The sequence below is a fragment of the Flavobacterium sp. BFFFF1 genome, assembly GCF_002256285.1.
In the GTDB taxonomy this organism is placed as follows: domain Bacteria; phylum Bacteroidota; class Bacteroidia; order Flavobacteriales; family Flavobacteriaceae; genus Flavobacterium.
In genome coordinates this window covers 1-57,671 of the sequence record NZ_NKJE01000017.1, presented here as the reverse complement: position 1 = coordinate 57,671, position 57,671 = coordinate 1, and the positions used below count along the sequence as shown (strand labels likewise).

Sequence of the window (57,671 nt, the reverse complement as noted above, 5' to 3'; positions counted from 1 at the left end):
TTTCACGGACCTAAGGGAATTGGATTTGCGTATATCAGAAAAGGACTTGCGGTAAATCCACTTTTTTATGGTGGAGAGCAGGAGAAAGGGCTGCGGCCGGGAACTGAAGCAGTGCATAATATTGCGGGAATGGCAAAAGCACTGGAACTTTCTTACCAACTGATGGATGCTGAAAGAAACCACATTACTTCAGTTAAGGAATATACCACTCAAAGACTTTATGCCCATTTTCCTGATGTAAAGGTGAATGGTGTGGATAGCCTGTATAATATATTGAACATACTGCTGCCATTTTCTCCTGAAAAAACATCCATGATCTTATTCAATCTTGATATGAAAGGCATTGCAGTCTCGCGTGGCAGCGCATGCCAATCGGGGAGCACGAAGCCGTCGCATGTTTTGGCCGAAATGCTTTCAGAAGAGGAACTTCAAAAGCCAAGTTTGAGAATTTCGTTCAGCCATTATAACACCCATGCCGAAATTGACGAATTTGTCAATGCGTTGCTGATGATTTAGACTTGATAGTGGGTAAGGAAACTCTTTGGAAGCGTTTTTACTATTTGACCAATACGACATAACCCCAGGGTTCGATCGTAAAGACGTCGTCTCCTTTAAGTACGACTGTCTTTTTTGAAAACAAGTCGGTGTAGCTTCCTTTCTGGTATTTTGAATTCAGTTTGACGGTTACGGGCTTGTCGCTGTAATTTACCACAGGAATCACCTGATTATTTCCTTTCGATCTTGAAAATGAGATCACTTGTTCCGGCTTGTCATTGAAGATCCGGATCATTTCGCCTCCGTAACTTCCATTCCAAAGCGCCTCGTTGGTATGTTTTAGTTCGAATAGTGTTTTATAAATATTGTAAAACGGATGGTCTTTCCATTGTATCAGGTCTTTATCGAAAAATTTCAGCGAGTGGTCTAATCCGGCTTCCTGGCCGCCGTAGACAAGCGGCATCCCGTTTACTACGGTGCACAAAACCATTGATGCCTGCAACCCACCTCCAAAATTTGCAAACTGGTTGCCGTTCCACGAGTTCATGTCATGGTTGTCGGTAAATAGCATCCTGTAACCGTCACGCGGGAAAGTGCTTACGTCATGCGCCATGTATTCAATCACGCCTCCAAGACTTTTTTTGTCTTTGGTCACCGCAGTCATTTTATCAAAAAATGTCCAGGAATAGGTCATGTCAAAAGCATGCTTGTGCAAATCCCTGGATTCCCATTCGGCAAGCATAAAAACCGGCTTTACAGCATCCATTTCCGCGCGGGCATTGTCCCAGAAGTCGGTAGGGATGAAGCCTGCTGTATCACAGCGGTAGCCGTCAATATCGAAATCTTTCACCCAATATACCAGTGCTTCCGTCATGTATTTCCGTAGCGCCGGTTGGTTGTAATCGAAGTCGATAATGTCATCCCAGTCGTACCACGGTGTGGGCTGGAAATTCCCTTCGGGTGTTTTGGTATACCAATCCGGATGTTCTTTGACGAGATTGTTGTCCCACGACGAGTGATTGGCTACCCAATCCACGATGACGTGCATGCCCATGCTGTGTATCTTAGACACCAATGCTTTGAAATCCTCCTTCGTACCAAATTCTGGATTTACACCATAATAATCTTTCACTGAATATTCGCTCCCAAGCGTTCCTTTTCGCTTTTCAACACCGATGGGATGGATTGGCATCAACCAAATGATGTCGATTCCCATCGCCTTGATTCGGGGCAGGTGGGCTTCAAATGCCTTAAACGTGCCTTCCGGTGTGAACTGCCGGACATTCACTTCATAAATGGTGGCATTCTTGCTCCAATCAGGGTGTTTGATCTCAACGAAATTCCTGGGTTCATATACAGATTGGGACGATCCGTTACTTTTATTATCTGCAGAGTTACAAGCTGATAAAAGCATCATGGAAAGTAACGCCGGGAAAAGGATTTTTTTCATGTTCTTAGGATTTATAAAATAAAGATAGGAAGATATGCTCAGCGTTAGATGCTTGGTATTCATTTTGAAGCGCAACGATGACGTTTAATTTTCAGGGTGTTCAATTTTTTTTCATGATTTTACCACTGATTTTTTTTCCGTTCGCCCTTTCAATTTCGTAAAAATAAATGCCTGGTGAAACATTTGGTGACACAATATTTTCGTCCCCATTGATTGGCTTTTCGAAGACCAATTTGCCATGCATATCAAAGAGTTGGAAAGTTTTAAGGCTGCCTCCTGCAGTGTAAATTGTGATGTCATCCTTGAAGGGGTTTGGATAGATGCTTATATTTGGACTTAGGTCGGAAGTGGCGCTCAAAGGCAGGTCATCGATTCTCATCAGTAAGAAAACATTGTTAGAATCGACATCATTTATAGTGCCGGCTACAATAATTTTCCCATCCTGTTGGATGTTGATGCTGTTGAAATAATCGTTGTAAGCACTTGGATTTAGATCTAGGTAGCCATCGTTATCAAATGTAAGGTCGTTTGTGCCGTCTTGGTTCAATTTCCCAACAAAAACAGCATAGTCAGGATTGTCGGCATTTGTGCCAGCAAATACAATCTTGCCGTCAGGCCTTAGTCCAAAATCTGTAATAAATGAATAGGGCAGATTTTCAGGGAGCATGAAGGCACCATTGGTACCAAAGGAAGTGTCGACTGTCCCATCGCTATTTAAGCGTAAGATCCCATTTCTTTGAGTAGTCATGTAAATTGCCAAAAGCTTTCCGTCAGGCTGGGCGATTATTTTGTCAGCCCATTCTACAGGAAACCAATCCGGCGGTACAAAGTTGAAGGAACTATTTGTACCATTTGTACCAAAATCAGTAAAAAGTGAACCATCAGCATGGTATTTCCTGATCGCTGCGTTTTCTCCAACGAAACCACCGCTGACAATGTCGCCGTTTTCAAGTACAGTCAGGCTTTTAAACATACCGGCGTTATCAGATGGATAAATAACACCATTGTCACCAAATGATATATCTTCATTGCCATCACTATCAAGGCGAATTAAAATCCCGAGATTAGTATTTGGGTAAGCAGGATTTCCTCTCACGAGAATTTTATTACCCTGCAAAGCAATATCGCGTATTGTAGCTAACAATGATGTCGAATCAAAGCTTTTCCGTCCATTATTTCCGAAACCCGGGTCAGGAGTTCCATCTGAATTATATCTCAATATAACCCGTTTAGCAACAAGATCAATATCTCCTTCGACAGGGAGGTAAGTAGCCGCTACAATCAATTTCTGGTCGGGTTGAAGCAGGGCTGCGTCAGGAAAGCATCGATAACCGTAAGTGTCCATGACGATGCCGTTAGTTCCAAAATTATTATCGATGCTTCCATCCGGATGATGCCGTGTGACAATCAAATGATATCCATATCCGGTAGGTTGAACTATGTTTTGATAACCAACCGAGACGATTTTTCCATCGGCGAGTATTTCAGAAAACAGTATTTCGGCTCCGCTGGCCGACGTAATGATACCCTGATTTCCAAAACTGATGTCGGGCTGTTGCGAAAACATATTCCAGGATATCGATAAGAAACAAAAAAAGTAACCAAGTTTCATAGGCTAGTAGTTTATTATTGTTAAAAGTAACGAATTTTCACCATTTTTTTTCATTAAAAAAAGCCGCTCCATTTCCGGAGCGGCTTCATTAATATACGATATAAGATTATTTATCTTTTTTAGACTCTGGCTTGATTTCCATTTTTCCGGAGCCATCTTTCGTATCCATCATCTCCATCAATTTCATACCCAATAATCCACTGATTGAACCATCAGTACCGTTATTGCCCGTAATCAACACATCAGGAATCACCTTGATTTTACCCTTACCGATTTCCTCAGTAATTTTGTATTTCGTGAAATTATCGCCGCCCATCGCTGAAACCTGCAATTGATACGCTTCTGCAGTGGATTTACCAACCGCCATGATTTTTTCAGCTTCCGCAAGACCCGTTTTGGAAATCCGTTCCGCTTCAGCACTTGCCGTCATTTTGGTGGCTTCAGCCTGAGCGCCGGCCCTGGCTTTGGTGGCTTCGGCTTCGGCGTTTGCACGCATTTTGGTGGCTTCGGCTTCGGCATTTACATTTAGTTTTAAACTGGCTGCATCTCCTTCTGCTTTTTTCACGGTTGCATCGGCAGTGCGTTGTGCAATTTCTACATTTTGGGAAGCGCGTACGATTTCTTTCTGCATATCGGCGATTGCGGTTTCTTTTTCCATTCCCTGGCGTTGTTCCTGCGCCATTCTTTGGGTTTGATAGGTTTTTTGCTCTTCTTCCGCCAATTTCCTGTCGGTCAATGTTTTCATCAACGAGTCCGGCGGAACGATGTCACCAATTAAAGTATCTACGGCATTCACATTGTATTCGTCCAAAACCAGTTTAATGTGATTTTTAGCGGATTCCTGACGTTCTTTCCTTGTGGAAAGGAAGGAAATCACATCACTATCCTGCGCCGAGTTCCTGAAATAATTCCCGATGGTAGGCTCCAGTACCTGCGAAACCAGGTTGTTCATGCTCCCGAAACGAGCGATTACTTTTGGAGCCTCATTTGCGGGAACGTGTATAATCTGCGCCACGTCAAGATTGAATGGGAAACCATCTTTAGAACGCACCGTAATCGTAGACAGGTTTTTGTCGAGGTTGTGCGATTCGCTTCGTGCATTCGCCCAGTTTAATACGAGATTCGTTGTCGGAACAGGTTCGAGTTTTGTCGTGTATTTGTTTAGCGCATATTTTCCGGGTCCCAGTGGTTCCATCCACACACCACGTTGTCCTTTGGAAACTATATTTCCGTGTTTAAAAGAATCGCCGGTTACATCCTGTCCATCCTCACCTATATAGGAGATCACTACGCCAACATATCCTATCGGCACATCAGTCATCGGATTTTGTTCAATAAGGATCGCCCATGGGTTGATGTAATAGGAACCTGCGAGCATAATTTGCGGCTGCAATCCACGGTTTCCTCCCAATTCCAGAAACTTGTCAAAATCCTGGAAGTTGTTGTGCCCGTCTACATATTTACCGGCAATCTGTCCTTGCGGAATAGGATCTCCATCCAAAGCGGTCACGATACCAATCATGTTTTCAAAAATCTTGATCTGGTCAGAAATGATGATCTCGAAAAGGAATGTATTGATCCTGTATGATCCTGTCGTGATGAAAGCCGTCTGGCGTCCTTTTTGTCCGCCGTTGTTCAGGAATGCCGCGGCGTCCTGGAAATTGTCGCAATCTACTTTTCTTGCGAGGATGCGGCCCGTCGGTATCTCGGCACCGTCCTTGCTTAATACCAATCCGATTTTTCCTTCCGGTATGATTGTGAAGGCGGTCATATCCACACTGTACTGCCAGATCCACATGCCCCAATACAATCCGGGAGCCAATGTTTTTCCCTGGTAACCAGACTCTCCTTTGGTAGCAATAATACGACCATCAGGCAAAGATTTTTCCGGACCAAAAAGCACGAATTTCTTGGTCACCAGACCAATTTTATCTTCAGGTACGATGACCATCCCGAAGAACACACGGAGTACAAATTTGTACATGAGAACACACAGCAGGATCAGGAGCACCCACCAATAAGAACTAAGCATTGTTGTCATTTTGTTTTGTTTTTGAAGATGTAAAATTACTAAGGATTTAAGAAATTATTTGTGGATTTTCAGGGATTAACGCAGTATCATCAGTTTATGTTGATTTTAAATCAAAACACCTCAGGAAATGAAGTCTTTTCGTTGAAAGTCCTCAGTTTTAGCAAAAGCGATATTCTGTAAGTCAAATTGCTAAAGCAAAAAAAAAACCGCCCTTTTGGACGGTTTAAAATACTATATATTATCAGGCCTTACTACAAGTGAATCACTTCATCATAGGCCGCAGCAGCGGCTTCCATAATCGCCTCACTCATCGTCGGGTGCGGGTGGATTGATTTGATGATTTCGTGTCCGGTGGTTTCAAGTTTCCTGGCAACAACGGCTTCTGCAATCATATCAGTAACGCCGGCACCAATCATGTGGCAACCCAGCCATTCGCCGTATTTGGCATCGAAAATCACTTTTACGAATCCGTCGGCTGCTCCTGAGGCTTTCGCTTTTCCGGAAGCGGAAAACGGAAATTTCCCGATTTTCAATTCGTATCCTTTTTCTTTTGCTTGTTTTTCTGTCATGCCGACGGAAGCGATTTCGGGCGTAGCATAAGTACATCCGGGAATGTTCCCATAATCAATTTTATCGACGTGCAATCCAGCGATTTTCTCGACGCAAGTAATTCCTTCTGCGGAAGCCACGTGGGCGAGCGCAGGGCCTGGAACAATATCACCGATGGCATAATATCCGGGAATGTTCGTCTGGTAAAAATCATTGACAAGGATTTTGTCACGGTCGGTAGCGATACCGACTTCTTCCAGACCGATGTTTTCTATATTTGATTTAATTCCGACAGCGGAAAGTAAAATATCTGCTTCAAGGATTTCTTCGCCTTTGGCTGTCTTTACAGTGGCTTTTACCCCGTTTCCAGTGGTATCCACTTTTTCAACCGAAGAACTTGTCATGATTTTCACGCCGGCTTTTTTCATCGAACGTTCCATTTGCTTGGATACATCCTCATCTTCTAATGGTACGATATTCGGAAGGAATTCGACAATTGTAACATCGGTTCCCATAGCATTGTAGAAATGAGCAAATTCAACACCAATAGCGCCAGAACCCACAACAATCATTGATTTTGGTTGTTCCGGCAAAGTCATCGCCTGACGGTAACCAATTACCTTTTTACCATCCTGCGGAAGGTTTGGCAACTCGCGTGAGCGTGCACCAGTCGCAATGATGATGTGATCCGCTTCGTAATCGGTAGTGGTTCCGTCTTTTTCAACAGCTACCTTTTTGCCTGGCTTGATTTTCCCCGAGCCGTCAATCACATCAATCTTATTTTTTTTCATCAGGAACTGCACGCCTTTGCTCATGCCATCGGCCACGCCACGTGAACGGGAGATAACCGCATTGAAGTCTTTATCGAATTCCTTGATTGTCAATCCGTAGTCGGATGCATGTTTTAGGTAGTCAAAAACCTGTGCCGATTTCAGCAATGCTTTGGTTGGGATACAGCCCCAGTTCAGGCAGATTCCGCCAAGGCTTTCCTTTTCGATTACAGCAACTTTAAATCCAAGCTGTGAAGCCCTGATGGCAGTAACATATCCGCCCGGACCGCTTCCTAAAACTATAATATCGTATTTCATTGGTTTGAGTTAAATGATTTTCTAAAGATTTCCCGTGCGAAATTAAGCAATTATTTTATTTCGTATGTTATTGTTATCGATTTATTCCCGCGCACGCACATTACCGATTTTCTTCACCATCGAAACTATTGTAGTAGCCACAATCGCTCCCAAAAATGCCAGAAAAATATCCTTCTGCGCGTCCCAGATATCGCCTTGTGTTCCTAAATAGGCGTCACCCTGTGCCTTGAAAAACACATCCGCCACTGCCCATTCGATCAATTCGTAAAAGGCGCTGATGGATAATGTAATTTCGATTGGTAATGTCCACGCCACCCAGGCTGGGAATTTCAGCCATTTCAGGAAAATCTCGCGCATCGGGTAGGCGAGGAGGAAGCCGAAACTGAAATGCACGATGCGGTCGTAATGGTTCCGCTTTAGTTCCAGCGCATCCTTAAGCCAATAGCCAAAAGGATTTTCGGCATAAGTATATTTGGAACCATATACATGCAGGCATAGATAGATACAAATCAGCAAATAGCTCAGGTCGCTAAACTTAAACTTTTTATACGTCAAAATAAGGAAACCCAAAAATATAAAAACGAGCGTGTTTTCCAAAAGCCAGTTCGACGTATCGGTATTTCCTATATAAGAGTTGATCCAGCATATTGTAAAAACAACAAGGAGAACTTGAAGCCATTTATTGTGTTTAAAGGCGATCCTTTGCGCCGAGATGGCAGTGGTGAATACAGTCATATCAATGTTTTTCTTCTACTAAAAATTGTGAGTCATAAAGGTTCCTGTAATGGCCGCCTTCAATATTCAGTAATTGCTGGTGTGTTCCCTGTTCGACAATCAGCCCTTTGTCCATGACCACGATCTTATCGGCTTTCACAATCGTTGCCAGTCGGTGCGCAATTACAATGGATGTCCGGTTTTCCGTAATGGTTTCGGTCGCGCGTTGAATCAGTTCTTCAGAATAGGTGTCGATTGACGAAGTGGCCTCATCCAATATCAGTATCGCCGGATTGCTGACGTAGGCACGCAAAAATGCAATCAACTGTCTTTGCCCTGAGGACAACATCACCCCGCGTTCTTTTACGTTGTAATCGTAACCTTCCGGAAGGCTCATGATGAATTCATGTATCCCGATTCTTTTGGCGGCCCTGATGACATCGTCGCGGGATATGCTGGAGTTATGAAGTGTAATGTTATTTAAAATGGTATCTGCAAATAAAAATACGTCCTGCAGGACCACGCCAATTTGCCTGCGGAGCGATTCAAGGTTGTATTCGTTGATATTGGTGCCGTCTACGCAGATGGCGCCACTATTGATTTCGTAGAAACGGTTCAGTAGATTGATTATGGTCGATTTTCCTGCGCCGGTTGCCCCAACAATTGCTATCGTCTGGCCTGGATCTACCTTTAAATTGATGCCTTTAATGACTTCTTCGGTTTCGATGTAACCGAAATGGACATCCCTGAATTCGATGCTGCCCTTGAAATCGGGTGCATCCTTCGTACCGTTGTCCTGTACCTGTTCGTCGCTGTCCAAAATATCAAATACCCGGTTTGCGGCAATCATTCCCATTTGCATTTCGTTAAACTTATCCGCAATCTGCCGCAATGGATTGAACAGCATTGAAATCGACATCGTATACGTAAAAAGATCACCAAAAGTGGTTTGCTGGTCGCCGCCCAGGATCAGGTTGCTGCCGTACCAGACGACGCATCCCAGGGTGAGTGCTGAGATCATGTCGGCAATCGGGAAGAAAATTGAATTATACCAGACGGTCCTGATCCATGCCTTCTTATGGCGGTCGTTTATTTTGCTGAATTTTTCATACTCGATGTCCTCGCGGTGGAATAACTGTACGATTTTCATTCCCGTGACGCGTTCCTGGACAAAAGTATTCAGGTTTGTAATCTCTGTACGAACCTGCTCAAAGGCGACCTGCATTTTCTTCTGAAAAATACGCGTCACATAAACCAATATGGGCATGGCCACCAAAACGATCCAGCTCAGGTTCCAGTTCATATAGAACATAAAAATTAAAACCGCGATCATTTTTAAAACGTCGCTCATGATCATGAACAATCCCTGGCTGAAAATCCGGGCAATGGCTTCGATGTCAGAGACGGTGCGGGTAACCAACTGCCCGACAGGTGCAGTATCAAAGTACTTCATCCGGAAATTAAACATATGGCCAAATAGCTTGTTTCTCAGATCCCTTACGATATCCTGGCCCAGCCAATTCGCCCAATACACAAAGTAGAACTGCGACAAAACCTCAAGCAGGAGTGCGATTCCCATAAATACCACATACATTAATAATCCGTGGGGGTCGTATTTGCCAATGTACCCGTCGATGGTCTGTTTAAGCAGATATGGCCTTAATGCAGAGAAAACGGACAACGAAACCGCCCAGAAAATTACTGCATTGAATCGGCGCTGGTACGGTTTTGTGTAAACCATAATCCGTTTAAAAACGTCGGTGTCGAAGGCTTTTGCGCTCATTTTGTTGCTGTTCTGGGTTAGGTGGAGTATTTTCCGAATATTGGCACTTAGTCCTTAAATGTATTTATATTTGATTTCAGTGAGAAAAAGTCCGTGTGCGGGTACAGAAAATCCTGCTTGTTTCCGGTCACGGCTTTCAATAATGGCTTCCATGCTGTCCGCACTTATTTTGCCCTGACCGATATTGATCAGCGTACCCACGATGGCGCGTACCATGTTTCGGAGAAACCGTTCAGCGGAAATCGTAAAGACGAGACGGTTTCCTTTTTCCTGCCAATAAGCTTCGGTAATTTTACAATTAAACGTACTCACATCGGTATTGACTTTTGAAAAACACTGGAAGTCCGTGTGTTTCAGCAAACGCGCGGCGGCTTCATTCATGGCGTCCACATCAAGCGGTAGGCTGTACTGCCAGCTTAAATCAGAACCAAACGGATTCTTTTCTCGGGAGATGTAGTATTCGTAAGTCCGACTGCTGGCGTCAAAACGCGCGTGTGCGGTATCATGTACTGCGATGATGTCAATGATTGCAATGTCCTTTGGAAGAAACGAATTGAGCTTATAAACCAATCCGGGAATTTCAGCAGTAAGGCTGGCGTCAAAATGGGCAAACATTTTTTTGGCATGGACTCCGGTATCGGTTCGTCCCGCAGCGGTCAAAGCGATGTTCATTCCCAGCACGGTAGACATGGCTTTTTCAAGTGTTTCCTGTACAGACACTGCGTTCGGCTGGGATTGCCAGCCATGATAATGGGTTCCGTTGTATGAAAATTGGATAAAGTAGCGCATTTTTATTTGCAGTAATCGGCAGCGTTTACAGTTCATCAGGCTGCTTTACCGCGATGCAAAGTTACAAAGTTTTTCAGGCAAGGCGGTGAATTGCATTAATTTTAAGTAGGTAGTTTGATCTGGCAGGCTGAAAAGGGCCTGACGATGCAAATCGAGCCGTTTAGCGTGGAAGCTTTCCTGATTTTTGAAATCTCCTTTTAACAATCACCCTAAAGACCACCGCATATACGCACATCCATAGCATCGCAAAAGGTTTCATTCCCGGGTCAGGAATCATAAAATAGCTGGTGGTAATCAGTAACGCGGAAAGAGAGAACCCGATGACGGCGATTTTCCGCTTATCAAGTTCTTTTTCATGTTCGCTGAGATCGGTGTTAATCCGGAGCGATGGCCTGCCTTTGACGATATAATGATAAAGCACGTATTGGGTGATGACACAGCATAAGATCATACCGAGATAAATAAAGAAGGGGATCATCTGGCCTTTTCCCCTGCTGATCAATGTAGCGCTGAAAGGAAATAAACCCACAAAAAACAGCAATAACATGTTCCGGACCACGAGGCCGCGGTCATAGTCCTTTAACAAACTGAACATCTTTAAATGCTGGTACCATATCGCGCCTATAAATCCAAAACTGACGATGTATGCCAGTACCGTAGGCATCAGGTGGACCAGTGCTTTTGGCAGGTGCGCATCAGTTAAGGGTTCGTTTTCAGGAATTTTTATTTCAATCGCCATCAGCGTTATGACAATCGCGAATACGGCGTCACTAAACAGGATCATGCGTTCAAGCTGAAACTCTTTCTTGATTTCGTCGCGGGTAATGTCATCGTTTTCAGGATTATCCATAATTTTGAATTTTAATTGCAGAAACCAAATCTATAAAAAACTTTGTTAATTCTGTCAGGAAATCCCGTCCCATTCAATCTGGTTGGTATTTTTAGATTGGCATCCTTTTAGCGTAGGGTGCAAAGCGGCAGTCATCCTGAGGTCGAAACGTTTTTTGATCTGCCAGCGCATCAATCTGTATAACTTCTTACCTTTGCTTTTCCGGTTTATACGGTATTTTGAAGTTAATATGAAAAAAATCCTGCTGCTTTCCGATACACACAGCCATATGGATGACAACATCCTGAAATATGCCGGACAGGCTGACGAAATCTGGCATGCGGGCGACATTGGCGATCTTGCCGTTACCGACGCATTGCAGCGAATCAAGCCGGTGCGGGGCGTTTATGGCAATATAGACAACGACAAGGCGCGGATGGAATTTCCGTTACACAATCGGTTTTTCTGTGAAGGGGTGGACGTGTGGATCACGCACATCGGCGGTTATCCCGGAAAATACAATCAGGCTATACGACGTGACATCGAGATGAAGCCGCCACAACTTTTTATTTGTGGGCATTCGCACATCCTTAAGGTGATGTTTGACAAGAAGCTCAATCTGCTTCATATGAATCCGGGTGCCTGCGGAGTCAGTGGCTTTCACCAGGTCAGGACGATGCTGCGTTTTGTGATTGACGGCGATAAGATTCGCGACCTGGAGATTATCGAACTGGGCAGGAAGTAACCATCGGCAAACAATTGCGGACCACAAAAAAAAGCCCGGACGTTAATCCAGGCTTTCCTTCGCACTAATAAACTAAGTTTATAGGTTTATCTCAAACGGTCTGCAGATTTTACGAGATCTTCATCCTTCTTGATGGCTTTATTGGCAAGAACCAAAAAAACGATAGCAACAATCGGCAGGAACATCCCAATACCCTTCTCAGGCGCCTTGGTGGCGTCTCCGGATACATTTAGCACACGGTAAACAAATAATCCTAATAAAATAAAGTTCAATATGATATTCAGCCTGTTCATTACAAACTGATTTTGTCTCTTTGCATAAGAAATGATGCTGATGACGGAAAGCGCGGTTGATAAGCCAAAAAGCGCCGTGTATATCTGATCAGCCATAAAATAGAACGGTGTGCCTTCGACCGTCCACAGCGGGAAAATAAATGGAAGCACTGCGGTCATAATTAGCGCGACGCCCATGTATACGGTTTGGATTCTCTGAAGCATTTGGTTACTATTTATGCCACAAAAATATATTTTCTTTTTAATAATTACTATTGCATCGTAAAATATTATTCGTAATATTGCAGTACAAAACCGTAAGTACTTCATCCTTCGGTCTATTCATTAGAAAAAAAAATCACCACCATTTCATTCTGATTTGCTCCAATTTAATTAATTCAAATAACATTCATGTTTGATATTTCTGCATTAAAAGAAATGAAGCTTTCTGAGCTTCAGGATATTGCCAAATTGTCTAAAAGCATCAAAACTGCAGGCGTAAAAAAAGAAGTCCTCATTGATCGCATCCTCGAACACCAGGCTGCCAACGGTGATAGTAAGGAATCTAAAAGCCAGCCCGCCGCTGACGATGCAAAGTCCAAAAGAATACGCATTACAAAAAATAACGATGCTGTTGAAAGTGTTGCTTCGCCTGTTGAAGTAAAGCCTCAGGAAACAGCAACATTGTTTGACGTTAACGGGGAAGCCGATTCAGCAGCTGTTGAAACGCCACAAATGCCAAAAGAAGGCAGGGTGAAATTCAATAAAGCCAAATTCGATAAAAACCGTAAAAATAACAGGACAGAACTGCCCGTCCTGGAACAACCGCCAGTATACGCTGAAGAAACAACTTTGGTTTCAGAGCCTGAGGCAGAGTTGGTAACATCAAATCAGCCTAAGATCATCGGGAAAAGCCAAAATCCTGCGCAAAAGCAGCACAACCAAAACAACAACAACGGCACTGCTGCCGGCAACGGTAATGTAAACAACAGGAATAATGGGAACAATGGCAATAATGCAGCCCAAAATGACAATGGTACGCCACCAGAAGCGAAAGTGAACAGGGCGGAAGCCAATCCCAATTTTAAAAATAAGAAAAACAATTTCCGCGATTCTGATTATGAATTTGACGGTATTATAGAAAGCGAAGGCGTCCTCGAGATGATGCCTGACGGCTACGGATTCCTGCGTTCCTCAGATTACAATTACCTGGCGTCGCCGGATGATATTTATCTTTCGACCTCACAAATCAGGTTGTTTGGTTTAAAGACCGGCGATACCGTGAAAGGTGTGGTGCGCCCGCCGAAAGAAGGGGAGAAGTTTTTTCCTTTGGTACGCGTACTCAAAATCAATGGACATGACCCGCAAGTCGTGCGAGACAGGGTTTCTTTTGAACATTTAACCCCAGTTTTTCCACAGGAGAAATTCAGGATGGCTGAAAAAGGCAGTTCGATTTCTACCAGGATTATCGATTTGTTTTCGCCAATCGGAAAAGGGCAGCGTGGTATGATTGTCGCCCAGCCGAAGACCGGTAAGACGATGTTGTTAAAGGATATTGCGAATGCGATTGCTGCCAATCATCCGGAAGTGTACTTGTTGGTACTGCTGATTGATGAGCGTCCTGAAGAGGTTACCGATATGCAGCGGAACGTCCGTGGTGAAGTCATTGCTTCTACGTTTGACCGCGAGCCACAGGAACACGTGAAAATAGCCAATATCGTTTTGGAGAAAGCCAAGAGGCTTGTAGAATGTGGACATGATGTCGTTATTTTACTGGACTCGATTACGCGTCTCGCCAGGGCTTACAATACCGTCCAGCCCGCTTCAGGAAAAGTGTTGAGTGGTGGTGTTGATGCCAATGCACTTCAAAAACCAAAAAGATTTTTTGGTGCGGCCCGTAATGTAGAAAATGGCGGATCATTGAGTATCATTGCTACTGCGTTGACAGAAACCGGTTCTAAGATGGATGAAGTGATTTTTGAAGAGTTTAAAGGTACCGGTAACATGGAACTGCAGTTGGATCGTAAGATTGCCAACAAGCGTATTTTCCCTGCAATCGATCTTACCTCTTCGAGTACACGACGTGACGATTTGCTCCTGGATGAAAAGACGTTGCAGCGCATGTGGATCATGAGGAAATATTTAGCCGACATGAACCCTGTGGAAGCGATGGATTTTATCAATGACCGTTTCAAGAAAACCCGTAATAATGAGGAGTTTTTAATTTCGATGAACGATTAAAAACGAAACGTCTACAAACAAAAAGTCCCGAATTATCGGGACTTTTTTGTTTTATGTTCAGTATTAATTTACAATCACTTTTTTAGTGGTCGTCTGGCTGTCTGACGTCAGTTTTAACAGATAAAAACCGGAAGGAAGATTGTCCACACTGTAATTGTTGTGATCCATCACGGGCTTTGTAATCCTTTGCACCAACTGTCCATTCAAATTGATCAATTCAATTTCGTCCAGGATCACATCGCTCTGAATATTTATTTTGTGATCATTGGAAGGATTTGGGTAAACATATACCTGATCTAAAGTGTGGCTTTCCATTCCAAGGAAAATCGCGGGCCAGCGGTTCTCAGCAGCAGGGCCGCCCCATATTACTGTTGCCAGGTAAGGATTGTCAATAAACGGATTGCGGTTTCCCTGTCCATAGGAATTGTTGGCATTGCCCAGATAAGTATTTCTCTGGTCTTCCACCGCCGAAACGGGGTCTTCTGCATTCCACTCCAGGAAAAGTTGGATCATGTTGGGGTCAGTGGCCAATATTGTGCCTACGCCTACATTTTTTGGCAGGCATTGGTTGTCGTAGTGAAGGTACATGTACATCATCATTCGTGCGATATCACCTTTCCAATTGTCACCAGGATACCATCCCCCGGTTACCGCACCCGAATTTCCATTGCCATCAGCAAACTTTTTACTGGCACGGCTGCCATTAAGTTGTACATCGGCTGCGCGCAGGTGATGTGCATCTGCGCCGGCACCAGAAGTTCCTAAATCAGGAGTACCGATTGACTGGGCATAAGTATGTTCACGGTTCCATTCGCCAACGGCGCCGCCGTTACTGTTTTTGTCTCTGGATCGGTCGTTGGTAACGTCTCCATCTGTTCCATCTTCCCAGCCATAAATCAAAAGTACATTCGATGAATTGTCCGGATCCTTATCCGTTATTTTTAAGGCATTCCATATTCCCGGCGTATAGGATAGCTGCTGGGTATGGGTGTTGATGATTTTCGTTGCCAGCGCGTTTTTCATTGCGGTACCGGTAAGCGTCCAGTTGAAACCATTGTAGTAGGTTGCAGGATTGCCGGCCTGGGCAACGGTTAACACGGTAAAAGACAATGCGATAAAAGATAATATTTTTTTCATTTGAATAAATTTCGGACGGCAAATGTATATGCTTTATTTGGATATTTGAAATATTTAACTCCCGATTGTAATAATAAAAAAAACCGAAGCGATTAGGCTCCGGTTTCTACTTTATATTGATATCAATTAGTTAACCACGACTTTTTTTATTATTGACCTTGCATCCGAAGTTAATTTTAGAAGATAAAACCCCTGTGATAGATTTTCCAACGTGTAAACATTATCGCGTAACACAGGTTTATTAATGTTCAGAATGATTTGCCCATTGAGATTCGTGAGTTGGATTCCATCTAAAACCAAATCTGATTTGATGTTGACCTGATGATTTTCCGACGGGTTTGGGTAAATCGATACATTTGCAAAATCATTCATTTCTACACCCAGTGGCGCACCCCAGATCATGGTTACATAATTATTATTGTCTACAAACGGGTTTCTGTTCCCCTGATATGCATACACGTCGTTGTTTCTGTCGATTTCCTTTTGGCTCACAGGATCCATCATATTCCAGGTCAGCAATATATTAAGGAACGGCTGGGCAAGTACAGTACCGGAATTGTTAGCGGTGAACATAGGGTAGCTGTTCCAGCCAGCAATTACATTTTGATAATTGGTCACAAAATAGAAATAGATGCGCGCGATGTCCCCCTTAAATTCATCAATAGGCTCGAATACGATACCGGTGTATCCTGCGGAATAACCACTGTTTAGATTGTTTCCAAGTTTAGAACCATTTGTTGTAGGATTTGAAATGCCGCTTTGAGATACCAAAGTTCCTGCCACGCCAAAAGGATAATTGGACCTGAAATTGTTTACCCTTCCATCTGTTGGAAGCAGGTGATGTGCGTCGCCTCTCATCGGTGCAGCCTGACTGAAAATCGATTGTGGTATCACATGTTCAGGATTGTAGCAATCGCCTTCACTGTTGTAATTTCCACAAATATCACTTGGCTGATCTGGCTGGTAATTGTATGCGTCAGCGGCATCAGGCCTTTCAGAATAAGGGTCTAAGATGGTATTGTCATCTTCATAATAAATGTCAATATCATGTGTGGTGAAAAAATTATCTATCGCATTATAGCCTTGGTCATTATGATCCTTTATGATATTGTAGAGCTGGGTTTTGAGGGTAAGGCCTGTTCCTGTTGCCGAATTATAGTAGCCTGCCGGAATTTGGGCATACCCCATAAAAGAACAGCATAAAATGGCTAAAGCGTAGATATTTTTCATCACTATTGTTTTCTTTCTAACTGCGCCATGTAAAACCCATCAAATCCGGATTCCGACGCTAATATTTTCGTGTCCTTTACAAAGTTAAAATTTTTACCCATCTCTGTACTCAGGAAACGCTTAATTTGCTCCTGATTTTCAGAGGGTAACACGGAACAGGTGGCATACACCAATTTTCCGCCTGGCTTCACAATTCTGGAATAGCTTTCCAGCACTTCAGCCTGTACTTTGCGGATATTGTCAATGAACTCCGGCTGCAGTTTCCACTTTGCGTCCGGATTTCGTTTTAAGACACCAAGTCCACTGCAAGGCGCATCTATGAGTACACGATCCGCTTTCTCCTGTAGCTTTTTAATCACTTTTGTCGAGTCGATAATTTTGTATTCAATGTTGAAAGCGCCGTTTCGTTTGGCCCGTAATTTCAGTTGTTTCAGTTTGCTTTCATAAAGGTCCATCGCAATCAGCTGTCCTTTGTTTTCCATCAAAGAGGCCAGGTGAAGTGTTTTTCCACCAGCACCGGCGCAGGTGTCGACCACACGCATTCCCGGTTTCACATCGAGGTAGGCAGCGACAAGCTGTGAACTTGCGTCCTGCACTTCAAACAGTCCTTCCTTAAATGCTTCGGTAAGGAAAACATTCGCCCGCTCCTTCAACACCAATGCATCGGGTTGGTCTTTCAGGAATTCCGTTTCAATATTGAGGTCCATTAAGATCGCATGGAGTTTTTCTCGGGTAGTTTTCAACGTATTTACCCTCAAAATCACCTTCGCAGGTTGGTTTTGGGCTGTAATTTCTTTTGCCCATGCCGTTTCACCCAATTCCTGTACGCCGAGTTCGTCCATCCAATCCGGAATGGATTCTTTGAGTGCGCGGATTTTAGAAAGTTCGTCAAATCGCCCTTTTATTTTGCGTTCCGGCGTACCGTCCAGTTGTCGCCAATCCGGGATCGGATAGCCACGTAATACTGCCCAAACGGCAAAAACCCGCCAAAGATCATCACGGTCAAACGGTTCTTTTACGTTAGCAATTTCGGCATAAAGTCTTTTCCACCGAACCACTTCATAAATGGTTTCAGCGACAAATTTGCGGTCATGGCTTCCCCAACGCTTGTCTTTTTTGAGCGCCCTTGCGACAACTTTATCTGCGTATTCGCCTTCATTAAAGATGGCGTTCAATGAATCGATTGTCGTATAAACTAAATTTCTGTGTAATCTCATTTTAATATTTAAAGGGTGCAAAGGTACGGTTTTAATGTCTAAAGTCGAAAGTCGAAAGTCCAAAGTCGAAAGTCCAAAGGCGAAAGTCGAAAGTCGAAAGTTTAAGGTCGAAGGCCTGAAGTAATGTATTTATACCTTGGCACCTGACTTAATCATGCTTCCCATTGTAATATACGTGCCATTTTCCCTGAAGTTTCATTACCTGTTCAATCACGTCGCGCACGGCGCCCTCGCCGCCATTTTTATGCGAAATATATTTGGAAATTTCCCTGATTTCGGGACTTGAATCATACGGACATGCGGGAAGGCCTACCAGCTGCATCACATGGTAATCAGGAATGTCATCTCCCATATACACGACTTCTTCAGGCTTGATCTGGTATAACTCGATATATTCCTTAAACGCTGCAACCTTGTCGGGGCAGGCGAGGTGGATGTCTGTGATACCAAGATTCCGCAGCCTGATCCTGACACCTTCACTGCTTCCTCCTGAAATCACGCAAACATGATAACCTGATTCCACCGCGGCTTTCATCGCAAAGCCATCACGGATATTCATCGTGCGGAGCATCTCTCCGTTTTGTGTGACATGCACACTGCTGTCTGTCAAAACACCATCCACATCGAAAATAAAAGTGGTGATGTGATTCATAATTTCCTTATAGCTCTTTGCCATGTTGTTGAATCGATTCGGTTAGTAGTTTATAAATGGATCTTTTTTCGTCCGATAAAAACGCAAGATGCGCCGCGACCGTTTTAAAATCGTGCCGTTTTGCCGGCCCGGTTTGTGCATCGCCTGGGGAAAGGGTGTTAATTTTCGCCGCGGTTTCTGCAATTAAAGGCTTCAGGATATCAAACGGCACCTGGTTTTCGCTACAAATTTCGTTGGCGATCTGGTACATATGATTGGTAAAGTTATTGGCAAAAACGGCAGCAACATGGATGGCTTTCCTTTGGTCAGAATTTATGGCGTATACTTTATCTGAAATTGCCCTTCCGATCCTTTCCAGCAATTGGTAATCGGCTGCAAATTGTGATTCCAGGCAAACCGGAACTTCCCCGAAATCGACCGCTTTGCTTTTACTGAACGTTTGCAGCGGATAAAATACCGCTTTGCGGTTATTTTCATGGATGGCATCAAGCGGCATCGTCCCGGATGTGTGTGCGACAAGCCGGTTCTTAAAAGGCAAAGCGGCGGAAATCGTTTCAATGGTACTATCAGTGACGGCGATGATGTATAAGTCTGCTTCCGCCAGCTCTTCCAGATCATGAATCTGCTCAACATTCTCCGGAATCGCGAAACCGACTTCTTTGCTTCGGGAAAAAAGTTGTTTCAATGATACCGAATCGCTTTTGTCAAAAGCAGCGACAAGATGTGCGGCAACATTTCCCGACCCGATAATACTTACATTAATCATGCAGCAAAATTATCGAAAAGATAGGATTAAACGGCATCTGTCAGGAAACTTTCAATATGGATTGATTTTTCGAGCAGACGGTGCACCGGGCAGACTCCGGCAATATACTTCAATCGGCTTCGCTGTTCTTCATCAAGCGTTCCGGTGAGTGTAATGTGTTTTATCATGTTTGCCGTATGTTCCTTTTCATCGTGGTCATAAGAAATTTCAACAAAAGCGTGCTGGAGATCCCAGTTCTTTCGTTGTGCATACATTTTCATCGTAATCAGGCTGCAGGATGCCAGCGAGGCGGCGAGGAGTTCCCCCGGATTCAGACCCAGGTTCTGTCCCCCTTTTTCTTTTGGTTCATCGGCGATAATGGTATTTGACCCTTTAATTTCAGTCCTGAAGTTTTCGTTGCCAATACTGGCGGTGATATTGACCATGGTTATTTCGATTTTAAATAAATATACAAAAGAAATTCGGATCAAAATAAAAAACCCGCGCGAGGCAGGTTTTTATTAGCAGTATTTAATGATGTTATTTCTTAATCAATTTCTGGGTGTACAATTCCCTGCTCTTTTTATCATTTGTGGTTACGAAATACAATCCGGCAGGTTGGCTGCTGATATCGATATCAATTGCATTACTGTTCAAAGGGTTGAATTCCGTTTCGAAAATTTTCTGTCCAATATTGTTGTAAATGGTCACAGTTGCGCCTTCGTTCAGCCCTTCAGTTGCGCCGATTGAAATAAGTCCGGAAGTGGGGTTCGGATATACTGTAAATTTGGTTTTTGAAAGGTCATCCACCCCAAGCAAAGTTGTGTTTTTTACAATACCGAGTCCATTTTCCGCTAAAACGGTTTGAACGATCGGGTAAAATGGATTCACATTAAACCAGATATAATCGGTAACACCATTTGTGACTATTTTTTGGCGTATCACATTGTCGAAGGTTCCATACGGCATGATAATGGTGCCATAGGCGTCATAGGTTGCTGTGACGTTTTTCACAATCATATCGACTGAAGACACATAGGTGTCAGTATAAACATCATTGTAGGCATAAGGGAAAATCATAAAAGTACGCGGATCTGCATTATAATTGTCGCCGTTCGTTCCATTGTAAGCGATGGAAAGAATGTCATATTTAGTGGCTGTTATATGATGATAATAATAACGGTCACCTCCCCCAAAGATGCCATCGTATTTATAACAGTAATTTGCTGTGGGAAAGGTAGCCGCATAAGGCGTCGATGCGACCGGCATAGTGGTGTCGTTGCCAACCAGCATCAGGTCCAGATCTGAGAAATCCCACACCTGATCAGCGCCGGCGTCTCCAGGCACAAATCCGTCAGCGGGTGCATATAGGAACTCTGAGGTAAAATTAGTCGTGTTTACATTTGATCTTGAAATCACAGGCTGTGCCTGGCATAGCGTTGCTGAAAGTGTGACGAGGGCCACAAAAAAGTTAAAGTGTTTCATTGGTGTTCGTTTTTTTGATTAATGATTGATTTTGTGGGCTTTTTTATGGTGCCCCGCCATGCAATTCAGGAGTCAGGTTGATCAGTCCTATCCCTGGTTTTTGTTGTATAATTTGTTTACTGCTTCAATTTTGTTTTGCACCTGTAATTTGCTGTAAATGTTGTTCAGGTGCCTTTTTACGGTGCTGATAGAAATATTCAGCTGGTCTGCAATTTCTTTGTAGAGCAATCCTTTGCTCAACAGGTCTAAAACCTCCAGTTCCCTTTTAGATAACAACTCAGTCACTGGCTGCTGGTTGATATTTTTATTGAAGGTATTCAATACCTTACGCGCAATTTTGGGTGTCATGGGACTTCCGCCTTCGTGCAATTCAACGAGCGCTTCAATAATTTTCTCGGGGCTGGTATTCTTTAGGATATATCCGCTTGAGCCTGCCTTTAACGCATCAAAAACCTGGTCGTTGTCCTCATAAATCGTGAACATGATAAACAGCATCTCCGGGACTACAGCCTTGATTTCCGAAACGCATTCGATGCCTGTTTTTCCCGGCAGGTTGATATCGGTCAACACAATATCCGGTTTCAGCAGGGGTAGTTCGCTGATGGCGTCCTCGGCATTGCTAAAACACTTTAACAAATGAAACCGCCGGTCACTTTCAATGATGCTTTGCAATCCCTTTTGGATGTCGATTAAATCTTCGATGATGCAAATGCCTATCATAAGCCTGAAATTTGACGGTGCAAAGTAAAGTGCTTTATTTTTTTCATACAATGATACAAACGGTTGATTTTCTACCCGCGTCCGACGGGAATCATAAACCTGACTTCAGTACCATTTTTATTCAATATCTCCATGGTTCCTTTTATACTGGTCATTCGGTACGCCATGTTTTGCAGTCCGTTTCCGGTTTTTCCACGCGCCGCTGTATCCGGGATTCCCTTGCCATTGTCAGCGATAACAATGCTAAGGCATTCGGCGTATTCAATACCCACCGACGCCTGCGTTGCCGCTGCATGTTTTACAATATTGTGGCAGCACTCTTTGACCGAAAGGAAGATGTTTCGCCGGTCTGTTCCATTTACGACAATACCTTCGGGCATATCGCCTATTAAAAAACGCAAGGCTATATGATTCGATTCAAAATATTCGGAGGCAAAGGCCCTGATGTAACTCGTCAAATCTTCCAACGTATTATTTTCCTCCTTCATTACCCAAATCAGTTCACTCATATTTTTAACAAGCGCTGACGCCGTCGTTTTTATTTTTAAAAGGCTCTCGCCCGCGTCATCGTTCCGGACAGCCATTTGGCTCAGATAGGTAATTTTCGTCAGTCCGCTGCCCAGGTCGTCGTGCATATCGGCCGCAATCCGGTTTCTTTCATTTTCAAGTTCTGCTTGTTTTTCAATCACTTTATTTGCTTCCTCCAACAGCGAAAGATTAAGGCTTTCCCAGGTTTTCTTATTGCGGTATCCGATAGCGACGGAGAAAAATATAATATCGATGAAGCTACCAATCATCAGCCACTCTAATGGATAGATGAGCATGCTGTCATCCGGTTCGAGATTTACCACAAAACTGATTAGCCCGCACAAAAGATAGACGGTGCAACCGATTAATATGATCAGCTGAAACTTAATTTCTTTCAAACGGAAGCTTTGATACAGCATCATTCCGGTGATGACAAAGATGAATACGCGCGCCATTACAAATGGAATTGTATAATCTTCCAATGGAAAATAGAGTTTCGAGATGCTAAATAGTGCAGCATATAACAGCAAAAGGACTGCTGTAGCCGGCCAAAACCGAAACAGGAATGGCTTTTCTCTTCCCGAAATGCCAATGGCGTGAATGATAAAATTAAAATAGGAGCACAGGTATATGATTTGTATTGCCTCCCGAAATGCATACATGATGTAGGTTTGCGAATTATTTCCAAACTGCACGGCGATCAGTCCCGTTTTGGAATACAAAAATAGCCCAGTGAAAAAAAGGTAAATCAGGTAGTGAATCAGGAAACGGTCTCTGCTAAAGAAGTATAATACAGCATGATAAATGAACGCGAGCACCGCAGCGCCGAGGATAAAAAGAGCCAGTACAAATTCGATATTGATATTGTGCATCAGGAGTTTTTACAAAACGCGATAAAAATAAGTATTTTCAGATTGCGGCGAAACAAAATTCAAATTCGTTTTTAACAGATATTGCTTTGGTATGACAGCAATTGCGTCACATTTTTCCTTATTTTTGTGCGGCTTTTTATACCAAATAAAATTTTCCACTAAATGGACCATAAAGTACTTTCCCGACTGGCGTCTTTCTTTTTTTCTACACGTTTAATGGCTGCTCTTTTTATCCTTTTTGCGGTGGCAATGGGAGCCGGAACTTTTATAGAGAGTAAATACAACACGGCAACTGCCCGCATACTGATTTATAATTCGTGGTGGTTTGAGGCAATCATGTTGTTTTTCCTGATCAATTTTCTGGGGAACATCAAAAGATACCAACTTTATAAACGGGAAAAATGGGCGACACTAATCCTGCACCTTTCGTTTATTTTTATCTTAATCGGTGCCGGAATTACGAGATACATCAGCTACGAGGGCATGATGCTGATCCGCGAAGGAAGTACCTCCAATGAGTTTTATTCGGAAAAAAACTTCCTGAATATCAGTGTTGACGGCCAGTACAAAGGAGGGCTGAAGCGGAAAGTTAAAGAGAAAGAATTGCTGCTTTCCCAGGCGACTAACAATGATTTTTCAATTTCAGACCGTTTTGCGGATATCCCTTATGAAGTACGCTATGTCGATTACATCATGAATGCGAAGCCTGAAATCAAAGAAGACAAGAACGGTGAGATCTATTTGAAAATGGTAGAAGCAGGAGGAGGCACGCGCCACGAACACTTCCTTAAATCCGGCGAGGTCATCAACATTCACAACATTCTTTTTGCGTTCAATAAACCAACCCAGGGTGCTGTAAATGTAACCGGTGAAGGGACTGCATTGACTATAAAAACGCCATTTGCAGGAACTTTTATGAGAATGGCGGATAAATTACAGGGCGGTGTCGCGAAAGACTCTGTACAGCCGTTAATGCTGCGTTCACTCTACAATGTAGGCGGTGCGCAGTTTGTCTTTCCGAATCCGGCGATGAAAGGCGTGCAGAAATACGTTTCGGACAACAATTATAAAAAGGACAAGGAAGCAGATGATGTGCTTGTGGTTAAAGTGATCGCGGAGGGTAAGGAAAAAGAGCTGTCGCTCATGAGCGGTGTTCCCGAAGCTTCGAAAGTGCAGGTTTTCAATTCCGGCAATCTCGAGTTCACGCTTTCGTTCGGCAACAAAGTTTTCAACACACCTTTTGCTGTAAAGCTAAATGATTTCAACGCGGAGCGGTATCCGGGAACAGAGAGTTTTTCCGCATTTGAAAGTGAGGTTACCGTGATTGACACTACAGGCGGTAAGAAAAATCAATTTGACTATAATATCCATATGAACCACGTCTTGGATTACCAGGGATACCGTTTCTTCCAGTCGTCATATGATGATGATGAAAAAGGGACCAAACTTTCGGTGAGCCACGATTTCTGGGGAACGGTGATCACTTATTCCGGATATTTTATGTTGTTTTTTGGGATGATGGCAATCATGTTTACCAAACATTCGCGTTTCGCTGACCTGAAAAGGAAATTGAACAAAGTGAAGGAAAAGAAAGCCAGTCTTTTGGCCATCGCGCTGTTGTTCCTCGGACTTAATTCGTTTGCACAACACAACGAGCAGCACACGCAGATCTCTGAGCAGCGAATTGACTCGATCCTCAAAAAATATAAAGTAGGAGAGGCCCATGCCTCGAAGTTCGGACGTTTGGTGATTCAGGATGCCGGTGGCCGAATGAAACCGGTGAATACTTTTTCCTCGGAATTGCTAAGGAAAGTCAGCCATTCTGAAAAGTACAAAGGCATGAATGCAGACCAGGTGTTCCTGTCGATGACGCAAAGCCCGGACTTATGGTTTGAAGTGCCGCTGATCTATATCAAACCGGGCAACGACAGCATCAGGAAAATACTCGGAATCCCTGCCACGCAAAAATTGGCGCGATTCATCAATTTCTTCGACGAAAAAGGGAACTATAAATTGTCCAAATACGTCGATAAGGCGAATAAGGAAGCCAATCCGGATCAATTCGAGAAAGATTTTATTGAAACAGATAAAAAAGTGTTCCTGATGAACTCGGCTTTAATGGGAAATATACTCAGGATTTTCCCGATTCCCGGCGATAAGAACAATAAATGGGTTTCTTTCGCAGAATTGGGTACGGCAAAATTTCAAGGGCTTGATTCCGTTTTTACCAAGCAGATTATTCCCATTTACCTGAATTCATTAGCCGATGGCGCATTAAAAAATAACTATAAGGAGGCCGACTTTTACCTTGATGGGATTTCCAAATTCCAGAAAAAGTATGGGGCAAAGGTGATGCCGGATGAGGATAAAATCTCGTATGAAATCCTTTATAACAAAATCAACATTTTCCAAAACCTGTTTTTCCTTTACATGACGGCTGGGGTGGTTATGATGGTTTTTGTGATTATCCGGATTTTTAAGGAGAACAAATTCATGCGAATTTTGGTGAATGCGATGCATGTGATTATCGCCTTATTGTTTGCAGCGCATACTTTAGGTTTAATTGCGAGGTGGTATATTTCAGGGCACGCACCGTGGAGCAACGCGTATGAAGCAATCGTTTATGTTGCCTGGTCGACGATGTTCTTCGGGCTTGCATTTGACCGTAAATCAAAGCTTACTATTGCGGCCTGCGCGTTCGTGACGTCGATTATCCTGATGGCTGCTTATGCCAATTGGATTGATCCGGAAATCGCAAACCTGCAGCCGGTGTTGAATTCATACTGGCTGATGATTCACGTTGCCGTTATCGTAGCGAGTTACGGCCCATTTGCATTGGGTATGGTTCTTGGCTTTGTCTCCTTATTGCTGATGTTGTTTACCAACGAAGGGAATAAGCAAAAAATGAGGCTAAATATCCAGGAAATCACTTACATCAATGAAATGGCTTTAACGATAGGTCTTGTCATGCTAACCATTGGGAATTTTCTGGGAGGGCAGTGGGCTAATGAAAGCTGGGGTCGTTACTGGGGTTGGGATCCGAAAGAAACATGGGCTTTGATCAGTATTATGGTATACGCTTTTGTAATCCATGCCCGGTTTGTTCCGACCTTAAGAGGCAAATGGATTTTTAATCTGATGAGCATGTATGCGTTCATTTCGATATTATTTACCTATTACGGTGTGAACTTCCACTTGTCAGGATTGCATTCTTACGCCAGTGGCGAAGCCAAATCACTGGGCTGGATATGGCAAAGTATCGGCGCAATAAGCTTGTTGGGAGCGATTACCTATTTCAAAGGGAAAAAGTATTTCAAATAATTCTTTGAGGAGATAGAAAAATACTAGTTGTTCATAGCTGATCGATCAGACATTTGATAAGCGCGTTTAATCATTTAGTATCTTTGCATTCTAAAAGTTCGGGACATGATTTTAAAGGAACCCATTGACAATCCATTCGAAGTCCAGATCTCTTTCCATAGGCTGCTCGAAAACCTTGAAGAGATTGCCAATTCTGATGTAGACTATCGTGCCCACTATGCGCAGGGACTGCTTAAAGCGGCCGCTAAAGTACCGGAACTGCGCGATGGTATTAAGGATTTTGATACGATCAAAATGCACAAACACCTGATCGGGAACCTGCTTGCGGATCTTTTTCCAACCGCATTGACCAACAACGAAATCAAAGCAGTTACAATTCCGTTTCACAATATCGTCTTTAATTACTCGGCGCGCTTTCAGCAAATACTAAACAATGCCGGTCCCGACTTTGATATGGAAGTCAGGGATTTTACTGACGAAAGGTTTTATGTGATGAGTTGCTGTATGATCCTGAATGGCTATTATGGGCATAAGTTTGATTTTGCGAAGCCGTTTTTTTACGATATTCCAGACGGAAACGGCATTCAAAAGCATTACCGGATTTTGTACAATGCAGATTTTATCGAAATCCTGCCTACTGAAAAATCCAAGCCCATTACCGCCGAAGACATTGAGATGTTGATCGATAATTTTGAAGATACCGCGCTTTGGAAGGAAAAATTCCCACCGCAAAGCTGGATTATGCGTGGATTCGGGATCATGTCGTTATATGATGCCACAGTAGAAAGCGCCGTTTCTAACCTCAAAACCAATTTACTGAGTCCGAAACAGGAGCTGGATACCGAAATAATCCGTGAAAGTTTTCAGGGAATTTTCCGGTCCATTTTCCAGTTTAACGACCTGCGCATTGGATACAGTTCGATTGACCCGGTTACCAACAAATTTACGGTTTCTCCTTTCGAAAAAAACATCCACAGTTTTCTGTCATATGATGATGCAACAACGGATTGCGGTGATTTTCTTTGTCATAGTGATATGCCGGAATTAATTAAAGAACAGAAGTATTTTGTTATTTCCGATGTGGAAAAATTCCATAGTGAACACCCAAAAGCGCTTATAGGCGGACAACTGCTGGCGCAGGACATTCAAAGTGCCATTTTTGCGCCTGTGGTTAAAAATGGGACGTTACTTGGAGTAATTGAATTGGTTTCCGCTACAAAAAAACGTCTCAATTCCATCAATTCCAATAAACTGGACATTGTGCTTCCTTACCTGATTGACACGATTGACCGGTACTATTCGGATATTCGCAACCAGATCGAGGCCCTGATACAAAAGGAGTATACGACAATCCACCCGAGCGTTTATTGGAAATTTCGGGAAGAAGCGTTCAGCCATCTTAATGATGCGGCGTCGTTGCATGAAATTGTTTTCAATAATGTGTATCCGTTGTTTGGACAAATCGATATTAAAGGATCTTCAGAAAAGCGGAATGCTACTACCAAAGATGATATATTGGTACAGGTCAATTTGTTGAAGGACATTTTTGAGGCAATCAATGCGGCGAAGAAACTGCCCGTATTTGAACAAAAGGTATTTGAACTCGAGCAATATATGACTTCGATAGCCTCGGACGTCAAAGCCGATTCAGAACAAATCATACAGCGGTATATTAAGCAGGAGATTCATCCGATATTGAAAATGCACCAGCCTGAAACGACCGAAATCAAAAAAATGGTTGCAGCGTATTTCGATGCATTGGATGCGAATTCAGAGACAGTTTACGCTTCGCGGAAGAAATTTGACGCCACGGTTTCGATTATCAATAAGAAAATGGCGAATATCCTGGACAAAAAGCAGGTTGAGGCGCAGGAATATTATCCCCATTATTACGAACGTTTTAAAACCGATGGCGTTGAGCACAATATGTATATCGGGAATTCCATCACAAACGAACCGCAATTTAACTTCCTTTACCTATATAACCTGCGGCTGTGGCAATTGCAGGTGATGTGCGATATGGAAAACGAATACCATAAATTGCAGCCTTCGCTTCCCTTTCCTATGGAAGTGGCGTCATTGATCCTGGTGATTAACTTACCCATTACGATTCGTTTCAGGATGGATGAAAAACGGTTTGACGTCGACGGTTCTTATAATGCGCGTTACGAAGTGGTCAAGAAACGCATTGATAAAGCCTTTATTAAAGGGACTACCGAACGGATTACGGCACAAAATAAAATTACAATTGTATACGCACAGCAGGAGGAAGGATCAGAATACAAGCGTTATATTGCGTTCTTACAGCACAAAAAGCGTTTGGGACCAGAAGTCGAATTCTTTGACGTAGAAGACCTGCAGGGTGTTTCCGGATTAAAGGGAATACGGGTATCCGTAATGTATGACCAAACAAGCCCGAAGCTATACAGTTACAATGAACTGGTTTCAGAATTGGGAAATTAAGCCCTTATGGATTGGAAAGCAATCACAAACGCAATCACCGAAATGATAATGCCGACCATAAAAATATTGTAAGTAATCCGCAGCAGGTTGTATTTCCTGTTTAGGACCAATCCCAGAAAATACAAGTCCTTGATCATGGTGTTGTACAAATATTCTTTGTCTTTCATCATTTCGTTCATGGCCCATTCGTATTCATCCAATGGCATCTTGTAAAAATTACCAAAGAAAAGTAAATTCACTTTTTTATCTTCTATTTCCTTTCTCGTGAAGGATCCGGTGGTGACCTTTGGCCTTGTTGAAAGAATGGCGAAAATGATGCAAACGACACTAAAAATCAATAAAATAAACGTCGGGACAACGAGGTGTGCATTTCCGGGGCTGTCCAGTTTTGGGATTAAGGTGGATAATGATATTGAAATGATTATCGCATTTACGGAAAGCAGAATGTTTGCCTTGCTGTCGGCGATCTGGCTCAGCTGCGTGTGGTTGTTCAACGTGACCTTAAACATGGTTTCCACACCGCGTTCCGGTTTTTCGTCTTTTGCCTTTTTGTTTTCCTTCTTGTTTTGCTCTTTTGCCAACTCGGTTATTTTTTGCTGGACCAACATGATATTCTGTTCCTTTTTGGGTTGCCATTCCTCTTTGGCAAATTCCGTGTAAAAGCGGTGTTTTTGCGAAAGCATCTTTAAATTTCCTTCCAGCCACTCCAGGTCACTGAACGTATTGTTGCAGCTTAATTCCCATTCCCGGCGGAGCAAATCACTGATGGCAACATATTTTTTACTTGCAAAATGACTACAGTCTGCATCACGGATGATAAACTCCAAAAGGGTTTCAGGTTCCTTCCTGATATCCGTTGCAAGAATCAATTGTTGTGTCAATGACGAAATTTCGGATGCAATATGTTCTTCAACAGCAAATTGCCTAAATATCTCGATGCTTTTCAGCTCGTGTTCCTCATGACCATTCACATAGCCCGTATCGTGGAAATAGCCAGCCAGTATTAAGCCTTCGTGTTCATTACCTTCAACTTTTAACGCGTTGGCAAGTTTATTAACCGCCTTGACAACTCGTAAAGTATGGTTGAAATTGTGATAAGTATATTCTGGAGAAAGTTTATCTTTGAGTAGATTAAAGACAAATTGTTCCGCTTTTTCGATAATGCCCATGATAAAATTTTACTGCCACCAATTTATGAAATTATTTTGTTTAAAAGACGCCCGATTGCTACAAATTTGGCCGTCTATAACCTGTTTCATGGTGTTGTCTTTTTTGAGTTCCTGCGCAACCCAGGACGCCCAGTACGGACGTAATATTTCTAAAAACGCCTCCGTTTCTGCACCGCCAGCCAATGTACAGCACACTTTTTTTCTCGTGGGTGATGCAGGAAATGCGGATCGCCCGGATGCACAGCATACGTTGTCATTCCTTAAAAAAAGGCTTGATGCCGCTAAACCGGAAAGTACGCTGTTGTTTCTTGGAGACAATATTTACCCGGCAGGCATGCCCATGGCAGGGAAGAAAGAGCGCAAATTGGCAGAGACAAAATTAGACAACCAGATCATCCTCGCGAAGGATTACAAGGGGAGGACCATTTTCATTCCGGGAAATCATGATTGGTACAGCGAAGGACTTCAGGGATTAAAGCGTCAGGAGAACTATATCACCGATAACCTTAAGCAGAAGAAATCCTTTTTGCCAAAGAACGGCTGTGGTATCGATGAAGTTAAAGTCAACGATGACATCACGTTAATCGTTATAGACTCGCAATGGTATATGGAAAATTGGGACGAAAACCCAACGATCAACGACGACTGCGACATTAAATCAAGGGACGATTTTTTCAGGGAGCTCGAAGACAAGCTGGTAAAGAACCAAAAAAAGACCTGCGTGCTGGCGGTACACCACCCTGTAATCAGCAATGGCACCCACGGTGGACAGTATTCACTGATTAAGAACGTGTTTCCTTTCCAGTCTGATTTGCCCCTGCCGATCATTGGATCGGCCATCAATTTCATGAGAAAAACGTCAGGGCTTAATCCGCAGGACATTATGAACAAGAAGTATTCTGCATTGATTGAGCGCATCAAACCGTTGATTCAGGATCGGAGTAATGTCATTGTCGTATCGGGCCACGAGCACAACCTGCAATACCTCGAACGGGACAATGTCAAACAGATTGTCAGCGGTGCCGGTTCAAAAGCAGAGGCGGCAAGGGCGATTTTGCCAAATGATTTTTCGTACGGTGGAAACGGCTATGCGATTCTGGAGATTTATGAAAAAGGGGAGGCCTGGGTTTCGTTTTATGGGATGAAAAAGAAAAAGGAGTTGTTAATGCATAAGTTCCGAATCAATCCGCCAATATTGGAAAAGGAAGTTAAAGTTTACCCAAGCGTTTTTCCGAAACAGTACAATTTTTCTGTTTACAATGACTCGCTGCTGCATAAGAGCGGGTTTCATAATTTTCTTTGGGGAAAGCACTATCGCCAATATTATGGAGCGAAGGTCATTGCAAAAACGGCCGTTCTCGATACGCTGTACGGCGGATTAAAACCCGTTACCGCAGGCGGTGGCCACCAGTCGATGTCATTGAGGCTTGAGGACAACTCGGGAAAACAGTACACCATGCGCGGACTTCGGAAGAATGCTGTGAAGTTCATCCAGACGATGGCATTTAAAAATCAGTTTGTTGAAAACGATTTTAAGAACACCTACGCCGAAAATTTCCTTTTAGATTTCTACACAACATCACATCCTTATACGCCCTTTATCGTTGGTGATCTCGCAGAATCTGTGGGAATAAGACATGCCAACCCAAAGCTGTTTTACGTTCCCAGACAAAATGCATTGGGTGAATTCAATGAAGAGTTTGGAGATGAGCTTTATATGGTCGAGGAACGTCCTGACAAAGGGTTTGAAAAATTGAAAAGCTTTGGCAAGCCCGATGCATTGCTTGGAACGGAAGATGTTTTGTCGAACCTGAGAAAACGTGAAAAATACAAGATCGACGAGAAAGCTTACATCCGGGCAAGATTATTTGACATGCTGATCGGCGATTGGGACCGTCATTATGACCAATGGCGGTGGGGCGAATACAACGAAAACGGCGAAATTATTTACCGCCCGATTCCAAGGGATCGCGACCAGGCTTTTTCAAAATATGATGGCGCGCTGTTGTGGCTCGTTTTAAAGATGCCGGCGCTGCGCCATATGCAATCGTTTAAAGCGGACATTGCCAATGTGAAGTGGTTCAATATGGAAGCCTATCCGCTCGATCTTGCGTTAATCCGATCAGCAACCAAAGCAGATTGGGAAGCGCAGGCAAAATACATCCGGGAAAACCTTACCGACAAGGAAATCGAAGCCGCATTTGGAAGATTGCCTGCTGAAGTAAATGATAAAACCATCGACAAAATCAAAAAGGAGTTAAAATCAAGACGCAGTAAATTGAATATTTATGCCGATAAATATTATGCAGTACTCCAGAGAACGGTACTGATCGTCGGGACAGATAAAAAGGACCGGTTCGATATCACACGCATGAGCGGTGGCAAAACCGAAGTCAGGGTTTACAGGCTGAAAGATGGTAAGGAAACTGAAGTCAGCACCAGGATATATGATCGTGATGAAACCCATGAAATCTGGCTTTACGGGCTTGATGATGACGATGAATACCACGTTAAAGGAAATGGGAGTCGCTGTATTAAAGTGCGTCTTCTGGGAGGGCAAAACCATGATAAATACTTTGTAGAAAATGGACAGAAAGTCAGGATTTATGATTTTAAATCCAAGGACAATGATTTTGATACGGACGGGCGCACCGTTAAAGTATTGTCAGATGATTACGACCTGAACCAATACGATTACAAACGCCCAAAATACAATGCCCTTGCCGGGTTTCCAAATGTAGGGTTCAACCCTGACGATGGCGTTAAGATCGGAGTTTCAGTGACCTACACGGTAAATGGCTTTAAAAGAAATCCATTTTCGCAAAAGCACAATATCCGGGCGAACTACTATTTTGCGACAGCGGGATACGAGTTGCTTTACAAAGGGATTTTTCCAAATATCCGCACCAACTGGCAATTTCAAATGGATGCTGCGATTACCAGCCCCAATTTCAGCTTTAACTTTTTTGGATATGGGAATGAGACTGTTGATAATGAAGAAACCTTGGGGATGAATTACAATCGGGTCAAAGTCCAGGTGATGCGTGCCGCGCCTTCGATGACCTGGAAAGGGGAACTCGGGGCTTACTTTTCTGCGCAGGCGAAGTTTCAGTCTATAGAAGTAGAACGCAGCAATTCCAGGCTTATTGGCGCTCCCGGCATTGTTGATGCCCGCGTGTTTGACACACAGAATTTTGCCGGACTCAACGCGCGTTATGGGTTTGAAAATTATGACAATGTTTCCAACCCGACGCTGGGAATGAAATGTTACATCGAAGCGGGGTGCGATGTCAACATTGCCGATACGGATCGAAGTGTGCCGTACATGGAGTCGATGTTGGGTTTCAGCCATAAAATCCTGTCGAGCGGTAAGGTCGTTTTTGCCTCACAGCTTAAAGCAAAATTGTTATTTAGCAATGATTTTGAGTTTTACCAGATGGCAACGATTGGCGGCGATTTTGATATCCGGGCTTTTCGTAGCGAACGCTTCTCAGGCAAGCGATCGTTTTTCCAAAGTTCCGATGTGAGGTGGCAGTTGGGTAAAATAAGGGAAAGTATCGCGCCGATGCGTTACGGTGTGCTCGCTGGGTTTGACTATGGCAGGGTGTGGCTTCCAGCGGAACCTTCAGATAAGTGGCATACGGCGTTTGGTGGCGGACTTTGGCTGAATGGCATCAACATCGTCACTGCAAAACTCAACTATTTTTACGCTGCTGACGGCGGGCGCGTTTCGTTCGGGTTGGGATTCGGATTCTGATTACTGCTCCAAATCCTGCTTAATGTTCTCAATTTCTTTCGAAGCGAGCTGGCAAATTGCATTCATGTCAGGATGGGAAAGGCAGGTAATAATGAGCCGGATGGACTGTCCATCGTCAGAGAGTATGTATTTACCAGAATTTCCTTTATTGGCGCGCAATGCAAGAAGCGGGCTGTGGCGAAATTCTACAATGAATTCCTTTAATCTGGGTTCCCGGTTTAGGAAATTCTCCTCGTTTCGTTTTACAAGGTTATACAGCGGCGTCAGTTCGGATTTAAGCCCGTTTGTATCGTTGGTTTTAATCTCAATTCTCATAAAATTTCAGGTTTTATCCTCTGGTAGTTGTGAAGCCTAAAATTACACCTGCTATTTCGCGAATTCCTTATAAAATTCTGAACGAACGTTACATCATTTTGTAACATCTCCATATGTTAATATCGTAGACCCACAAAACTTTTATTATTTTAGTTATTGCGTTATGTTGCAACTAGTTATCTATAACACTACAGATCCCCGCCGTTTTTAAGTACTTATTTTTATCCACAATCCGTTAAAATAATACTAAAATTCGAGTTATTTTAAGTAGTCAATTCGTTACATTTGGCATCGCAAAATGTTTTTAACGACATCATTTCTACAATAATAGTGTTTGAAAAAGGCCTTCTGCTCTGAAAAAAAACAAAACTTTTATGAGGACAAAAATTACCCTTCTTGCCATTTTAGCGTTTTTATTTTCTATCTCAACTGTTTCAGCGCAGTGTACAAGTGGTACTTTGCAAAATTCGCAAGCGTACACGCCCACTTTGGACTTTGGACTAATTGTGGGATTTAATGCCACACCCGGACAGTACAATAATGTCGTGGTGCTGCCCAACCGGATTTATGAGTTTTATAGTGCCGTTGCAACCGACTATGTAACGATCACTAATGCAGATGCTTCCGTTGTTCTTGCTCATGGTACGGGACACGTCTTCTGGACAACACAGGGTACTGGCAACGTCCGTTATTATCTTCATAAGAATGCGTCGTGTGGAACGGACACTGTTGTAAGGCATGCTTACATGACTTGTAACTTATACAATTCCTGCGCTTCATTGCCTTCCGACGTATCGATCTCCAACATCACATCGAATTCTGCGAGACTGAGCTGGACCGATCCTTCGCCAGCTCCCTACGATGATTATGATTTTTATCTGAGCACGAGTCCGACTGCCCCGTTGCCTGGTACTACGCCGACACTAAAAGCAACCAATTATACGGATACGCCGTTGACGGGTTTACTTGCAGGGACTACGTACTATTACAGCATCCGATCCAATTGCGGATCTACCAAAAGTGCCTGGTCACCCGTGCAAAGTTTTACCACCAACGCTTTTCAAAGTTGTAATGGAGCGGTAAACGGAACAAATTTCAGTACTTTCGTACCGCCATTAAACGGTACATTTACGGCAATGTCAACGCGTTCTCCCGGACAATTTGAGCGGGTGCTGGTGGTTAATAATGCAGCTTACCGCTTCCAGACCAACCTGACGACCGACTACATTACCGTGACCAATGATGCTGGGAATGTCGTTTATGCAACAGGGACAGGTACCGTAAATTGGACTTCAGGCGCGTCAGCCGAATATATCAGGGTTTACATGCATTCCAACAGTTCGTGCGGCGTGACCACTGCGTTGGGCAATTCAACTAAATGGATCAGATGTACGCCTTCCGCTTCCAGCTGCATTTATCCTACGGGAATAAACGCGTCTAATATCACTTCAAATGCTGCAAAAATATCATGGACGGCACCGACAATCAATCCGCCCGGTAGTTATGATTTGTATATCGGTACCAGCGCAGCCGAGCCAACGTCCGGCGTAGCGACATTAGCCGTAACAACTAGTGTTTACGATGTGACGGGGCTTCAGCCAAATACAGAATATTATACTTGGGTGCGTTCCAATTGTGGTACAACCAAGAGCCAATGGATAGGCGGACTGTCTTTTAAAACGCCAGCGTTCGCCGCGTGTAACGGAGCAAGTTATGGATTATATCCCGCGACAACCTTTGTGCCGTCTTGTAACGGAAGTGCACAGCAGATTGTGGCCGATGCCAAGGCGGGGCAATACTCAAACGTGACCGTTACGACGAACACACAATATACTTTTTCGAGTTCGGTTGCAACCGATTTCATCACATTGACCAACAGCTCCGGCGCGGTATTGTCTAGTGGCACGACGCCTTTGACGTGGATTTCCGGTCCTTCAGCAGGTACGTTGAGATTCTTTATACATTCCAATAATGCCTGTGCTGAACAGAATGTATCCAGGGCAAAATCGGTAGCCTGCTCGGCGGTAACTTCATGCGGTCTGCCAACGGATCTGGCAGTATCTGAAATATCTTCGGGATATGCGAGAATTTCCTGGACTGAGGCTGCAAGCCGTCCCGGAGGTTATGATATTTATTTCACTTTATCATCAACAAGTGTGCCTACGGCTGCTACGACACCAAGTGCAACTAGCACTACCAACAGTGCAATGGTTACGTTGACCAATGGTTCCAACACCTGGAGATACTGGGTGCGCTCGAACTGCGGATCACTAAAAGGCGAATGGGTTTTCGGAGGCAGTTTTACAAACCCTGTTTCTTCACCGTGTAACAGCGCAGTATATGGCCTGTTTCCAAAGGAAACCTTTACACCGCTTTGCAATGGAACCCTGGAAGTTGTCACGCAGGGAGCCCATTCCGGCGAATATTCAAATGTAAATATAGTTCCTTACAAGAATTATATTTTTGATTCAACGATGAATGATGTGGTTACCATTACAAATGAAACGGGAACAATCGTGTATGCTAAAAGCAATGTACCTTTAATCTGGGCATCTGAGAACTTTAGTGGGGTGGTTCGTTATTTCTTCCACACCTCAGCAGGTTGTGGCACCGATTCATGGACAAGGACCAAGTACATCATTGGCACCAATGCTACGACCTGCAATGGTCCAACAGCTTTAACAGTTTCTAACGTTACTTCAAATTCTGCAAGAATTGCATGGACAGCACCAACGTATCCACCGTTGGGTGGATATGAAGTGTATTACAGCACTGTAAACACAGCGCCAACTGCGTCTACTCCGGCAACATTTGGAAATGCGACTACAATCAGCCTTGCTTATAACCTTTCGCCCGCAACAACCTATTATTACTGGGTTCGATCGAATTGTGACGGTACGATAAAAGGTTCCTGGATTTCGGGAGGCAGCTTTACTACCATCGCTTTTTCGAGCTGCAATGGTGCCAGTTACGGATTGTATCCGGAAGCGACTTACACACCTGCGGGAACTGGGTTAGCGGAAGCGGCATTCGACAGCTTCGCCGGACAGTATTCGAATTTTAATGCTGTTACGAACAGGCATTATATATTTACAACTTCCGTTTCCACAGATTATATCACGATCACCAATGCTGCGGGAACTGTTGTGTATGCCTCAGGTTTAATGCCATTAACATGGAACTCCGGAACTACGACGAGTGGTGTACTGAGATATTATGTGCATACCAATGCTTCCTGTGGCACGCAAAATACCGCCAGGACAAAATACATCACCTGTACGTTCTCGGGTAATTGTGGAGGAACGGTATCAGGGATGACGGTATCTAATCTGACTTCAAATTCTGCAAGAATATCATGGACAGCACCGGTTTCAACACCTACCGGGTATGAGATGTATTGGTCGACCAGCAATGCGGCACCGCCGGCACCAATTTCGAGTTTTACTCCTTCAACAAATGCTACTGTAGGCGATCTGGCTAGCGGAACTACATATTACTATTGGGTACGCACCCGTTGCGATTCAAATGGAACAAAAGGGCCGTGGACTGTGATTACTTTCACCACTTTGCAGCCTTTGCTTTGTAATGGCGCCAATCAGGGTATTAATCCCACCGCCACATTTACGCCTTTGGAAACAATGGCTCCTGAAGTAGTGACCACCACAAGCTACGCTGGACAATTCAGTAATATAACTACCCTTGCGAAAAGGGACTATACGTTTACGAGTTCCGTTCCGACGGATTTTATCACGATTACCAATGCGGCGGGAACCGTCGTATTTGCGTCGGGCACAACGCCTTTGCAATGGTCCTCAGGTACGACTTCAGGAGTGGTGCGTTTTTATGTGCATACTGATGCAGCATGCGGATCGAATCCCAGCTATAGGACCACATCAATTACGACTATTCCTCCACAGATACTTAATGCAGGCGATATTGTTGTAGTAGGTGCTGGTGCCGATACCGGTACGGCTGCACAAAGTGCTGATGAATTCAGCTGGATGCCGCTGACAGACCTTCGTGCCGGAACACAATTTTATATCACTGATGCGGGCTGGAATACTGCCTCAAACCAATTTATGTGTACCGATAACACGGAAGATATTTTATTCAGGTTCACTGTACCCGCAGGAGGTATTCCCGCCGGATCGGTGCAGATTGTATCACAAAACGGAACCGATGCGAACTATGAAGTGATTTCTGGCACGCAATGCGGAAGCGATGCTGATGGCAAGTTGACGTTCGCAAACAGCGGCGACCAGGTTGTCTTTTTCAGATCCGATGCGCCAATCAATTCCAGTTTTCCCGGAACTAATTTTACGAGTATCTACGCGCTGACCACGGCTACAAACAATTGGTCATCGCTGACCACGGCTACGGCTTCCATCGCTGCCGGTTTAAGAGACAATTACAGTAACCTGCCTCCGGGACTAACCAATGGGCTGACAGCCCTTGCAGTCGGTTTGGGTTCAGGTGTGCAGAATGATGCCGATAACGCCCGCTATGAAGGGCCTACGTCAGGAATCAGGCAATTTTTGCTCGCTCAGGTGGGCACGCTGTCCAACTGGAAGCGATATGATAACGGTGCAGGGGCTGAGTTCCCGGATTTTGCGGAAAGCAATCCGGTTTATGGATGGACCGCGAATGGCGTTGCCAATTATTCGGTGGAGTATTGTAATCCGCCAGTGGCTGTCACAAAGTCTCTCGGTACATACCATTCCATCAGGGTGTCCTGGACAGCACCGCAACAAGCCCCTGCGGGTGGATACCAGGTGTATTATCGTACCACACCCGGAGTACCTGCGGGAGGAATAGCGATTGGGAATGTTACAACAAATACTTATTATGATATCGACGGGCTGACACCTGGGACCAACTATTATATATGGGTAAGATCTGTTTGTGGTACAAATCCAACTACAGGTGACTGGATGGATGCAGGCAATTATACACCACCGCCACCAGGCTGTACCAGCGGCGCTTTATCTCCGACAACAACTTTTACGCCAACCTGTGATGGAGGAAACCAAACGATAGATTCCGGCGTATGGTCGGGACTTTATTCAAACGTCAATATATTGTCGAACCAGAATTATATCTTCAGTACATCACGCCCAACAGATTTTATTACAATAACCAACAGTACCGGAAGCACAGTATACGCATACGGAACTACACCGGTTACCTGGAATTCAGGCAGCAACACGGGCGTGATCAGGTATTATATCCACAAAAACGATGGTTGTGGTACGGACACGGTTTACAGGGCGAAAATGATCGCCTGTCAAACGCCGGGCAGCTGCGGTTTGCCACATTATCTAACTGCCACTGCAATCACTTCCCAGACTGCAAAGATTTCCTGGGAAATACCGGTATTCTCACCGTCAGGCGGCAGCCAGGTATATGTGTCAACCGTAAACACAACGCCATCGGCCGCATTACCGGCAACTAGTAATGTCACGACTGACAATTTCTTTACGGTTACGGGACTTGCGCCGGCTACCGCACATTATTACTGGGTGCGTTCGGTTTGCGGAGCCAGTACAAGTGCCTGGGTTTATGGAGGGACATTCACGACGAAATTCCCGGGTTGTACCGATGGTGCATTGTATCCGCAGGACACTTTTACACCATCGTGTACAGGACGACAAGTAATCACCGCTGTAGCTTATGCAGGAGAATATGCTAATGTTAATGTAACAGAAAATGAATATACCTTTTCAAGTTCTAATGCTTCAGATTATATCACAATAACCAATGCTGATGGGACTCAGGTACTGGCCTATGGAAATACACCTTTGGTATGGCAGTCAGGGTTTGACGGTGTCATCCGTTATTACCTGCATACCGATTTCGCTTGTGGAGCACAGGCCGCAAACAGGACAAGATGGATTGCCTGCGGGGAAGCAGCTCCTTGTGCGCCACCTACTGACCTCAGTGTGGTAACGTCCACACTTACTTCAGAGCGTGTGGAGTTAACATGGAACAGCGTCACAGGCGTACAACTTTACATCTCTACACAGAACGTAACGCCTTCTTTATCCGAACCATACAATGATCCTTATGGTCAGACTGGAACTACCCTCAACGGCCTGACTCCTGATACGACTTATTACACCTGGATACGTTCCGCTTGCGATGGCAATTTCAGTGAATGGATTTCAGGTCCTGCTTTTTCAACGCTCCCAACCGTGAGTCCGGGTTGTAACGGTGCCACCTACGGATTGTATCCACAGGCAACGTATTTCCCGCAATGTACAGGATCACAAGAGTTGATCTCGTCGTCGAGCTGGGCAGGAGAGTTTTCCAACGTAGCAATTGCGGCACATAAGCAGTATACTTTTGAAAGTTCCGTTGCCACAGATTTTATCACGATTACCAATGCTAATGGTACCGTGCTGCTGGCCTCAGGCATAACGCCTGTTGTATGGGATTCAGGTGATTATTCTGGTACGATACGTTATCATTTTAACCTTGACGCAAACTGCGGTCACATAAATGTTATCAGGAGCAGATTCATTACCTGCGAGGTGCCTCCATGCATCACGACGTCTTCAGAGGAAATTAGTGCCTGCAACTCTTACACGTGGCATGAAGTAACTTATACTGCAAGTGGTGACTATACCTATCAATCTACGGATGTTGATACAGGTTGTGTGAACACGGCAACCCTGCACCTGACAATCAATACTGGAACCGATACATTTGAGAACGCTACGGCCTGCGATTCGTATACCTGGCATGGAACAACGTATACCGAAACCGGGGTCTACACTTATGAAAGCACCACTGAGGCCGGATGTATAAGCACGGCCACGCTAAACCTAAGGATTGATTATAATACGGCTTCTGAAGAAACCGCAGTCGCATGTTCTGAATACTACTGGAATGGTCAACAGTATTACGAAAGCGGCGATTATACTTATACGACTCCAAATGATTCAGGTTGTACACACACGGCAACGCTGCACCTGACCATTCATCATAGTACCCAATTTGAGGAAGAAGTCTTCGCTTGTGATTCGTACTCGGTAGAATTTCAAACCTTCACTGAATCAGGGGTGTATGGCGTTGAGACCTATAACGAATTTGGCTGTTTGCAATATGGCACTATTTATTTGACGATCGGTCACAGCAGTACTTCAGAAGAAACAGTTACAGCTTGTGATTCCTATGAATGGAATGGGCAAACCTATACCGAAAGTGGTGATTATACATTTGAGAGTACTAACGCCACAGGTTGTACCAATACTGCGACACTACATCTTACCATTAACCGCAGCACGACTTCCTCCGAAGTTGTGGTCGCCTGCGAATCTTATACCTGGAATGGAGTCACCTACACGGATAGCGGAAATTATGTCTACCAAAGTATAAACGATGCTGGTTGTAGTGCTGTTTCAAGGTTGTATCTTACGATAAACCACAACTCAGCTACTGAGGAATCCGCAACGGCTTGCGACGGGTATGAGTGGAATGGACAATTGTACACTTCCAGTGGTGATTACCAGTATGAAAGCCAAAATGACTCAGGTTGTACAAACCTGGCCATGTTACACCTTACCATCAATAACAGTACAACAACCGAAGAAAGTGCCGTTGCTTGTGATTACTATGATTGGAACGGGACAACCTATACCGAAAGTGGTGATTACATTTTTGAAGGGATAAATGATGCAGGATGTACAAACGTGGCAACTTTACATTTAACGGTGAACAGGAGTACAGCGACTTCCGAGGAAGTTGCTGCCTGCAACGCTTACAACTGGAATCTGGAAACCTTCAGTGATAGTGGCGATTATACATACACAAACATGAACGAATCTGGCTGTGCCAATGTGGCTACATTGCACCTTACGATTACACACAGCAGTGAAACCTGGGAAGATGTTACCGCCTGCGAATCCTATAACTGGAATGGAAATCAGTATTTTCTCAGCGGCGATTACACTTACTCGAGTATCAATGGCGAAGGTTGTAACAATACAGCGCACCTTCACCTGGTAATCAACAACGATGCCATCGTTACGCAACCGGCTCCAGTGTCACTTTGTGGTGCTGAAGGTTCAACGGCTACATTTTTGGTTGGTACGAATGCGGTTTCCGCTGCCTACAGTTGGCAGTATAAAGAGCCTTCAGGAGCCTGGACAACGATTACCTCGGATTCAGGCGCGATTTATTCAGGATATGATAGCCCTTCGCTGATCGTAACCCGTATGGGTGGGCTACCAGTATCCGGAACACAGTTCCGCGCCATTGTCACCAGCGATTGCGCGACATTGACCTCTGAGGGTGCGGTATTGAGCATCCCAGCGTCCATTAATGCAGGTACTGTTATTGCCGAAAGTATGTTCTGCGCCGGTAACGATGTGGTGTTTACATTGACAGGCTATTCCGGAACTTCAATCCAATGGCAGTCCGCACCTTCTATGAACGACAGTTTTACAGATATTCCTGGTGCTACGTCCGCTATTTATACGATACCGGCAATAAACGTGTTTTCGAATAAAGCCTATCGCGCGGTCGTTAGCGATGCCGTTTGTGGCACTAACACAACAACAGCGATAAAAACAATCAAGGTAAATGCACAACCTGTCGCCGGCGTGATTACAGGCGGTGGACCTGTTTGTGCTGGAGATTCCGGTCTTGTGAAGGTAACCGGTTACGGCGGTACAATCCAATGGGAGTATTCTATTGATGGGGTCAATTTCCAGGCAGCGCCAACAGCTGCTACGGCGACGCCTGGCCTGGCTTTTGGAACAGCTTCCACCAGTATTTCGACACCGAATTATCTATTAACGAATATCCAGGGCCAAGTGTATTTCAGGGCTAGGATTACCAATGGTGTCTGCAGCGCGGTGTATACTGACGTGGTAGTATACACGATCAACGCTACTGCGGTGTCAGGTTCGATAGCGGCAGACAACCTTAATGTATGTTACGGCTCGGGCACGACGCTGAACCTTACAGGATATACCGCTGGCGCTTATATCAGTTGGCAGGCTTCGACCAACTGGACGGATCCAAATCCGACGTGGTTCAACAGTTCACTGCACACTGCGGCACTTCCGACAGGAAACCTAGCCGTATCACGTGCCTACAGGGCTATAGTAAGTATCGGTGCGTGTTCATCGGCGACATCAGCAATCGTTGTGGTTACGGTAAACCAATCGAAAGGCGGTACGGTATCTGCAGTGAGTGGCGACGCGACCACCTGTCCGGGCGTGGCCAAGGCTTTGAAAGTCACAGGCTACAGCGGCACCATCCAATGGCAGTCGTCACCGGACAATGTCAACTATACCGATATTGCATCAGAAACGGCTCCGGTTTACAATGCGACGATTAATGTCCCGACGTGGTTTAGGGTTAGAGCGCTAAACAATGGATGCGGCCCTCAGGCTTTTTCCGCAGGTCTGTTATTAAATATCAGCGCTCCTCCAGTAGCTGGAACGCTTAGCGCGTCATCTACTTCTGTATGCAGGGGTTCTGGAACTACCATTACGCTGAATGGCCCGACTTCTGGGACTATTGTATGGCAGAAATCAACCAATTACAATTCGGCAACACCAACCTGGACCATGGTGTCGAGTGCAATCACCAACAACCAGCTGGTGATTACGAACCTTACGGCCAGCATCGCTTACAGGATTTCGGCTTCCAACAATGCTTGTGTGGCTTACTCTGATATGCTTGTCATCACTGTGGATCCGCTTGCAGCTGCAAAAAGCATCAAGGCAAACACTACGACTCCGGCGGGAACTTCCACAGGAACCGCATTGTGCCTTAACGATTCTTCCAAGGTGCTTACCGTGGCAGCGGGATATGTAGGCAGCATCCAATGGCAGTCATCAACGACATCTGCAAGCACAGGCTTCACCGATATAGCCGGGCAAACAGGTACAAGCTATTCGGTCTCGAATGCAGTGGCAGGCGCAAATTACTATAGGATACGCTTTAACAGCGGTGCTTGTTCAGAAGTATACAGCAACGTCATCACCGTTTACTATAAGGATTGTACGATCATCAAGGGCGCTCCACAAGATACCAATGCAGGGGCTCAGCGGATACCGTTTGAAGTCATTGCTTATCCAAATCCAAGTGACAATTATTTCAATTTTGACGTAAGGGGTGCAGGAACGGGGAACATCACGCTGTTGATTTACGATATGGCCGGTAAACTTGTTGAGCAGCAGGAACTGGCTCCGGAAGCCTTTAAGGCAGAGCAGGTCGGGCAGCGTTATCCATCAGGCGTGTACAACGTGATTGTGATGCAGGATGGCAAAACAAAATCCCTGAGGATCATCAAGAAATAATCTAAATCATATAAATAGAAAAATCCCGCCTTTAGAGCGGGATTTTTTTTTGCTAAAAAATAATACTTCAGGTTAAAATGCCCATTCATCTCCAAAATATACTTTCGGAAATTCATTTGCGTCGGGTGTCTTTACATCTTTTGCATTTTGATTTTTATAGGCTAGATAGGCCAATGACTCAAACTTTAATGTGGAAACATTTTTTGTATTTCTGCCATCAGATTCGTCTTGGTTACCCGGTGTTTTGAAACCATTGGTAAGTATATTTTTGAAGGTTTTTAGGTTGATCATATCTTATCTGTTTTTTGTAATCACTTGTTAAAGAAAAATTCTATGCCAGTAAATGGTTTTATGAAACAGCCCATACATTACTGTTAAACGAATGGTATCAGGAAGTATTATCTTCAGTTTGGCCTCATATTCGGTTTTTAACTTTTCATCATAATACGTTCCACCATACAATTGGGTATCTGACTTTTTTTCCATTTGAACCAATACCACTTTTCCGATCAATTCCGGATGTTCAGATTTAACCGCTTTAGCATAATAGTTCCCGTTTTGTATATAAATCTCTACGGTCAGGCTTTCGTCGCCGTTCGCCCAGTTTCCAATGAATTTGTCCGTTTGAGCGTGCAATGCTGCCGTGAACAGCAACAATATCGGCACCATGTATTTGGCCATCAGATTCGATTTATTATTCCCAGCCACCGCCTAAAGCCCGATAGAGTTCTACATTTGCCGCCAGCCTGTCTTTTTTTATCGAGGCCAGTTCCAGCTGAGACTGTAATAAATTTCCCTGGGCGATAATCACCTCGATATAATTTGCAAGGCCATTCCGGAATAGGAGCGTAGCATTTTTTACCGTTTGTTGTAAAGTCACAGTGCGCTCCTCAGAAAGCTGATATTGCATTTTCAGTTTTTCAATGCTGACGAGCGCATTGGTCACTTCTGTGACTGCTACAAGCACGGTTTGACGAAATTGTACAACAGCCTGGTCCCGCTCGATTTTTGAGATCTCATATTGCGTCCTGATTTTTTTACTGTTCAAAAGTGGCGCGGTTAATCCTCCCGCAATGTTTCCGAATAACGACGCTGGTATCGTAAACCAGTTGCTCGACTCAAATGAGTTTACGCCACCGGCAGCGGTGATTGTGAGCGTAGGGTAGAAGTATGCCTTTGTAATCCCAACTTTGGCGTTTGCTGCCTGTAAGTTTAATTCGGCATTCCTGACATCGGGACGTTTGCTAAGCAATTGCGAAGGAATTCCGGCACTCAGATTATCCGCAATTGCCAATTCATTCAACATGCTGCTTCTTTGCTTTTGTTCCGGAAAGGCTCCAGACAATATTCCAATAGCATTTTCCTGTAAAGCAATATTGCGTTCCAGTTCAGGTATTAATTTTGCTGCAACCAACCGCTGGGCTTCCACCTGCTGTTTGGCGAGCAATGTTGCTTGTCCCGACTCATATTGCAGATTAACCATAAAAACAATACTATCATTTAATAACAGTGTACGGCGGGCAATATCCAGCTGCGCGTCAAGCATCAATAGGTTATAAAAGCTTTTGGCCACATTGGCAACAACTGCGGTTTGGGTAGCCTTTTTCGCCTCTGTTGTTGATAAATATTCTGCCCGTGCTTTGGCTTTTTGATTCCTGAATTTACCCCAAATGTCTGCCTCCCAAGAAAGGTTCAGCCCGGCAGTATAGTCTTCGATGTGATTCTTCCCTAACGCCTGATTCGCATTAATGCCATTCAGGCTGTTTTCAGAAAGGCGGTTGCTGGAAACGTTCATAAAAGCATTAACCTGCGGGACAGAATTCCACTTTGATTGCCTGAGCTGTAAATTCGCAATCTCAATATTCTTGTCGGCAACCTGCAGAGTATTGTTTTTTGCCAATGAATTGTCGAGCATGGCAAGCAGGTCCTTTTCAGCGAAAAAATCTTTCCATTTTACATCGGCAATATTTGTAGTATCGGAGGAAGGCGCATTGAGATAATTGCCCGGTAATTCTGCAACTGCCTTTTGTTGAGCAAAACTTCCGGCGGCCACGAGTAAAAGCAGCAGCCTGATTGGTTTCTTTATATATTTGTTCATGATATTTTGTACTTAGGTTAAGGTTAAATTTTTTCTTCGTTGTGGGTTACGGCCAATGGTTTTCCCGAAACCAATTCGTGCAGGTATTGGAACACGATAAAAAGTACCGGTATTATGAAAATTCCTAAGATAACTCCTGAGACCATGCCGCCTGCAGCACCAATACTGATGGAATGATTTCCCAAAGCGGATGGCCCGGTCGCTCGCATCATCGGCGTTAACCCGACAACGAAGGCGAAGGATGTCATGATGATTGGGCGCAAGCGCAGTTTGGCTGCCTCGATGGATGATGCGATAAGTGATTTCCCTGCGCGTCGCCGCTGGATTGCATATTCTACAATCAAAATCGCATTTTTAGCCAGCAGTCCGATAAGCATAATCAGGGCAACCTGCACATAAATGTTGTTCTCGATTCCGGCCAGCCCGATAGCGATAAACACCCCAAGGATTCCTGTAGGTATGGATAAAAGAACGGCTGCCGGCAGGATATAGCTTTCATATTGGGCAGCGAGTAAAAAGAACACGAATAATAAGCTCAGTCCAAAAATAACCGCCGATTGCCCCGATGACGTAATTTCTTCTTTCGTCAATCCTGAAAATTCGATTACGTAGCCTTTAGGCAACTGCGTTTCGGCCACTTCCTGGACCGCCTTGATGGCATCACCGGAGCTGATTCCCGGCTTGGCAATCGCGTTTACGGCAATTGAATTAAACAGGTTGTATCGGGAAGCGCTCTCAGAGCCGTTGGTCGGCCTCAACCTGACCAACGTTGAAACCGGTACCATTTCGCCCTGGCGGTTTTTTACGAAAATGCCGTTCATCGATTCAGGTTTGTCCCGGTAGGCTACATCAGCCTGAACCATCACCCTGTAATATTTACCAAAGCGATTAAAATCTGACGCCTGGGCGCTTCCAAAGTACGTTTGCATGGTTTGCAGTATATCCCGGACACTTACACCAAGCTGCTCCGCTTTGACATCGTCAATTTCCATTTCCAATTGCGGGTAGTCCGCTTTAAAACTGGTGAAAGCCACGGCGATTTCAGGACGTTTCATCAGTTCGCCAATAAATTTGCTGCTGATGGCGCTGAACTTGCCCACATCGCCGCCGGTTTTATCCTTCAACACGATGTCAAGACCGTCGACGTTATTAAAGCCCGGAACGGTAGGGAACGTAAATACGAAGAAACCCGCGCCCTTAATGCTACTTAGCTTGCCACGGACGTCATTCATGATGTCATTGATATCCTGTATTTCGCCGCGCTCTTTAGCTGGTTTTAATAAAATGAATGCCACACCTGCGGATGGACTGCTTGATTGTGTCAACAGATTGAATCCGGAAAGTTTCATCAGGGTTTTTTTTGATGGCATGGTACCCAAAGCAGTTTCTACTTCTGTCATCACGGCTTTGGTTCTGTCAAGAGACGCACCGGCTGGCATCGACATCGAGATCGCAATAAATCCCTGGTCTTCAGATGGGATAAATCCGGTTGGTGTCGTTTTTACAAGATATACTGTAGCCAGGATCACGACCGCCAGTCCACCTAGGCTGAGCCATCTGAATTTTATCAGGAAACGCAGGCTGCTCACATATTTATTGGTCAGTTTTGTAAATCCGGAATTGAAACCCGCGAAGAATTTTTCCTTAAAATTTTTCGGCTTTGCTTCCTGATGTTCGTCATCGTGCGGAACGTCTTTTAGAAACAAGGCTGCAAGTGCCGGGCTTAATGTCAACGCATTTACCGCCGAAATGACAATGGCGATTGCCAATGTAAAGGCAAATTGTCGGTAAAAAACACCGGTCGATCCCTGCATGAATCCGACGGGAAGGAATACCGCGGACATAACCAACGTAATGGAAATAATCGCGCCGGTAATTTCGCTCATTGCGGATGTCGTTGCGGCTTTGGCAGAAAGGCGCTTGCTGTGCATTTTCTCATGTACTGCTTCAACTACGACGATGGCATCATCGACTACAATTCCGATGGCCAATACCAAAGCGAAAAGCGTCAATAGGTTTACCGAAAATCCGAAGACCTGCATAAAGAAAAATGTCCCAAGGATCGAAACCGGTACCGCAATAGCCGGAATCAGCGTGGCCCTGAAATCCTGAAGGAAAAGGAATACGACGATAAATACAAGAATAAAAGCCTCGATCAACGTGGATTTTACCTGTGCGATGGACAAATCAAGCGAGTCCTTGGTGTTGTATAAAATGAGGTGTTTCACATCTTTTGGAAAGTCTTTTGATGCTTTTTCCATCATTTCCCTGACGGCAATCTGCACATCACTGGAGTTGGATCCTGGCAATTGGTAAACGGCGATATTTAAACCGGACTTGCCGTTGACCTTGGTTGTGCTGCCATAAGAATAGGAACCAAATTCGATGCGGGCAACATCTTTCAGCCTCAGGACGGAGCCGTCGGCATTGGAGTGGATTACGATGTTTTCATATTGACCGGGATTGTTCAGTTTTCCTTTGTATTTGATGACATACTCGAACGCTTCTTTACTGCTTTCACCAAAACGGCCCGGCGCTGCTTCCAGATTCTTATCCTGAATTGCGGCCATAACTTCCCTGGTTGTGAGGTTGTATGAAGCCATTTTTGCAGGATTCAGCCACACCCGCATCGAGTAATCTTTACTGCTTCCAAAGATGATGGATTGCCCAACCCCTGGAATTCTCTTGATCTCGGGAACGATATTGATCTGTGCGTAATTGGCTAAGAAAGTCTGGTCGTACTGTTTTTCGTTTTCAGTATACATATCCACCACCATCAACAGGCTGTTTTGCTGCTTGGTAGTCGAAATCCCTGCCTGTACGACTTCCTGAGGCAATTGGCTGGTAGCCTGCGATACGCGGTTTTGCACGTTAACGGCAGCTTGGTCGGGATTGGTTCCAAGTTTAAAATTCACGGTAATTACTAAGGAGCCATCGTTACTGGCAGTAGAACTCATGTAACTCATATTCTCCACACCGTTGATGGCTTCTTCAAGCGATGGTGCTACGGAACGCAGCACGGTTTCGGCATTGGCGCCGGGATAAAGGGCCACAACCTGTACCGCTGGCGGCGCTATATCCGGGAATTGCTGTAAGGGAAGCGTCCTTAAACCGATTGCCCCGAGGATCACTATAAGAATGGCGATGACTGTCGACAGGACTGGCCTGTCAATAAATTTTTGTAACATAATGATTGCGTTAGGGTTTAGTTATATTTTGGCAACGGTCTTTTTAGGGTTTTCCGGAACGATTGTTGCACCATCAGGTAGATTTTCAAATCCTTTTAAGACAATCCTGTCCCCGGTTTTGATGCCATCGGTCACAATATAATCGGTGCCACTTTTTCCAGAAACGATGATGGGCTGTCGCGTGACTGCATTGTTAGCATCCACGAGAAATACATAAATCTTATCCTGGATTTCGATGGTTGATTCCTGCGGAATGACGATGCTGTTTTGTTGCTGCAGGCTGATTTTCACGCGGCCGGTATTACCGGAGCGTAGAAGTCCGTTTGTGTTTGGAAACTTGGCCCTTAAGGTAATCGCGCCGGTAGTTTTGTCAAACTGCCCATCGACCATGTCGATTCTGCCCGTCTGTGTGTACTCAGAATTATCAGCCAGCACAAGTGACACTGGCGGCAATTGCTTTAATTTATCTGCAATCGTATTGCCTTTATACAAAGATTTGAATTTGATAAACTCGTTTTCTCCAAGAGAGAAATAGGCATACACCTCTTTTGTATCTGATAATGTTGTGAGTGATTCAGGATCATTCGGGCTGATCAGACTGCCCTGTTTTCTGGGCAACCGGCCAATGTATCCGCTTACCGGCGCTTTAATCAAAGTATAGCTCAGGTTGATTTCGGCATTGGCAACATTGGCTTTCATTTGCTCCACATTGGCCTTTGCAATACTAAGATTTGCCTTAGCAGTCTTTAGTTGGAAATCTGAAACTACCTTATTTTGTACCAACGGCGTAAGCTTATCGACCTCAATCTGGGCATTGGCAACGCTTGCTTCGGCGGCATTGAGGCTCGCTTTGGCGTTGTTGTATTGTTGGCGGTAAGGATTGTCATTGATTTTAAACAACGGTTGCCCTTGTGTAACATACGCGCCTTCATCGACAAAAATTTTATCTAAGGTACCATTGACCTGCGCGCGGATTTCAACGTCTGTTTTTCCCTGAATGGCGGCAGGAAATTCGGTATCGGTGGTTGCAGTCTGGTTTGCAATACTTAAAACTGGCAATGTGGCAGGTGCCTGTGCGGGTGCTCCGGCATCTTTCCCGGAGCAGCTGATCAGGAAAGCTGCGACTAAACTTAAAAGGGTAATGTTTTTCATAGATGAGAATGGTTTTGAATTAGGTATTTTGTTGAAGATCTTTTGTGAAATAAACGTTCCAGAATTGATGCTGTTTTTCATAATATACATTGAATTAATTCGAACTATATTCTGAAACAATCGTTTCAGAATCAGCGCTGTTAGATAAAAAAAAAATATGCGTATTAAATATTATTTTCTGAAATAAACGTTCCAGAATTAGCGAAAAAAAAACGTATTATTTGAATATGTTTTTAATCAGGAATTCGGACATTTTTTTGATTTTGATAGGATCCCTGTGCAAAATGTATGACTGTTTCCAACCGGTAAATGATGTCATAATATATTCTGCCATTAAGGATGCATCTTCCGACTTATCCATTTCTCCATCATCCATCGCTTTCTGAACGGTTTCAGCCAGGAAATCCAGGAAAATGTTGTTGTTTTTATTCATTAAGTTACGAACTTCATTGTCCTCAGGAGCGATTTCAAATATCGTTTTTATTCCCAGGCAGCCTTTTTCACAATCTACAATCCAACCTGCTTTGTCTTTGATGACATTGATAAGCGCTTGTTTGGCAGAAGTTTCTTTGGCAACTTTTTCTCTAATCTCCTTCATCGCGTTATCGAAATAATTGCTAATACACTTCATGAAAAGTTGGTGTTTATCACCGATGGTGTTGTATAAACTGCTTCTGTTGATCTGCATGGCATCTACCAAATCCTGCATTGACGTGCCATTATATCCTTTTTCCCAAAAGACATTCATTGCCTTGTCAATCTTCTCACATTCATTAAATTCGATTGCGCGTGCCATTTTATTCTGAATTACGGTGCAAATATAAAATTTATTTTGAAACGGTTGTTCCAGAAATCATTTTTTTTATAAAAGAATTATCTGGCTGATTTCGTATGACTGGTAAGCGCGCTGTTTCTCATCCGGAAATGCAGGAGCGATCAGTTTGGTCTTATGTAGTCAAAATACTTGTTAATACTTTCTTAAAAGTTAGTAATCAGATTATTAAAAATTAACACTATTTTTGATGACTTTTTAATTTAGATTCGTCTTATCACGCTTTATCACACATACTATGAAAATTAAAATTACGTGCTTAACGCTTTTTACATTGTTTCTAGTTTCTTTCAACGCCTTGGGTCAATGCTGGAAATTTGCTGCTGCGGGTTATCAGACCGGCGGAGCACTCAAACCCGATGGCAGTCTTTGGACCTGGGGATATAATGCCGCTGGGCAGTTAGGCCTCGGCGACGTTACAAATAGGACAGTTCCGGTAAGGGTCGGTACTTCGTCATGGAAGATGCTGAGTATGGGAAACAGCAGCATTACTTCTGCCTATGGTATTGCCATTAAAGGTGATGGGACACTTTGGGCCTGGGGTGGCAACGCCCACGGTGAGTTAGGAAATGGCGGACAAGTGCAGCAAAACGCTCCGGTGCAAATTGGTACGGCGGCGGATTGGAAATTTGTTTCGGCCGGGACTTCGCACACCGCTGCGATAAAGAATAACGGTACGTTGTGGACCTGGGGTTACAATGCAAATGGGCAATTGGGTGATGGCACTACCACGGATCGCTTTAGCCCTGTTCAAATAGGTACCGCTACCTGGAAATCGGTAGGACAAGGGTCCTCGCATACCGTTGCAATCAAATCTGACGGCACGCTTTGGGCATGGGGACGTAACACCGATGGAGAACTTGGAAATAACGGCGTTGGCACACAGGCATTGTCGCCCATCCAGATTGGCATTGCGACCAGTTGGGAGTCGGTGGTGGTTCGTGGTGCGTCAACATTCGTATTAAAAGCTGATGGGACGCTTTGGACCTGGGGTGAAAATGGAAGCGGGCAGCTTGGGATTGGTTCGACGGTCAATAGCAAAGTGCCGTTACAAGTTGGAACAGATACCTGGAAGGCAATCAATACGGGAGGAATTACCAGCCTCGGAATTAAAACAAACGGGACTTTATGGGCCTGGGGTGACAATACGAAAGGGCAACTGGGCGACAACACAATTATTGGTAAAACAGCCCCAGTTCAGGTAGGAACAGACACGAATTGGGCGGCAGCAACCGTAGGTTTCACCCATGTGTTTGCTATTAAGGAAGATGGTTCGCTATTTGGTTGGGGAGCCAATCAGATTTCTCAACTCGGTTTTGGGGGAACTACGGAATATCATGTACCAACCGCTGCACCGTGTTTTGAAGGGTGTACCTTGTCGCCTTATGGACAATACCCCACTGCAACTTTTACACCTGCTTACACAGGTTTGCCGGAAACCATAGTCACAGACGCATATGCAGGGGAATACAGTGCTGTTAATGTAGTCATCAATGAGCAATACACTTTGTCCTCAAGTGTTCCTACCGATTACATTACGATCACAGACAACACTACCGGTTCTGTTATTTATGCGGCGGGTTCGTCACCACTGGTATGGAATTCCAACGGCATCAGCGGTATAGTACGATACCTGATACATACTGGCTCGAGCTGTGGAACCGAGGAAGTCGATCGCGTGAAATACATTAAGGCTTCCTGCAGTGTTCCCACAACGCTCAGTGCCGTACCAGGGAACAATTCGGTAACACTAAACTGGCAGTCCCAGGGAAGTGACCCAGCCGCCTACGATATCTATCTATCGACTACAAATACCGCTCCAACGGCGGCTTCAACTTTTGTTTCGGTGAATGGCGCGCAACGGAGTTATTCAAGAGTGGCGCTTGGCGGAAACATTACGTATTATTACTGGATCAGGTCAAATTGTGGGACAGCGCAAAGTCCATGGGTAGCTGGAACCGCGTTTGTCCCTACAGGAACGGCGAGTTGCCTTACGGGCACGCTATTCCCATCGGCTACTTTTGTCCCGTCCTGTACGGGCAGCCCGGAACAGATTACAACCCAGGCGTATGCCGGGGAATTTACCAGGATAAATGTAATCGCCAACAAGCTTTATACGTTCACGAGTTCTATTGCCACAGATTATATTACCATTTCCAATCTTGATGGATCGACTGTTTTCGCCAGCGGCGTGACACCAGTTTCCTGGTCGTCTGCAAATTTTTCCGGTACTATACGTTATTTTTTCAATACAAATTCTACTTGTGGCACACAAAATGCCGCTAGGACCAAAACGATTACGTGCACGGACGTTCCTTGTGGCAGTCCTTCCGGCGTGACCGCCACGCAGCCCACGGCTTATGGCGTTGTGCTGAGCTGGAATGCACCCGTAGCTGCACCAGGTTCAGGATATGATTATTATTATAGCACGATCTCAACAGAACCAACAGCCGGAACGATAGCTTCCGGAAGTGTAGCGGCCGGTGTTCTGACAAAATCAGTGACAGGCTTACTTTCTTCGACCGTATACTATTTTTGGGTTCGTTCTAAGTGCAGTGCCTCAATTACGAATGCCTGGATTGCTGGTGGTACTTTCACAACCACAGACGGAAATGGCGTTTTCGGAAGTTTTGTCAACAATACAACGGGCAGTACCACTTCGTTTAATCAGTCGGATTCAGTGACATTCACTTTTGCCCTTGACCTTCCTGCCTATTGGGCAACATCGAATCTTTATGTATGGTCCTATTCTTATGATGCAAATAATTCCAACGCACTGGAATCCCCGTTTAATGGGGCAAGCAATGCCTCATCGGCAGCAAGCGCTTTGACGGCTAATGCTAATGGAACTTATTCCATCACCCTGAATCCGGTAAGCAGTTATTTTCCAAATCAGGCTAATATTGGAAGGATAGATTTTGCAGTAAAAAACTTCAATGGAACAAAAATCAGTTCCCCAAACTACTCGTTGCTTGTCTCGCCCATCCCGGCACCATCTGCTGGCAATCAGGTTTTCTGCAGCAATGAAACCGTTGCAGCACTTGCGGCAGTTGGATCCGGTGTAAAGTGGTATTTGTCATTGTCAGGAGGTACTGCACTTCCGACGGACACGCCGCTGGTTACAGGCGTTTACTATGCATCCCAAACCATCAATGGCAGTGAAAGCTATTTGAGAAAAATGATTGAAGTTGTTGTTTATTCAGCAGAAGTCTCTCCATCCAATGCAGCGATTTGTAGTGGTGCAGTCCAAATGCTTACAGCCACAGCAGACTATTCGGAAGTTTTGTCAAAATTAGGAACCGGAACGAGCAGCAATGCAAATTACACCCCCTATCAGGGATATTGGGGCGCTGCAAGAACCCAAGCCTTATATACCGCGTCCGAATTGGCTGCACTTGGATTGCAAGCGGGAAGCCAAATCAAATCGATTGGTTATACCGTTACTGCGGGAACGCCAATTCAACTGAATGATTTCACGGTTAAAGCGGGATTTACAACAACGTCTTTACTGGCCAATTACATCCAGACTCCGGGTTATACCGTTTTCGCCGATGCGACTTATGTCCCTGCAACGGGTAACGGGAATATAGATTATGCGTTAAGCACACCTTTAATTTGGGACGGCGTATCTAATTTACTCGTTGAAACCTGCTACAATAACAACAATAGCGGTGGAACTGCGGAGAACAACCTGGATGTCGAATCGTCACCAATTACAACCCAGTTGTACAAACACATTAAGGTTGATAATAACAGTGGTGCCTGCAGCCTCACGAGCACAAACCAACTATCAGTGCGTCCGAACCTTAGGCTGACGACCTACTTTGCACCAGTCATTAGCTGGTCTCCGGTGGACGGACTTTATTCAGACGCCGCTGCGACAGTGCCTTATATCGCCGAAGAGAACAGGGCTGTTGTTTATGCTAAGCCTGAAACCAGTACAATATACACGGCTGCGATAAATCTTTCTGGCTGTACCACAGCAAGGACCGGTTCAATAGATGTTTATTTCACTCCCGAGCCGGAATCTTATGAGCAATATTTTTGTCCTGGAGCCATTGTGAATGATCTGGTGGCTTTTGGTAGCAATATCAGATGGTATGATGGCAATAACAACTTGCTGTCAAACAATGTTCTGTTGATGACTGGAACTTATTTTGTCACGCAAACGGCACATGGCTGTGAAAGTGCGAAATCAGCAGTAACTGTCATCGTAAGTGGAACACCAGCGCCGGAAGCGTCTGCTCAGACTTTTTGTGGTGTTGCTTATGTTTCGGACTTGTCGGCAATTGGGACTGATCTTGTTTGGTTTGATGCCGAAAATCATGTTTTGGATTTATCAGATGCCATTCAGACAGGAACCTATTATGTGTCACAAACGGGCCATGGATGTGAAAGTGAAAAAGCTGCAGTCTCAGTAACCTTAAATGTTACACCGCCACCTTCTGCTGAAAACCAAACGCTTTGCAATCCCGCTACGGTTGCTGATTTGTCTGCATCCGGTACTGACATAAAGTGGTATGATGATGCCAATCATCTTTTAGATAGCGGTGACGTTTTGGAAAGTGGTGTTTATTTTGTGACGCAGACGTTGAATCGTTGTGAAAGCAACCCCACGATGATTACCGTGACGATCAACAGTGTTGCAGCACCGATTGCGATGGACCAGACATTTTGTACAGGTGCGATGGTTTCCGATTTGGTTGCGGAAGGGACCGAAATAAAATGGTTTGATGTGGCTGGAAATCAACTTTCTCCTATTGATGTGTTGTTTAGCGGATCATACCTGGTTAGTCAGACCGATCATGGCTGTGAGAGTGAAAAGGTGCAGGTAAATGTTACGATTAATACAACTCCAGCGCCAAACGCAGAGAATCAGTCTTTCTGCAATACCGCCACAGTTTCACAATTAATCGCAGACGGAACAGATATCAAATGGTATAGCAGCGATTTTATCCTTTTGTCTTCGGGTGATTCATTGGAAAGCGGCACTTACTTTGTGTCTCAGACCGCGCATGGTTGCGAAAGTGAATTAACCAGTGTGCTTGTTGCGATTAATTCAGATACAGCCACGGAAGAGTTCGCTACGGCATGCCATTCTTATGATTGGAATGGACAAACGTATACTGAAAGTGGCGACTATACTTTTGAGAGCACCAATGAATTTGGATGTCTGGAGGTGAGAACGCTGCACCTTACTATCAATACTGATGTTATTATTTCTCAACCTATTTCCGTCGTGCTATGCAGGACAGAAGGTTCTACCACTAACATGACGGCTTTGTCTGGTTCGGAATCAAGTTATAGTTGGCAGTACAGAGAACCGGGCGTTGACTGGATAACAATTGACAACTCGACTCCAGAGCTTTACTCCAACTACGATACAGGTACACTAACAATCACCAAAACAGCAACGCTGCCTTTATCCGGAACGGAATACAGGGTGATCGTTACCGGATTGTGTGACACAATCACCTCCAGTAGTGCTGTATTGACAATATCGCCAGTGCTGAATGCTGGATCCGTAACCGTTGGAGGTTACTTTTGTAGTGGAAGCGACGCAACGTTTACGCTGAATGGATACACAGGCGGTACAATCCAGTGGCAATCGGCATTTTCAGATACCAATACGTTTACTGATATTGCTGGTGCAACTCAAAGTACTTATATCGCCTCGAACCTCAGTGTTTCATCTGATAGGGCTTATCGTGCTGTGGTTACTGATATTGTTTGTGGCGTATCAATGACGACTGCATCAAAAACGATAAAAGTATATGCGGTACCTGTCGCCGGCGTGATTACAGGCGGTGGACCTGTCTGTGCTGGAGATTCCGGTCTTGTGAAGGTAACCGGTTACGGCGGTACAATCCAATGGGAG

Annotated in this window: 33 protein-coding genes and 1 pseudogene (1 of these 34 running past the window's edge); 8 read left to right on the top strand and 26 right to left on the bottom strand. The window is 44.4% G+C overall.

Annotated features, from left to right (window positions below; translation table 11 throughout):
• Positions 1-516: the 3' portion of a cysteine desulfurase family protein gene (locus tag CFE23_RS11370; protein WP_291088063.1), read on the top strand. It extends 606 nt beyond the left edge of the window; 516 of the gene's 1,122 nt are visible here — the last part of the coding sequence; the start codon falls outside the window, past its left edge; the stop codon is at positions 514-516.
• A 40-nt stretch (positions 517-556) separates the two neighbouring features.
• On the opposite strand, the gene CFE23_RS11365 is transcribed toward CFE23_RS11370, so the two are convergent.
• The 8 genes from CFE23_RS11365 to CFE23_RS11330 all read right to left on the bottom strand — a co-directional run bounded on the left by CFE23_RS11365 (position 557) and on the right by CFE23_RS11330 (position 11,362).
• Positions 557-1,945: an alpha-amylase family glycosyl hydrolase gene (locus tag CFE23_RS11365; RefSeq protein WP_291088061.1), complete on the bottom strand. Its 1,389-nt coding sequence runs from the start codon at positions 1,943-1,945 to the stop codon at positions 557-559.
• Between the two features lie 100 nt (positions 1,946-2,045).
• Positions 2,046-3,557 (bottom strand): T9SS type A sorting domain-containing protein, encoded by a 1,512-nt coding sequence (locus CFE23_RS11360; RefSeq protein ID WP_291088058.1) that lies wholly within the window; start codon positions 3,555-3,557, stop codon positions 2,046-2,048.
• A gap of 106 nt (positions 3,558-3,663) precedes the next feature.
• Positions 3,664-5,598 (bottom strand): SPFH domain-containing protein, encoded by a 1,935-nt coding sequence (locus CFE23_RS11355; protein ID WP_291088056.1) that lies wholly within the window; start codon positions 5,596-5,598, stop codon positions 3,664-3,666.
• 242 nt (positions 5,599-5,840) lie between these two features.
• Positions 5,841-7,226 (bottom strand): dihydrolipoyl dehydrogenase, encoded by a 1,386-nt coding sequence (gene lpdA / locus CFE23_RS11350; RefSeq protein WP_291088053.1) that lies wholly within the window; start codon positions 7,224-7,226, stop codon positions 5,841-5,843.
• Between the two features lie 81 nt (positions 7,227-7,307).
• Positions 7,308-7,961, bottom strand: a complete 654-nt coding sequence (locus tag CFE23_RS11345) for a DUF2238 domain-containing protein (protein ID WP_291088050.1) — start codon at positions 7,959-7,961, stop codon at positions 7,308-7,310.
• A 1-nt stretch (position 7,962) separates the two neighbouring features.
• A complete protein-coding gene (locus CFE23_RS11340) occupies positions 7,963-9,723 on the bottom strand; it encodes an ABC transporter ATP-binding protein (protein ID WP_291088048.1) in 1,761 nt (586 codons plus the stop codon).
• A gap of 54 nt (positions 9,724-9,777) precedes the next feature.
• Entirely contained in the window at positions 9,778-10,512 is a 735-nt protein-coding gene (gene truA, locus CFE23_RS11335) for a tRNA pseudouridine(38-40) synthase TruA (protein WP_291088045.1), read from the bottom strand.
• A gap of 160 nt (positions 10,513-10,672) precedes the next feature.
• The gene (locus CFE23_RS11330; RefSeq protein ID WP_291088042.1) at positions 10,673-11,362 is read right to left on the bottom strand and encodes a TMEM175 family protein; all 690 of its coding nucleotides are present in this window, start codon (positions 11,360-11,362) and stop codon (positions 10,673-10,675) included.
• Between the two features lie 229 nt (positions 11,363-11,591).
• Between CFE23_RS11330 and CFE23_RS11325 the strand changes: the two genes are divergently transcribed.
• Entirely contained in the window at positions 11,592-12,086 is a 495-nt protein-coding gene (locus CFE23_RS11325) for a metallophosphoesterase family protein (RefSeq protein WP_291088039.1), read from the top strand.
• A gap of 86 nt (positions 12,087-12,172) precedes the next feature.
• On the opposite strand, the gene CFE23_RS11320 is transcribed toward CFE23_RS11325, so the two are convergent.
• Entirely contained in the window at positions 12,173-12,583 is a 411-nt protein-coding gene (locus tag CFE23_RS11320) for a DUF4293 domain-containing protein (RefSeq protein WP_291088037.1), read from the bottom strand.
• Positions 12,584-12,769: 186 nt separating this feature from the next.
• Here CFE23_RS11320 and rho point away from each other — a divergent pair, with 186 nt between their 5' ends.
• Positions 12,770-14,599, top strand: coding sequence for a transcription termination factor Rho (gene rho / locus CFE23_RS11315; RefSeq protein ID WP_291088034.1), 1,830 nt, complete (start codon positions 12,770-12,772; stop codon positions 14,597-14,599).
• A gap of 63 nt (positions 14,600-14,662) precedes the next feature.
• On the opposite strand, the gene CFE23_RS11310 is transcribed toward rho, so the two are convergent.
• From CFE23_RS11310 to CFE23_RS11270, 9 genes are all read right to left on the bottom strand, one after another.
• Positions 14,663-15,736 carry an endonuclease gene (locus CFE23_RS11310; RefSeq protein WP_291088031.1) on the bottom strand — a complete coding sequence of 358 codons (1,074 nt, stop codon included), beginning with the start codon at positions 15,734-15,736 and terminating at the stop codon, positions 14,663-14,665.
• A gap of 126 nt (positions 15,737-15,862) precedes the next feature.
• On the bottom strand, positions 15,863-16,966 hold the full coding sequence (locus tag CFE23_RS11305) for an endonuclease (protein ID WP_291088028.1): 1,104 nt from the start codon (positions 16,964-16,966) through the stop codon (positions 15,863-15,865).
• A 2-nt stretch (positions 16,967-16,968) separates the two neighbouring features.
• Positions 16,969-18,183, bottom strand: a complete 1,215-nt coding sequence (locus tag CFE23_RS11300; protein ID WP_291088025.1) for a methyltransferase domain-containing protein — start codon at positions 18,181-18,183, stop codon at positions 16,969-16,971.
• Between the two features lie 148 nt (positions 18,184-18,331).
• On the bottom strand, positions 18,332-18,859 hold the full coding sequence (locus CFE23_RS11295) for an HAD-IIIA family hydrolase (RefSeq protein WP_291088023.1): 528 nt from the start codon (positions 18,857-18,859) through the stop codon (positions 18,332-18,334).
• The gene (locus CFE23_RS11290; protein WP_291088021.1) at positions 18,843-19,601 is read right to left on the bottom strand and encodes a Rossmann-like and DUF2520 domain-containing protein; all 759 of its coding nucleotides are present in this window, start codon (positions 19,599-19,601) and stop codon (positions 18,843-18,845) included. Before CFE23_RS11290 ends, CFE23_RS11295 begins: the two co-directional genes overlap by 17 nt.
• Positions 19,602-19,627: 26 nt before the next feature.
• The gene (locus CFE23_RS11285) at positions 19,628-20,026 is read right to left on the bottom strand and encodes an OsmC family protein (protein ID WP_291088019.1); all 399 of its coding nucleotides are present in this window, start codon (positions 20,024-20,026) and stop codon (positions 19,628-19,630) included.
• A 94-nt stretch (positions 20,027-20,120) separates the two neighbouring features.
• A complete protein-coding gene (locus tag CFE23_RS11280; protein ID WP_291088016.1) occupies positions 20,121-21,065 on the bottom strand; it encodes a T9SS type A sorting domain-containing protein in 945 nt (314 codons plus the stop codon).
• A gap of 87 nt (positions 21,066-21,152) precedes the next feature.
• On the bottom strand, positions 21,153-21,785 hold the full coding sequence (locus tag CFE23_RS11275; RefSeq protein WP_291088013.1) for a response regulator transcription factor: 633 nt from the start codon (positions 21,783-21,785) through the stop codon (positions 21,153-21,155).
• Between the two features lie 71 nt (positions 21,786-21,856).
• Complete coding sequence (locus tag CFE23_RS11270; RefSeq protein WP_291088010.1) at positions 21,857-23,185, bottom strand: 7TM diverse intracellular signaling domain-containing protein; 1,329 nt, start codon at positions 23,183-23,185, stop codon at positions 21,857-21,859.
• A gap of 162 nt (positions 23,186-23,347) precedes the next feature.
• Here CFE23_RS11270 and ccsA point away from each other — a divergent pair, with 162 nt between their 5' ends.
• Both ccsA and CFE23_RS11260 read left to right on the top strand, forming a co-directional pair.
• Positions 23,348-26,506, top strand: a complete 3,159-nt coding sequence (gene ccsA / locus CFE23_RS11265) for a cytochrome c biogenesis protein CcsA (protein WP_291088006.1) — start codon at positions 23,348-23,350, stop codon at positions 26,504-26,506.
• 105 nt (positions 26,507-26,611) lie between these two features.
• Positions 26,612-28,969 carry a GAF domain-containing protein gene (locus tag CFE23_RS11260; RefSeq protein ID WP_291088003.1) on the top strand — a complete coding sequence of 786 codons (2,358 nt, stop codon included), beginning with the start codon at positions 26,612-26,614 and terminating at the stop codon, positions 28,967-28,969.
• Here CFE23_RS11260 and CFE23_RS11255 read toward each other — a convergent pair.
• The gene (locus CFE23_RS11255; RefSeq protein ID WP_291088001.1) at positions 28,966-30,138 is read right to left on the bottom strand and encodes a Pycsar system effector family protein; all 1,173 of its coding nucleotides are present in this window, start codon (positions 30,136-30,138) and stop codon (positions 28,966-28,968) included. The two genes, CFE23_RS11260 and CFE23_RS11255, sit on opposite strands and share 4 nt — an antisense overlap.
• Positions 30,139-30,226: 88 nt before the next feature.
• Between CFE23_RS11255 and CFE23_RS11250 the strand changes: the two genes are divergently transcribed.
• Positions 30,227-33,895: a metallophosphoesterase gene (locus CFE23_RS11250; RefSeq protein ID WP_291087999.1), complete on the top strand. Its 3,669-nt coding sequence runs from the start codon at positions 30,227-30,229 to the stop codon at positions 33,893-33,895.
• Here CFE23_RS11250 and CFE23_RS11245 read toward each other — a convergent pair whose 3' ends face one another.
• Positions 33,896-34,210, bottom strand: coding sequence for a hypothetical protein (locus tag CFE23_RS11245; protein ID WP_291087997.1), 315 nt, complete (start codon positions 34,208-34,210; stop codon positions 33,896-33,898). It abuts the gene before it with no gap.
• Positions 34,211-34,584: 374 nt separating this feature from the next.
• Here CFE23_RS11245 and CFE23_RS11240 point away from each other — a divergent pair, with 374 nt between their 5' ends.
• Positions 34,585-44,523 carry a fibronectin type III domain-containing protein gene (locus tag CFE23_RS11240; RefSeq protein WP_291087995.1) on the top strand — a complete coding sequence of 3,313 codons (9,939 nt, stop codon included), beginning with the start codon at positions 34,585-34,587 and terminating at the stop codon, positions 44,521-44,523.
• A gap of 72 nt (positions 44,524-44,595) precedes the next feature.
• Here the strand turns inward: CFE23_RS11240 and CFE23_RS11235 are convergent, their stop codons facing one another.
• From CFE23_RS11235 to CFE23_RS11210, 6 genes are all read right to left on the bottom strand, one after another.
• On the bottom strand, positions 44,596-44,814 hold the full coding sequence (locus CFE23_RS11235) for a hypothetical protein (protein ID WP_291087993.1): 219 nt from the start codon (positions 44,812-44,814) through the stop codon (positions 44,596-44,598).
• 27 nt (positions 44,815-44,841) lie between these two features.
• On the bottom strand, positions 44,842-45,204 hold the full coding sequence (locus tag CFE23_RS11230) for a DUF2147 domain-containing protein (RefSeq protein WP_291087991.1): 363 nt from the start codon (positions 45,202-45,204) through the stop codon (positions 44,842-44,844).
• 13 nt (positions 45,205-45,217) lie between these two features.
• Positions 45,218-46,621, bottom strand: a complete 1,404-nt coding sequence (locus CFE23_RS11225; protein ID WP_291087989.1) for an efflux transporter outer membrane subunit — start codon at positions 46,619-46,621, stop codon at positions 45,218-45,220.
• 23 nt (positions 46,622-46,644) lie between these two features.
• A complete protein-coding gene (locus CFE23_RS11220; RefSeq protein ID WP_291087986.1) occupies positions 46,645-49,809 on the bottom strand; it encodes an efflux RND transporter permease subunit in 3,165 nt (1,054 codons plus the stop codon).
• Between the two features lie 21 nt (positions 49,810-49,830).
• Positions 49,831-50,961: an efflux RND transporter periplasmic adaptor subunit gene (locus CFE23_RS11215; RefSeq protein WP_291087983.1), complete on the bottom strand. Its 1,131-nt coding sequence runs from the start codon at positions 50,959-50,961 to the stop codon at positions 49,831-49,833.
• 217 nt (positions 50,962-51,178) lie between these two features.
• Positions 51,179-51,757, bottom strand: a complete 579-nt coding sequence (locus CFE23_RS11210; RefSeq protein WP_291087979.1) for a TetR/AcrR family transcriptional regulator — start codon at positions 51,755-51,757, stop codon at positions 51,179-51,181.
• 274 nt (positions 51,758-52,031) lie between these two features.
• On the opposite strand from CFE23_RS11210, the pseudogene CFE23_RS11205 reads away from it, so the two are divergent.
• A pseudogene (locus CFE23_RS11205) lies at positions 52,032-57,671 on the top strand (hypothetical protein); the annotation flags it as partial.

Bases quoted from the DNA above. Each gene is read 5' to 3' on its own strand.
- CFE23_RS11245 (WP_291087997.1), bottom strand. From the start codon at position 34,210: ATGAGAATTGAGATTAAAACCAACGATACAAACGGGCTTAAATCCGAA.
- CFE23_RS11220 (WP_291087986.1), bottom strand. From the start codon at position 49,809: ATGTTACAAAAATTTATTGACAGGCCAGTCCTGTCGACAGTCATCGCC.
- CFE23_RS11310 (WP_291088031.1), bottom strand. From the start codon at position 15,736: ATGAAAAAAATATTATCTTTTATCGCATTGTCTTTTACCGTGTTAACC.
- CFE23_RS11240 (WP_291087995.1), top strand. From the start codon at position 34,585: ATGAGGACAAAAATTACCCTTCTTGCCATTTTAGCGTTTTTATTTTCT.
- CFE23_RS11250 (WP_291087999.1), top strand. From the start codon at position 30,227: ATGGTGTTGTCTTTTTTGAGTTCCTGCGCAACCCAGGACGCCCAGTAC.
- CFE23_RS11330 (WP_291088042.1), bottom strand. From the start codon at position 11,362: ATGGATAATCCTGAAAACGATGACATTACCCGCGACGAAATCAAGAAA.
- CFE23_RS11300 (WP_291088025.1), bottom strand. From the start codon at position 18,183: ATGAGATTACACAGAAATTTAGTTTATACGACAATCGATTCATTGAAC.
- CFE23_RS11340 (WP_291088048.1), bottom strand. From the start codon at position 9,723: ATGAGCGCAAAAGCCTTCGACACCGACGTTTTTAAACGGATTATGGTT.
- CFE23_RS11360 (WP_291088058.1), bottom strand. From the start codon at position 3,557: ATGAAACTTGGTTACTTTTTTTGTTTCTTATCGATATCCTGGAATATG.
- CFE23_RS11305 (WP_291088028.1), bottom strand. From the start codon at position 16,966: ATGAAAAATATCTACGCTTTAGCCATTTTATGCTGTTCTTTTATGGGG.
- ccsA (WP_291088006.1), top strand. From the start codon at position 23,348: ATGGACCATAAAGTACTTTCCCGACTGGCGTCTTTCTTTTTTTCTACA.
- truA (WP_291088045.1), bottom strand. From the start codon at position 10,512: ATGCGCTACTTTATCCAATTTTCATACAACGGAACCCATTATCATGGC.
- rho (WP_291088034.1), top strand. From the start codon at position 12,770: ATGTTTGATATTTCTGCATTAAAAGAAATGAAGCTTTCTGAGCTTCAG.
- CFE23_RS11215 (WP_291087983.1), bottom strand. From the start codon at position 50,961: ATGAAAAACATTACCCTTTTAAGTTTAGTCGCAGCTTTCCTGATCAGC.
- CFE23_RS11260 (WP_291088003.1), top strand. From the start codon at position 26,612: ATGATTTTAAAGGAACCCATTGACAATCCATTCGAAGTCCAGATCTCT.
- CFE23_RS11320 (WP_291088037.1), bottom strand. From the start codon at position 12,583: ATGCTTCAGAGAATCCAAACCGTATACATGGGCGTCGCGCTAATTATG.
- CFE23_RS11235 (WP_291087993.1), bottom strand. From the start codon at position 44,814: ATGATCAACCTAAAAACCTTCAAAAATATACTTACCAATGGTTTCAAA.
- lpdA (WP_291088053.1), bottom strand. From the start codon at position 7,226: ATGAAATACGATATTATAGTTTTAGGAAGCGGTCCGGGCGGATATGTT.
- CFE23_RS11355 (WP_291088056.1), bottom strand. From the start codon at position 5,598: ATGACAACAATGCTTAGTTCTTATTGGTGGGTGCTCCTGATCCTGCTG.
- CFE23_RS11295 (WP_291088023.1), bottom strand. From the start codon at position 18,859: ATGGCAAAGAGCTATAAGGAAATTATGAATCACATCACCACTTTTATT.
- CFE23_RS11290 (WP_291088021.1), bottom strand. From the start codon at position 19,601: ATGATTAATGTAAGTATTATCGGGTCGGGAAATGTTGCCGCACATCTT.
- CFE23_RS11255 (WP_291088001.1), bottom strand. From the start codon at position 30,138: ATGGGCATTATCGAAAAAGCGGAACAATTTGTCTTTAATCTACTCAAA.
- CFE23_RS11225 (WP_291087989.1), bottom strand. From the start codon at position 46,621: ATGAACAAATATATAAAGAAACCAATCAGGCTGCTGCTTTTACTCGTG.
- CFE23_RS11365 (WP_291088061.1), bottom strand. From the start codon at position 1,945: ATGAAAAAAATCCTTTTCCCGGCGTTACTTTCCATGATGCTTTTATCA.
- CFE23_RS11275 (WP_291088013.1), bottom strand. From the start codon at position 21,785: ATGATAGGCATTTGCATCATCGAAGATTTAATCGACATCCAAAAGGGA.
- CFE23_RS11325 (WP_291088039.1), top strand. From the start codon at position 11,592: ATGAAAAAAATCCTGCTGCTTTCCGATACACACAGCCATATGGATGAC.
- CFE23_RS11285 (WP_291088019.1), bottom strand. From the start codon at position 20,026: ATGGTCAATATCACCGCCAGTATTGGCAACGAAAACTTCAGGACTGAA.
- CFE23_RS11345 (WP_291088050.1), bottom strand. From the start codon at position 7,961: ATGACTGTATTCACCACTGCCATCTCGGCGCAAAGGATCGCCTTTAAA.
- CFE23_RS11230 (WP_291087991.1), bottom strand. From the start codon at position 45,204: ATGGCCAAATACATGGTGCCGATATTGTTGCTGTTCACGGCAGCATTG.
- CFE23_RS11280 (WP_291088016.1), bottom strand. From the start codon at position 21,065: ATGAAACACTTTAACTTTTTTGTGGCCCTCGTCACACTTTCAGCAACG.
- CFE23_RS11210 (WP_291087979.1), bottom strand. From the start codon at position 51,757: ATGGCACGCGCAATCGAATTTAATGAATGTGAGAAGATTGACAAGGCA.
- CFE23_RS11270 (WP_291088010.1), bottom strand. From the start codon at position 23,185: ATGCACAATATCAATATCGAATTTGTACTGGCTCTTTTTATCCTCGGC.